Annotated in this window: 52 protein-coding genes and 1 riboswitch (1 of these 53 cut by a window edge); of the genes, 20 read left to right on the top strand and 32 right to left on the bottom strand. The window is 73.9% G+C overall.

The window, feature by feature from the left end:
- The 6 genes from mraY to rsmH form a co-directional block, all read right to left on the bottom strand.
- Nucleotides 1-78: the start of a phospho-N-acetylmuramoyl-pentapeptide-transferase gene (mraY, locus tag CP969_RS11510; protein WP_004989225.1), read on the bottom strand. It extends 996 nt beyond the left edge of the window; 78 of the gene's 1074 nt are visible here — the first part of the coding sequence; its start codon is at nucleotides 76-78; its stop codon lies beyond the left edge, outside the window.
- Nucleotides 75-1505: a UDP-N-acetylmuramoyl-tripeptide--D-alanyl-D-alanine ligase gene (locus CP969_RS11515; RefSeq protein WP_004989224.1), complete on the bottom strand. Its 1431-nt coding sequence runs from the start codon at nucleotides 1503-1505 to the stop codon at nucleotides 75-77. Before CP969_RS11515 ends, mraY begins: the two co-directional genes overlap by 4 nt.
- A 4-nt stretch (nucleotides 1506-1509) precedes the next feature.
- Complete coding sequence (locus CP969_RS11520; protein WP_016826678.1) at nucleotides 1510-3057, bottom strand: UDP-N-acetylmuramoyl-L-alanyl-D-glutamate--2,6-diaminopimelate ligase; 1548 nt, start codon at nucleotides 3055-3057, stop codon at nucleotides 1510-1512.
- 228 nt (nucleotides 3058-3285) lie between these two features.
- On the bottom strand, nucleotides 3286-5235 hold the full coding sequence (locus tag CP969_RS11525) for a peptidoglycan D,D-transpeptidase FtsI family protein (protein WP_317984031.1): 1950 nt from the start codon (nucleotides 5233-5235) through the stop codon (nucleotides 3286-3288).
- Nucleotides 5236-5240: 5 nt separating this feature from the next.
- Nucleotides 5241-5720, bottom strand: a complete 480-nt coding sequence (locus CP969_RS11530) for a cell division protein FtsL (protein ID WP_109538943.1) — start codon at nucleotides 5718-5720, stop codon at nucleotides 5241-5243.
- Nucleotides 5721-5825: 105 nt separating this feature from the next.
- Nucleotides 5826-6782 (bottom strand): 16S rRNA (cytosine(1402)-N(4))-methyltransferase RsmH, encoded by a 957-nt coding sequence (rsmH, locus tag CP969_RS11535; RefSeq protein ID WP_004989218.1) that lies wholly within the window; start codon nucleotides 6780-6782, stop codon nucleotides 5826-5828.
- A gap of 418 nt (nucleotides 6783-7200) precedes the next feature.
- On the opposite strand from rsmH, the gene CP969_RS11540 reads away from it, so the two are divergent.
- From CP969_RS11540 to CP969_RS11555, 4 genes are all read left to right on the top strand, one after another.
- Nucleotides 7201-7749 (top strand): beta-class carbonic anhydrase, encoded by a 549-nt coding sequence (locus CP969_RS11540; RefSeq protein WP_004989217.1) that lies wholly within the window; start codon nucleotides 7201-7203, stop codon nucleotides 7747-7749.
- Between the two features lie 261 nt (nucleotides 7750-8010).
- The gene (locus CP969_RS11545; protein ID WP_375137766.1) at nucleotides 8011-9084 is read left to right on the top strand and encodes an AAA family ATPase; all 1074 of its coding nucleotides are present in this window, start codon (nucleotides 8011-8013) and stop codon (nucleotides 9082-9084) included.
- A complete protein-coding gene (locus tag CP969_RS11550; RefSeq protein WP_004989213.1) occupies nucleotides 9084-10445 on the top strand; it encodes a DUF58 domain-containing protein in 1362 nt (453 codons plus the stop codon). The genes CP969_RS11545 and CP969_RS11550 overlap by 1 nt, the downstream gene beginning before the upstream one ends.
- Nucleotides 10442-12850, top strand: a complete 2409-nt coding sequence (locus tag CP969_RS11555; RefSeq protein ID WP_016826674.1) for a transglutaminase TgpA family protein — start codon at nucleotides 10442-10444, stop codon at nucleotides 12848-12850. Before CP969_RS11550 ends, CP969_RS11555 begins: the two co-directional genes overlap by 4 nt.
- Before the next feature lie 226 nt (nucleotides 12851-13076).
- On the opposite strand, the gene CP969_RS11560 is transcribed toward CP969_RS11555, so the two are convergent.
- From CP969_RS11560 to CP969_RS11570, 3 genes are all read right to left on the bottom strand, one after another.
- Entirely contained in the window at nucleotides 13077-13478 is a 402-nt protein-coding gene (locus CP969_RS11560) for a DUF3040 domain-containing protein (RefSeq protein WP_026085263.1), read from the bottom strand.
- A 289-nt stretch (nucleotides 13479-13767) separates the two neighbouring features.
- Complete coding sequence (locus tag CP969_RS11565; RefSeq protein WP_026085262.1) at nucleotides 13768-14601, bottom strand: class I SAM-dependent methyltransferase; 834 nt, start codon at nucleotides 14599-14601, stop codon at nucleotides 13768-13770.
- Nucleotides 14602-14777: 176 nt separating this feature from the next.
- Nucleotides 14778-15365 carry an SAV_6107 family HEPN domain-containing protein gene (locus tag CP969_RS11570; RefSeq protein ID WP_026085261.1) on the bottom strand — a complete coding sequence of 196 codons (588 nt, stop codon included), beginning with the start codon at nucleotides 15363-15365 and terminating at the stop codon, nucleotides 14778-14780.
- A gap of 188 nt (nucleotides 15366-15553) precedes the next feature.
- On the opposite strand from CP969_RS11570, the gene CP969_RS11575 reads away from it, so the two are divergent.
- From CP969_RS11575 to CP969_RS11590, 4 genes are all read left to right on the top strand, one after another.
- A complete protein-coding gene (locus CP969_RS11575) occupies nucleotides 15554-16408 on the top strand; it encodes an ATP-binding cassette domain-containing protein (protein WP_016826670.1) in 855 nt (284 codons plus the stop codon).
- Nucleotides 16380-18482: a YhgE/Pip family protein gene (locus tag CP969_RS11580; protein ID WP_016826669.1), complete on the top strand. Its 2103-nt coding sequence runs from the start codon at nucleotides 16380-16382 to the stop codon at nucleotides 18480-18482. Before CP969_RS11575 ends, CP969_RS11580 begins: the two co-directional genes overlap by 29 nt.
- 35 nt (nucleotides 18483-18517) lie before the next feature.
- Nucleotides 18518-19147, top strand: coding sequence for a TetR/AcrR family transcriptional regulator (locus CP969_RS11585; protein ID WP_004989200.1), 630 nt, complete (start codon nucleotides 18518-18520; stop codon nucleotides 19145-19147).
- A gap of 445 nt (nucleotides 19148-19592) precedes the next feature.
- Nucleotides 19593-21107, top strand: a complete 1515-nt coding sequence (locus CP969_RS11590) for a phytoene desaturase family protein (protein WP_171817505.1) — start codon at nucleotides 19593-19595, stop codon at nucleotides 21105-21107.
- A gap of 15 nt (nucleotides 21108-21122) precedes the next feature.
- Here the strand turns inward: CP969_RS11590 and CP969_RS11595 are convergent, their stop codons facing one another.
- From CP969_RS11595 to CP969_RS11620, 6 genes are all read right to left on the bottom strand, one after another.
- The gene (locus CP969_RS11595) at nucleotides 21123-22118 is read right to left on the bottom strand and encodes an SCO2102 family sporulation regulator (protein ID WP_016826667.1); all 996 of its coding nucleotides are present in this window, start codon (nucleotides 22116-22118) and stop codon (nucleotides 21123-21125) included.
- Nucleotides 22119-22174: 56 nt separating this feature from the next.
- Nucleotides 22175-23098, bottom strand: coding sequence for a methylenetetrahydrofolate reductase [NAD(P)H] (metF, locus tag CP969_RS11600; protein WP_051044431.1), 924 nt, complete (start codon nucleotides 23096-23098; stop codon nucleotides 22175-22177).
- 108 nt (nucleotides 23099-23206) lie between these two features.
- Nucleotides 23207-23881 carry a thiamine phosphate synthase gene (gene thiE, locus CP969_RS11605; RefSeq protein WP_016826665.1) on the bottom strand — a complete coding sequence of 225 codons (675 nt, stop codon included), beginning with the start codon at nucleotides 23879-23881 and terminating at the stop codon, nucleotides 23207-23209.
- Between the two features lie 269 nt (nucleotides 23882-24150).
- On the bottom strand, nucleotides 24151-24516 hold the full coding sequence (locus CP969_RS11610) for an Rv2175c family DNA-binding protein (RefSeq protein WP_004989195.1): 366 nt from the start codon (nucleotides 24514-24516) through the stop codon (nucleotides 24151-24153).
- 70 nt (nucleotides 24517-24586) lie between these two features.
- The gene (locus CP969_RS11615) at nucleotides 24587-25828 is read right to left on the bottom strand and encodes an NAD(P)/FAD-dependent oxidoreductase (RefSeq protein ID WP_171817504.1); all 1242 of its coding nucleotides are present in this window, start codon (nucleotides 25826-25828) and stop codon (nucleotides 24587-24589) included.
- Between the two features lie 38 nt (nucleotides 25829-25866).
- Nucleotides 25867-26220: an avidin-fold protein gene (locus tag CP969_RS11620; RefSeq protein WP_016826664.1), complete on the bottom strand. Its 354-nt coding sequence runs from the start codon at nucleotides 26218-26220 to the stop codon at nucleotides 25867-25869.
- 51 nt (nucleotides 26221-26271) lie between these two features.
- A riboswitch (TPP riboswitch) is annotated at nucleotides 26272-26383 on the top strand.
- Here CP969_RS11620 and thiO point away from each other — a divergent pair.
- The 5 genes from thiO (at nucleotide 26381) to CP969_RS11645 (ending at nucleotide 31633) form a co-directional block, all read left to right on the top strand.
- Nucleotides 26381-27556 (top strand): glycine oxidase ThiO, encoded by a 1176-nt coding sequence (gene thiO / locus CP969_RS11625; protein ID WP_016826663.1) that lies wholly within the window; start codon nucleotides 26381-26383, stop codon nucleotides 27554-27556. Its footprint overlaps the riboswitch before it by 3 nt.
- Nucleotides 27553-27753, top strand: a complete 201-nt coding sequence (gene thiS, locus CP969_RS11630) for a sulfur carrier protein ThiS (RefSeq protein WP_016826662.1) — start codon at nucleotides 27553-27555, stop codon at nucleotides 27751-27753. Before thiO ends, thiS begins: the two co-directional genes overlap by 4 nt.
- 2 nt (nucleotides 27754-27755) lie before the next feature.
- Entirely contained in the window at nucleotides 27756-28550 is a 795-nt protein-coding gene (locus tag CP969_RS11635) for a thiazole synthase (RefSeq protein WP_016826661.1), read from the top strand.
- Nucleotides 28551-28733: 183 nt separating this feature from the next.
- Nucleotides 28734-30665 (top strand): Stk1 family PASTA domain-containing Ser/Thr kinase, encoded by a 1932-nt coding sequence (pknB, locus tag CP969_RS11640; RefSeq protein WP_016826660.1) that lies wholly within the window; start codon nucleotides 28734-28736, stop codon nucleotides 30663-30665.
- A gap of 89 nt (nucleotides 30666-30754) precedes the next feature.
- Nucleotides 30755-31633: a deoxyribonuclease IV gene (locus CP969_RS11645; RefSeq protein ID WP_016826659.1), complete on the top strand. Its 879-nt coding sequence runs from the start codon at nucleotides 30755-30757 to the stop codon at nucleotides 31631-31633.
- Between the two features lie 46 nt (nucleotides 31634-31679).
- On the opposite strand, the gene CP969_RS11650 is transcribed toward CP969_RS11645, so the two are convergent.
- The gene (locus CP969_RS11650; protein WP_004989175.1) at nucleotides 31680-32327 is read right to left on the bottom strand and encodes a sulfite oxidase-like oxidoreductase; all 648 of its coding nucleotides are present in this window, start codon (nucleotides 32325-32327) and stop codon (nucleotides 31680-31682) included.
- 182 nt (nucleotides 32328-32509) lie between these two features.
- On the opposite strand from CP969_RS11650, the gene bfr reads away from it, so the two are divergent.
- Nucleotides 32510-33028: a bacterioferritin gene (bfr, locus tag CP969_RS11655; protein ID WP_004989174.1), complete on the top strand. Its 519-nt coding sequence runs from the start codon at nucleotides 32510-32512 to the stop codon at nucleotides 33026-33028.
- A gap of 54 nt (nucleotides 33029-33082) precedes the next feature.
- Here the strand turns inward: bfr and CP969_RS11660 are convergent, their stop codons facing one another.
- Together CP969_RS11660 and CP969_RS11665 are read right to left on the bottom strand one after the other, a co-directional pair.
- The gene (locus CP969_RS11660) at nucleotides 33083-33337 is read right to left on the bottom strand and encodes a (2Fe-2S)-binding protein (RefSeq protein ID WP_004989173.1); all 255 of its coding nucleotides are present in this window, start codon (nucleotides 33335-33337) and stop codon (nucleotides 33083-33085) included.
- 150 nt (nucleotides 33338-33487) lie between these two features.
- Nucleotides 33488-34840, bottom strand: coding sequence for a class II 3-deoxy-7-phosphoheptulonate synthase (locus CP969_RS11665; RefSeq protein WP_004989171.1), 1353 nt, complete (start codon nucleotides 34838-34840; stop codon nucleotides 33488-33490).
- 105 nt (nucleotides 34841-34945) lie between these two features.
- On the opposite strand from CP969_RS11665, the gene CP969_RS34605 reads away from it, so the two are divergent.
- Together CP969_RS34605 and CP969_RS11675 are read left to right on the top strand one after the other, a co-directional pair.
- Nucleotides 34946-35008, top strand: coding sequence for a trp operon leader peptide (locus tag CP969_RS34605; protein WP_106409781.1), 63 nt, complete (start codon nucleotides 34946-34948; stop codon nucleotides 35006-35008).
- 133 nt (nucleotides 35009-35141) lie between these two features.
- Nucleotides 35142-37070, top strand: a complete 1929-nt coding sequence (locus tag CP969_RS11675; protein WP_016826656.1) for a phenazine-specific anthranilate synthase component I — start codon at nucleotides 35142-35144, stop codon at nucleotides 37068-37070.
- Here CP969_RS11675 and CP969_RS11680 read toward each other — a convergent pair.
- The 4 genes from CP969_RS11680 to CP969_RS11695 form a co-directional block, all read right to left on the bottom strand.
- A complete protein-coding gene (locus CP969_RS11680) occupies nucleotides 37022-38017 on the bottom strand; it encodes a 2-hydroxyacid dehydrogenase (RefSeq protein ID WP_016826655.1) in 996 nt (331 codons plus the stop codon). The two genes, CP969_RS11675 and CP969_RS11680, sit on opposite strands and share 49 nt — an antisense overlap.
- A gap of 148 nt (nucleotides 38018-38165) precedes the next feature.
- Nucleotides 38166-38867 carry a response regulator gene (locus CP969_RS11685; RefSeq protein WP_016826654.1) on the bottom strand — a complete coding sequence of 234 codons (702 nt, stop codon included), beginning with the start codon at nucleotides 38865-38867 and terminating at the stop codon, nucleotides 38166-38168.
- Nucleotides 38864-40120: a MacS family sensor histidine kinase gene (gene macS / locus CP969_RS11690; RefSeq protein WP_016826653.1), complete on the bottom strand. Its 1257-nt coding sequence runs from the start codon at nucleotides 40118-40120 to the stop codon at nucleotides 38864-38866. Before macS ends, CP969_RS11685 begins: the two co-directional genes overlap by 4 nt.
- Before the next feature lie 29 nt (nucleotides 40121-40149).
- A complete protein-coding gene (locus CP969_RS11695) occupies nucleotides 40150-41004 on the bottom strand; it encodes a lysophospholipid acyltransferase family protein (RefSeq protein ID WP_016826652.1) in 855 nt (284 codons plus the stop codon).
- A 200-nt stretch (nucleotides 41005-41204) separates the two neighbouring features.
- On the opposite strand from CP969_RS11695, the gene CP969_RS11700 reads away from it, so the two are divergent.
- Nucleotides 41205-42002 (top strand): alpha/beta hydrolase, encoded by a 798-nt coding sequence (locus CP969_RS11700; RefSeq protein ID WP_004989159.1) that lies wholly within the window; start codon nucleotides 41205-41207, stop codon nucleotides 42000-42002.
- Nucleotides 41995-42651 carry a hypothetical protein gene (locus CP969_RS11705; RefSeq protein ID WP_016826651.1) on the top strand — a complete coding sequence of 219 codons (657 nt, stop codon included), beginning with the start codon at nucleotides 41995-41997 and terminating at the stop codon, nucleotides 42649-42651. The genes CP969_RS11700 and CP969_RS11705 overlap by 8 nt, the downstream gene beginning before the upstream one ends.
- 12 nt (nucleotides 42652-42663) lie before the next feature.
- Here the strand turns inward: CP969_RS11705 and CP969_RS11710 are convergent, their stop codons facing one another.
- The 6 genes from CP969_RS11710 to CP969_RS11735 form a co-directional block, all read right to left on the bottom strand.
- Nucleotides 42664-43419 carry an endonuclease/exonuclease/phosphatase family protein gene (locus CP969_RS11710; protein WP_004989153.1) on the bottom strand — a complete coding sequence of 252 codons (756 nt, stop codon included), beginning with the start codon at nucleotides 43417-43419 and terminating at the stop codon, nucleotides 42664-42666.
- Nucleotides 43420-43660: 241 nt separating this feature from the next.
- Complete coding sequence (locus tag CP969_RS11715; RefSeq protein ID WP_004989151.1) at nucleotides 43661-44614, bottom strand: ROK family glucokinase; 954 nt, start codon at nucleotides 44612-44614, stop codon at nucleotides 43661-43663.
- Between the two features lie 134 nt (nucleotides 44615-44748).
- Complete coding sequence (locus tag CP969_RS11720) at nucleotides 44749-45309, bottom strand: DUF5304 domain-containing protein (protein WP_004989149.1); 561 nt, start codon at nucleotides 45307-45309, stop codon at nucleotides 44749-44751.
- Nucleotides 45310-45366: 57 nt separating this feature from the next.
- Nucleotides 45367-46554, bottom strand: a complete 1188-nt coding sequence (locus tag CP969_RS11725; protein ID WP_016826650.1) for an ArsA family ATPase — start codon at nucleotides 46552-46554, stop codon at nucleotides 45367-45369.
- A gap of 101 nt (nucleotides 46555-46655) precedes the next feature.
- Nucleotides 46656-47099, bottom strand: coding sequence for an SRPBCC family protein (locus CP969_RS11730; protein ID WP_004989146.1), 444 nt, complete (start codon nucleotides 47097-47099; stop codon nucleotides 46656-46658).
- 122 nt (nucleotides 47100-47221) lie between these two features.
- Nucleotides 47222-48019 carry a metallophosphoesterase family protein gene (locus tag CP969_RS11735; protein WP_004989144.1) on the bottom strand — a complete coding sequence of 266 codons (798 nt, stop codon included), beginning with the start codon at nucleotides 48017-48019 and terminating at the stop codon, nucleotides 47222-47224.
- Nucleotides 48020-48313: 294 nt separating this feature from the next.
- Here CP969_RS11735 and CP969_RS11740 point away from each other — a divergent pair, with 294 nt between their 5' ends.
- Nucleotides 48314-50110 carry an AMP-dependent synthetase/ligase gene (locus CP969_RS11740; RefSeq protein ID WP_026085259.1) on the top strand — a complete coding sequence of 599 codons (1797 nt, stop codon included), beginning with the start codon at nucleotides 48314-48316 and terminating at the stop codon, nucleotides 50108-50110.
- A gap of 86 nt (nucleotides 50111-50196) precedes the next feature.
- On the opposite strand, the gene CP969_RS11745 is transcribed toward CP969_RS11740, so the two are convergent.
- The gene (locus tag CP969_RS11745) at nucleotides 50197-51339 is read right to left on the bottom strand and encodes a glycosyltransferase family 4 protein (RefSeq protein WP_016826648.1); all 1143 of its coding nucleotides are present in this window, start codon (nucleotides 51337-51339) and stop codon (nucleotides 50197-50199) included.
- A 121-nt stretch (nucleotides 51340-51460) separates the two neighbouring features.
- On the opposite strand from CP969_RS11745, the gene CP969_RS11750 reads away from it, so the two are divergent.
- Nucleotides 51461-52690: a glycosyltransferase 87 family protein gene (locus CP969_RS11750; RefSeq protein ID WP_016826647.1), complete on the top strand. Its 1230-nt coding sequence runs from the start codon at nucleotides 51461-51463 to the stop codon at nucleotides 52688-52690.
- Nucleotides 52691-52783: 93 nt separating this feature from the next.
- Here the strand turns inward: CP969_RS11750 and CP969_RS11755 are convergent, their stop codons facing one another.
- From CP969_RS11755 to CP969_RS11765, 3 genes are all read right to left on the bottom strand, one after another.
- Nucleotides 52784-53974, bottom strand: coding sequence for a hypothetical protein (locus tag CP969_RS11755; protein ID WP_026085258.1), 1191 nt, complete (start codon nucleotides 53972-53974; stop codon nucleotides 52784-52786).
- 33 nt (nucleotides 53975-54007) lie between these two features.
- Entirely contained in the window at nucleotides 54008-55021 is a 1014-nt protein-coding gene (locus CP969_RS11760) for a C40 family peptidase (RefSeq protein WP_016826645.1), read from the bottom strand.
- Nucleotides 55022-55231: 210 nt separating this feature from the next.
- Nucleotides 55232-56299, bottom strand: coding sequence for a C40 family peptidase (locus CP969_RS11765; RefSeq protein ID WP_004989134.1), 1068 nt, complete (start codon nucleotides 56297-56299; stop codon nucleotides 55232-55234).
- Nucleotides 56300-56485: the final 186 nt, after the last annotated feature.

Here is a 56485-nt window from a genome sequence, read left to right on the forward strand (position 1 = left end):
CAGTTTGATCAGCAGCGGAGTGCCGATCAGCGTCAGGAAGAGGCCGATGACGCCTGCGAACAGGATCTGATTCATCATCGGGCGGCGACCTCACCCTCGGCACCGGTCTCGAGCAGCGCCTGCGCCACGCTCTCGAGTCCGACCGAACGGGACGCCTTCACGAGTACGACGTCTCCCGGGCGCAACTCGCTGCGCAACAGGTCGACCGCCGCCTGTGCGTCGGACACGTGCACCGACTCCTCACCCCACGAACCCTCGTTATATGCGCCCAGTTGCAGCCAGGCGGCTTCCCTGCCACCGACCGCGACGAGCTTGCTGACGTTGAGCCGGACGGCGAGCCGTCCGACCGCGTCGTGCTCGGCGAGCGCCTCGTCCCCGAGCTCGGCCATCTTGCCGAGCACCGCCCACGTGCGTCCCCCTTTTGCCTGTGAGGCCTTGCCCATCGCTGCCAGGGCGCGCAGGGCGGCCCGCATGGACTCGGGGTTCGCGTTGTAGGCGTCGTTGACGACCGTCACGCCGTCCGGGCGCTCGGTGACCTCCATCCGCCAGCGGGAGAGGGAGCCCGCCTCGGAGAGTGCGCGGGCGATCTCGTCTGCGGGCATGCCCAACTCGTGGGCGACGGCGGCCGCGGCGAGCGCGTTCGACACGTGATGCTCACCGTACAGGCGCATGGTCACATCACATGCACCGGAGGGTGTGTGAAGTCTGAAGGAGGGCTGTCCGCTGTCCGTGAGTCGCACGTTCTCGGCCCGAACGTCCGCTTCGTCGGACTCTCCGAAAAGGATCACCTTCGCCTTCGTACGGGAGGCCATGGCCCGTACGAGGGGGTCGTCCGCGTTGAGGATCGCGGCGCCGCCCTCCTCGGCCGGGGGCAGGGCCTCGACCAACTCGCCCTTGGCCTGCGCGATCTGCTCGCGGCCGCCGAACTCGCCGATGTGGGCGGAGCCGACGTTCAGGACGAGTCCGACCCTCGGGGGCGTCAGACCGGTGAGGTAGCGGATGTGGCCGATCCCACGGGCGCCCATCTCCAGCACGAGGAACTTGGTCTCCTCGGTGGCGGTGAGCGCGGTGAGCGGCAGCCCGATCTCGTTGTTGAGCGAGCCGGGGGTGAAGACCGTGGGCCCGTGGCGCTGCAGCACCTGGGCGATGAGGTCCTTGGTGCTGGTCTTGCCGGCCGAGCCGGTGAGCGCGACGAGGGTGGTGCCGAGCCGTCCGACGACGTGCCGGGCGAGGGCGCCGAGGGCCGCCTGGACGTCCTCGACGACGATCGCGGGCACGCCGACCGGACGGGAGGCGAGCACCGCGGCCGCGCCCGCCTCGACGACCCGCGCCGCGAAGTCGTGGCCGTCCACGCGCTCGCCGACGAAGGCGACGAAGAGGCTGCCCGGACCCGCCTCCCGTGAGTCCCGGACCACTGGCCCGGTGACCTGGACGGAGGGGTCCGGTATGTCGTGCGTCTGCCCGCCGACGACTTCTGCGATCTCGGCGAGGGAGAGGGCGATCACAAGTTCATCCCTGGGTCTTCTTGATGGCTTCGCGAAGCACCTGGCGGTCGTCGAAGGGACGCACCACCCCGGCGATGTCCTGCCCCTGCTCGTGGCCCTTGCCCGCGACCAGCACGGTGTCGCCGGGCCGCGCCCGGGCCACGGCGGCGGCGATCGCGGCGGCCCGGTCCTCGAAGACCTGCACCTCGCCGCGCTCGTGGGCGGGGACGGAGGCCGCGCCCTGGAGCATGGTGGCGAGGATCGCGAGGGGGTCCTCGGAGCGGGGGTTGTCGGAGGTCAGTACGGCGGTGTCGGCGAGCCGCGCGGCGGCTGCGCCCATCGGGGCCCGCTTGGTGATGTCCCGGTCGCCGCCGCAGCCGAGCACCACGTGCACCCGGCCCTCGGTGACCCTGCGCAGGGCGCGCAGCACCGATTCGACGGCGTCGGTCTTGTGGGCGTAGTCGACCACCGCGAGGTACGGCTGCCCGGCGTCCACGCGCTCCAGCCGGCCCGGCACGCCCGGCACGGCGGCGACGCCGTCGGCGGCGGCCTGCGGGTCGAGGCCGGCGGCGGCCAGCGCCACGATCGCGGCGAGGGTGTTGGCCACGTTGAAGGGGCCCGGCAGCGGCGACCGGGCGGCGACCCGCTGGTCCTCGGGGCCGATCACGGTGAACGACGAGTCCAGCGGGCCGACCCGGACGTCCTCGGTGCGCCAGTCGGCGTCGGGGTGGCCCTCGGCGGAGTAGGTGACGACCGGGACGCCGGCCTCCTTGGCGAGGCGGCGGCCGTACTCGTCGTCGACGTTGACCACGCCGAGCCTGCTGCGTTCCGGCGTGAACAGCTGTGCCTTGGCCCGGAAGTAGTCCTCCATGTCGGAGTGGAACTCCATGTGCTCCGGGCTGAGGTTGGTGAAGACCGCGATGTCGAAGACGCAGCCGTCGACCCGGCCGAGGACCAGGGCGTGGCTGGAGACCTCCATGGCGACGGCGTCGGTGCCGCGTTCCCGCATGACGGCGAACAGCGCCTGCAGGTCGGTGGCCTCGGGCGTGGTGCGCTCGGACTTGATGCGCTCCTCGCCGATGCGCATCTCGACGGTCCCGATGAGTCCCACCCGTCGCCCGCCACCGCCCTCGTCCGTGCCGCGGGCGGTCTTGAGACCGCCCTCGACGAGGTACGCGGTGGTGGTCTTGCCGGAGGTGCCGGTGATGCCGATCTGGAGCAGGTCGCGGCCCGGGTGGCCGTAGATGGTCACCGCCAGCTCGCCCATCCGCGCGCGCGGGTCGTCGACCACCAGCGCGGGCAGCCCGGTCGCGGCGACGCGCTCGGCGCCGGACGGGTCGGTGAGCACGGCGACCGCGCCGAGGCCGGCGGCCTGGGCGACGAAGTCGGCGCCGTGCGCGCGGGCGCCGGGGAGGGCGGCGTACAGGTCGCCGGGGCGGACGGCGCGCGAGTCGTGGGTGATGCCCGTGACCTCGGCGTTCCGCTCCGGCGCGGGGAGACCCAGTTGGTCGGCGAGTTCCGCCAGAGGTGTGGCGGACACCTGCGCCGGCCGGGGCGGTCCCGGATAGGTCACGGGATGGCCCTTCTGGGTGATTTGGGACTGATCAGCGTGTGGCACGGCGGTGAGCGTACCGGGCGTACCCGCTTCCGGGCCAAAGAGGGGCCCGGGCGCAGCGCGGTCCGGCGGGGGTGGTGGCGGGAGGCTGGAGGGCGAAGGACGGGGGGCGTCCTGGTTCCCGGGGCCGGGGGTGGTCGTCGTCACGGGGTGGTTCCTGGTGGCTCGGTGCGGGATCGGTGCTGATCAGGGTGTGAAGGTGACCGGTAGGTTGGCGGGTGCGGCGCCGGTCGGCGGCACCTGGAGCGTCTTCAGGGCGAACTCCATGACCTGCTTGTAGACGGGACCGCAGATCTGGCCGCCGAAGTAGCTGCCCCGGGTGGCGTTCTGGATGACGCAGGAGACGGTGATCCGCGGCTTGTCGGCGGGGGCGAAGCCGGCGAAGGACGAGGTGTAGCCGTGGTACTTGCCGGTGGCCGGATCCACGCGGTTGGCGGTGCCCGTCTTCCCCGCGACCCGGTACCCCGGGATGCGCGCCTTGGTGCCGGTGCCCTCCTCGTCGTCCACCACCGACTCCAGCATCCGGGCGAGCGTCTTCGCCGTCTTCTCGCTGACGACCCGCGTCCTCTCGGGCTTCGGGGCGGGCGTGAAGCGCCCGTCGGGCCCCGTGGAGCCGCGCACCAGCGTGGGTTCCACGCGGACGCCGCCGTTGGCGATGGTCGAGTAGACGGAGGCGGCCTGCATGGCGTTGACGGACACGCCCTGGCCGAAAGGAATCGTGTACTGCTGCGAGGTCGACCAGGTGTCGGGCGGGGCGAGGATGCCCTTGGTCTCGCCGGGGAAGCCGAGCCCCGTGAGGCTGCCGAGACCGAACTTGCGGAGGTAGTCGTAGAGGACCTTGTTGGCCTGGGCCTGGGTCTTGCCGAGCTGGCCGGTGGCCAGGATGGTGCCGATGTTGCTGGACTTGGCGAGCACGCCGTTGAGCGTCAGGTACCAGGTGGGGTGGTCGATGTCGTCCTTGAACAGCCGGTCGCCGCGGTGCAGCCGGTTGGGCACCACGACGTGCGTCCCGGGTGCGGCGACGTTCTCCTCCAGGACGGCCGCCATCGACAGCACCTTGGCGGTGGAGCCGGGTTCGAAGGCGTCCTGGACGGCCGCGTTGCCGAGCGCCTCCGGCTCGGCCTCGGAGAGGTCGTTGGGGTCGAACCCGGGCGCGTTGGCCATCGCGAGGACCTCGCCGGTGCGGGTGTCCTGGACGATGACGTAGCCGCGGTCCGCCGCGGACTCCTCCACCTGCTTGCTGATGGCGTTCTGCGCGGCCCACTGGATGTCGCGGTCGATGGTGAGCTCGATGTCGCTGCCGGGCACGGCCGGGGTCTCGGTGGAGCCCGCGGTCGGGACGAGCCGGCCGCCGGACTGGGCGTAGCGGATCTCGCCGTCCTTGCCGGCGAGCCGCTTGTCCAGTTGGAGCTCGATGCCGCCGCCGCCCCTGCCCTCGGCGTTGACCCAGCCCAGTATCCCGGCGGCGAGCTCGTTGTTGGGGTACACCCGCTTGCTGGTGGGCACGGAGAAGACACCGGCGAGGACGTTGGCCGCTGAGTCGTCGCTGCCCGCCTTCTTCGCCAGCGCCGACTTCAGGTCCTTGATCTGCTTCCAGACCTGCGGGGTCTGGCGGCCGGCCAGCTTGACGTAGCGCAGGGCCTTGTTCTCGGGGCGCAGTTTCGCGGCCAGCTTCTCCTGGTCCTGGCCGAGGATCGGGGCGAGGAGGGCGGCGGCCCGTTCGGGGCCGTCGGCGATCTCCAGTTCGTCCTGGGTGAACATCGTGGGGTCGGCCGTGATGTCGTAGGCGTCCTCGCTGGTCGCCAGGGCCACGCCGCTGCGGTCGGTGATCTCGCCGCGTTCGGCGGCCAGCACCTGGCCGACGTAGCGGTTCCGCTCGGCCTTGGCGGCGTACGTGCTCGCGTCGACGGCCTGCACCTGGACCAGGCGCACGACGAAGGCGAGCAGGACCAGGGTCAGGAGCACGCCGACCAGGCGCAGGCGGGGGCGCGGGCTGCCCAGCCGGATGGCCTTCGGGGCCCCGGGCCGGGGCGGGCCGGGGCGGCGGGCCGGACGGGCGCCGGGCCCGGGGCGCCGTCCGGCGGCCGGGCGGGCGGGCCCGGGCACCCGGCGGCGGGGCGGTTCCCTGTCGGACACTTCCGTCACCTGCCGGGAGTCGATGAGGAGGCGGGCGTGGGGGCGGGGGCCGGGGTGGCGGCCTCCGGGGCGGCCCCGGTGACCGGCGCCTCGGGGGCGGGGGCCAGGGGGGCCCGGGCGGCGGAGGCGGGGCCGGGGACGCCCTTGACCTTTCCGTCGGGGCCGAGGAAGGCGGGGTCGCCGCCGGGGACCATGCCGAGCTCGCGGGCGCGGCGCTGGAGGGCGTCGGGGGCGGAGTGGGCGTCGATGTCCCGCTGCAGGGCCTGTTCCTCGTCGGTGAGGTTCTTGGTCTCCCGCTGGAGGTCGTCGAGCTGGAAGGCGCCCTCGCTGAGGGCGGAGTTCAGCACCAGCAGGCCGATCAGGCCGCCGCCGAGGAGCAGAACGACGAGGAGGACGAAGGGGGTGCGCGCCGCCTGGGCGCGTCCGGTGGGGAAGAGCTGCGCGAGACGCGCCGCCCTTCCTTTCAGTTCGGGTTTCCTACTCACTCACGCTCCCCTGAGTTCGTCTTTCCCACCCGCACGTCCGGCTCGTCCCCCGTTCCCCTCATGCGCCCGGTGCACCCGTACGCGCTCCGTGGCGCCCCGTCCGCCTCACTCGACGTCCTCCCGGATCCGCTGGGCGCCGCGCAGCCGCGCGGGGGCCGCCCGCCGGTTCTCGGCGATCTCCTCCTCGGTGGGGAGTTCGGCACCGCGCGTGAGCAGCTTGAGCCGGGGCTGGTAGCGCTCGGGGACGACCGGCAGGCCGGGCGGCGCGGTGGTGGCGGCGCCCGCCGCGAACACCTGCTTGACCAGCCGGTCCTCCAGGGAGTGGTACGACAGCACGGCGATCCGCCCGTCCACGTCGAGGGCCTTCACGGCGGCCGGGATCGCCCGCTCCAGCACCGAGAGTTCGCCGTTGACCTCGATCCGCAGGGCCTGGAAGGTGCGCTTGGCCGGGTTGCCGCCGGTGCGCTTGGCGGCCTGCGGCAGCGCGTCCCGGATCAGCTCCACCAGGCGCGCGCTGCGCGTGAACGGCTCCTTCTCGCGCTCGCGCACGATCGCGGCCACGATCCGCTTGGCCTGCTTCTCCTCGCCGTAGGCGCGCAGGATGCGGACGAGTTCACCGGGCGGGTAGGTGTTGAGGACCTCGGCGGCGCTGACGCCGGCCGTCTGGTCCATGCGCATGTCGAGCGGGGCGTCCTGGGCGTAGGCGAAGCCGCGGTCGGCCTCGTCGAGCTGCATGGAGGACACCCCGAGGTCGAACAGGACCCCCTGGACGCGCGGGACGCCGAGCCGGGCGAGGACGTCGGGGAGCTCGTCGTAGACGGCGTGCACCAGGGTGGCCCGCTCGCCGAAGGGGGCGAGCCGCTCACCGGACAGGCGCAGGGCCTCCTTGTCGCGGTCCAGGGCGACGAGCCGCGCCTCGGGGAACCGCCGGAGCAGGGCCTCGCTGTGGCCGCCGAGGCCGAGGGTGCAGTCGACGACCACCGCTCCGGGCCGCTCCAGGGCGGGTGCCAGCAGGTCCAGGCACCGCTGGAGCATCACCGGGACGTGTCGACTCTGACTCAAGGGGCCCTCTCAGGTCCGGCGCGGCCACGACGCACCGCCGGGTTCCCGCCCTCCCCCCGAAGGGGCGGCCGGCCGGCGCCGGAAGCGTCAGCCGGCCGGGAACGGAAGGAGGCCGAGCCGTACGTACGCGCCGCGCGCGCGGGCAGATCCCGCGTTCTCGCCGGGATCTCCGGGAAAAACAGTGCAGCGGATGGTCTCGCCTCCCGCTTCGCGTCACTTTAGTCCACGGTGTCGCCCGGTCAATCAACCGGCCTGCGCGTCGCGACCGCCCTGCGGGGCAGGGCGCGGGCCGGGCGAAATCACTTGTGGGAGAGGGTTCACACCACCCTTGTGGGTTACCTCACACCTCAGGTCGATGACGCTCTTTGTCCCCTCTCACAGCAGGACCGATCCCCGGGCGGCCGTTACCGTCATGAGTATGACGACTTCTGCATCGGTTCCCGCAGGCTCCGGAAGCGCCACCGTCGGCCACGGCACGGTCACCGACCGTCTGGTCGACGCCAACCAGCAGTACGCCTCCGCGTTCACCGATCCCGGGATGGACGCCCGGCCGGTGCTGCACGTCGCCGTGGTGGCCTGCATGGACGCCCGGCTCGACCTGCACGCCGCGCTCGGCCTCGAGCTGGGCGACTGTCACACCATCCGCAACGCGGGCGGCGTCGTCACCGACGACGTGATCCGCTCGCTGACCATCAGCCAGCGGGCGCTCGGCACCCGCAGCGTGGTCCTCATCCACCACACCAACTGCGGCCTGGAGGCGCTCACCGAGGAGTTCCGGCACGACCTGGAGATGGAGGTCGGCCAGCGTCCCGCCTGGGCCGTGGAGGCCTTCCGGGACGTCGACCAGGACGTGCGCCAGTCGATGCAGCGCGTGCGCACCTCGCCGTTCCTGCTCCACACCGACGACGTGCGCGGCTTCGTGTTCGACGTGAAGACCGGCCTGCTGCGCGAGATCGACCCCGCCTGATCCGGCCGTCCGCCCCGACGATCACCTGAACTCCGGGTTCCGCAAAGGTCTCAGGGCCCGACATATCACCGCCGGTTGTCCACAGGCGAGTGACACGAATCGGTAACGGCGGCAAGAATGCGGGAGGGGTGCCACGCGGAACTTTTCCCGCGTGGTGTCCGTGATTCGGGGTGGGCCGGTCCGCGCGGCGAAGCGTCGGGCCGGGACATTTGGGGAACCCCGCTTCTTTCCGAAGCGCGGGGAAAGGCCTAGGAGGGCCGGGTGACGACCTATGACGATCGTGCGAGCCATGGGGGCGCCCCCGACCGAGCGTATTCGAGGGTGGGGGACGACCTGACCTCCGTGGTCGAGCGCGTGCGGGCTTCGGTGGAAGGCGTGATCGAGGGCAAGCCCGAGGTCGTACAGCTCTCGCTGACCGTACTGCTCGCCGAGGGGCACCTGCTCATCGAGGACGTCCCGGGGGTCGGCAAGACGATGCTGGCCAAGGCACTGGCGCGGTCCATCGACTGCTCGGTGCGGCGGATCCAGTTCACGCCGGACCTGCTGCCCTCGGACATCACCGGTGTGTCCATCTGGGACCAGCAGCGCCGGGACTTCGAGTTCAAGCCGGGCGCCATCTTCGCGCAGGTGGTGATCGGCGACGAGATCAACCGCGCGTCGCCGAAGACGCAGTCCGCGCTCCTGGAGTCGATGGAGGAGCGCCAGGTCACCATCGACGGCAAGACCTACGAGCTGCCCAGCCCCTTCATGGTGGTGGCGACGCAGAACCCGGTCGAGATGGAGGGCACCTACCCGCTGCCGGAGGCCCAGCGCGACCGTTTCATGGCCCGCGTCTCGGTCGGCTACCCGAGCGCGGAGGCCGAGCTGCAGATGCTGGACGTGCACGGCGGCGTCTCCCCGCTGGAGGACCTCCAGCCGGTGGCGCACGCGCACGAGATCGTGAAGCTGATCGAGGCGGTGCGCGGCGTCCACGTCGCCGAGCCGGTGCGCCGGTACGCGGTGGAGCTGGTCTCCGCCACCCGCACGCACCCCGACCTCAGACTCGGCGCCTCCCCGCGCGCGACGCTGCACCTGCTGCGCGCGGCGAAGGCGGCCGCGGCCCTGAACGGCCGGGAGTACGCGCTGCCCGACGACGTGCAGGCGCTCGCCGTGGCCGTGCTCGCCCACCGGCTGCTGCCCACCGCGCAGGCCCAGCTCAACCGCCGTACCGCGGAGCAGGTGGTCCAGGAGATCCTGCAGCGCACCCCGGTGCCCGCGTCGGCCCCGCAGCAGAGCGGCTTCGGCCTGGGCCGCGGCGGCCCGGGCTACGGCCAGCAGCCGCCCCGGAGGCTGTGATGACCGGCGCGGGCGCCGTCCACGCGGAGGGCGAGGAGGGCGGCAGGGGCGGTGTCAGGACGGCCCTGTCCGGACTGACCACCCGCGGGCGCTCCTTCCTGGCCGCCGGTGTGGCCGCAGCGATCTGCGCGTACGTACTGGGCCAGAGCGACCTGCTGCGGGTCGGGTTACTGCTGGCGGTGCTGCCGCTGGTGTGCGCGGCCGTGCTGTACCGCACCCGCTACCGGGTCGCCGGCAGCCGCCGCCTCTCCCCCGGGCGGGTCCCGGCCGGCTCCGAGGCACGGGTGCACCTGCGGATGGACAACGTCTCCCGGCTGCCCACGGGCCTGCTGATGCTCCAGGACCGGGTGCCGTACGTGCTCGGTCCGCGTCCGCGGTTCGTGCTGGACCGGATGGAGGCGGGCGGCCGCCGCGAGGTGTCCTACCGGGTCCGCTCCGACCTGCGCGGCCGCTATCCGCTGGGGCCGCTGCAGCTGCGCCTGTCCGACCCGTTCGGGATGTGCGAGCTGACCCGGTCCTTCTCCACGTACGACACCCTGACGGTGATACCGCGCGTGGAGCCGCTGCCGCCGGTGCGGCTGGGCGGTGAGGCGAAGGGGTACGGCGACGGGCGGCAGCGTGCGCTGGCGCTGGCCGGCGAGGACGACGTGATCCCGCGCGGATACCGCCACGGCGACGATCTGCGCCGTGTGCACTGGCGCTCCACCGCGCGCTACGGCGAGCTGATGGTGCGCCGCGAGGAGCAGCCGCAGCGCGCGCGGTGCACGGTGCTGCTGGACACCCGCGCCGTCGCCTACGAGGGGGCCGGCCCGGCCTCGGCGTTCGAGTGGGCGGTGTCGGGCGCGGCCTCCGTGCTGGTGCACATGCTGGAGCGCGGCTTCTCGGTGCGGCTGCTGACCGACACCGGCGCCTCGGTGCCCGGCGGGGGCTCCGACGGTTTCGCGGGGATCAACCAGGAGTCGGCGGACGCGGCCGGACTGATGATGGACACCCTCGCCGTGGTGGACCACTCCGACGAGACGGGCCTGTCCCGCGCCTACGACGTGCTGCGCGGCGGGAGCGAGGGGCTGCTGGTGGCCTTCCTCGGCGATCTCGACGAGGAGCAGGCCGCGGTCCTCGCCCGGATGCGGCAGCGCAGCGGGGGCGCCCTCGCCTTCCTGCTGGACAGCGGGACCTGGCTGCGGGAACCGGCCGACGTGCCCGGCCCGTCGGACCGGGGCGGGGAGTGGCTGCGGATGCTGCGCGAGGCGGGCTGGACGGCCCTGGCGGTGCCGCGGGGCGCCTCGCTGGACGAACTGTGGCGGCAGGCGGACCGGGAGCGTTCGGGCCTGGCCGCGGCGAGCGGTGGGGAGGGGCCGTGATCAGCGGGCAGGCAAGGCTGACACTGACCGCGTGGGCGGCCACGCTGCTGGCGGCGTGCGCGCTGCTGCCGCTGGTCGATCCGCCCCTGTGGATCCTCCAGGCGGCGATCGTCCTGGCGGTGCAGTCGGGCGTGGGCGCGGCGGCCCGCCGGGTGCCGCTGGCGCGTGCGCTGACGGTGGCGGTGCAGGCGCTCGTCACCGTGATGCTGCTGACTCTGCTGTTCGCGCGTGAGCACGCCTTCGCCGGGCTGATACCCGGCCCGGAGGCCCTCCGGTTCTTCTCCGCCCTGCTGGAGCAGGGCGGGAACGACGTCGGCCGGTACGCGATCCCGGCGCCGCTGACCGACGGCATCCGGCTGATGCTGATCGGCGGCGTCCTGGTGATCGGGCTGCTGGTGGACGTCCTCGCGGTGACCCTCCGCAGCGCGGCCCCGGCCGGTCTTCCGCTGCTCGCCCTGTACTCCGTGGCCGCGGGACTGTCCGACGGCGGCGTCGACTGGCTGTGGTTCCTGCTGGCGGCGGCCGGTTATCTGGCGCTGCTGCTCACCGAGGGGCGCGACCGGCTCTCCCAGTGGGGGCGGGTCTTCGCCGGGGCGACGCGCGGCCCGGGCGGGAGACCGGCCGGGGCCGTCGCACCGGTGCGCACCGGCCGGCGGATCGGTGCGGTCGCGCTGGGCATCGCCCTGGTGGTGCCGCTCGGCCTGCCCGCGATGAACGGCGGCCTGCTGGACGCCACCGGTGCGGGCGTCGGCTCGGGCACCGGCGGGGGCGGCACCATCTCGGCGGTGAACCCCCTGGTGTCGCTGCGTGACTCGCTGAACGTGGAGGAGGACCGTCAGGTCCTGTCGGTCCGCTCCGAGACGGCGAACGCCTCGGACCTGTATCTGCGCATCGTCTCCCTGGACGACTTCGACGGCACCACGTGGAAGCCGTCCAAGCGCTCCATCACCACCGTGCCCGAGGGCACGTTCCCGACCCCGGCGGGGCTCGGCACCGAGATCAGGCGCACGGAGATCGGCACGACGGTCTCGACCGCCGACTGGTACGGCCAGGACTGGCTGCCGATGCCGTACCCGCCGAGCGGGGTGAGCGTCAAGGGCGACTGGCGCTACGAACCGGTCGGCATGACGCTGGTCGGCGACCACGGCCAGAACACCCGCGGCCTGACGTACGAGGTGCGCAGCCTCGAGGTGCAGCCCACGCCGGAGCAGCTGGCCGGCGCCCCGGAGCCGCCGCCCGCCCTGAGGCGCGAGTACACCGAGCTGCCCGAGTCGCTGCCGGCCGTGGTGTCCCGGACCGCTCGCGAGGTCACCGCGGACGCGGACAACGCCTACGACCAGGCGGTCAAGCTCCAGGAGTACTTCACGCTGAACGGCGGCTTCGAGTACGACACCGAGGTGGACGTCGGCAGCGGTTCGCAGGCGATCGCCCGCTTCCTGCGGGACAAACAGGGCTTCTGCGTGCACTTCTCCTTCGCGATGGCGTCGATGGCCCGCTCCCTGGGCATACCGGCGCGGGTCGCGGTGGGCTTCGCGCCCGGCACCCCGCAGGCGGACGGCACGATCACGGTCGGGCTGCGGGACGCGCACGCCTGGCCGGAACTGTACTTCGAGGGCGTGGGCTGGACCCGCTTCGAGCCGACCCCGACCCGTGGTTCGGTGCCGTCCTACACCGTGCCGGAGGCCCCGGACAGCACACTGCCCGACCCGGCCCGGCCGTCCCGGGCCACGACCTCCGAGCCGTCCGACGCTCCCTCCCCGAGCGAGAGCTGCTCGACGGAGCGGAGGAGGCTGGGGGCGTGCGAGAGCGAGTCGCCGCAGGCGGCGCTGCCCACGGGGGACGACGGACCGAAGTGGCCCGCGCTGCTGGCCTGGTCCCTGACCGGTCTCGCCGCCCTGGTGCTGCCGCTGACGCCGATGCTGTGGCGGATGAGGACCCGGGCGGTGCGCCTGGGTGCGCACGGCCGCTCGGAGGCGGACGTGGCGCCGTACGTCCTGGCCGTCTGGGAGGAGCTGAGCGACACGGCGTGGGACCACGGCATCCCGCCGGACGAGTCGCTGACCCCGCGCAAGGCGGCCGCCCGGATCGTGCGGCTCGGGCATCTCGACCCGGCCGCGGCGGCCTCGGTGCACCGGGTGGCCGACGCGGTCGAGCAGGTCCTGTACGCGCCGCGCCCGCGGCCGACGGCGGGGCTGACGGAGGACGTGCGCCGGGTGGCCGCCGCTCTGCGGTCCGGGGCGGGCCGGGGCGCCCGGCTGCGCGCGGTCTTCGCCCCGCGCTCCACCGTGCGCGTGGTGTGGGCGGTGTCGGCCCGGTGGTCCGGCGTCCGGGAACGGGCCCTCGCGATGCGGCCGACGTGGCGCAGGCCGTCGACGTGGCGCAAGCCGTCGCGGCAGCAGGGCTGAGCCCGGCCGGCGGGCGGAGGAGCGGGGCGGAACTGGGAGGAACGGGACGGAGGAGGGGCGGGACGGCCGAGCCGTCCCGCCCCTCTTGCCCCTCTTCCGCGTGCGTGACCGCGCCCACGCCGGGGACTACGCCCGCGTCAGGACATGCGTCAGGGGGCGACCACCTCGGCGGTGGTCACCCCCTGACCCGTGTCTTCAGCTGTTTCCCGGAGAGCGGCGCGGAGAGCTAGTGGCCACCCTGTTCGTCGCGACGGCGCTGCCAGCGCTCCTCTATGCGGTTCATCATGGAGCGCCGCTGTCTGCCCTGGCGGCCGGCCTGGACGGCGCCCGGGGCGCCGGCGACCTGCTCGCCCGGCTTGGGCGCCTTGCGCCAGCCGGTCACGGCGAGGACCGCGCATCCCAGCATCACGAGGAATCCCACGACACTGAGCCAGACCTGTTGGGCGACCATACCGGCCATGAGGAGCGCAATACCTACGAGGAAGCCCGCGACCGCCTGGTAGACCCGCCGCCGGGTGTACGTACGCAGCCCGCTTCCCTCAAGCGCCGACGCGAACTTGGGATCTTCGGCGTACAGCGCTCGCTCCATCTGCTCGAGCATGCGCTGCTCGTGCTCCGAGAGCGGCACGGAGTCCTCCTCATCGTGCAGTCGCCGGGGCGACCCGGGGGGTCCCTTCAGGATAGGCAGGGAATCGCCCCCGTGAAACCCGCCCCTCTGCGCCAATTGGCCAACCGGTCCCGCCATGGACGTCCCGGCCCGCTGAGGCATCTCTTTCCCCTGCGGCCGGCCCGTCATGCCGGGCGGTCTCCCTCGATCATACGGCGCCAAGCCGCCATTCGGGGGGCCCGGGGCACACTCCGTGCGCGGCCGGGGCTCCGGACGCGCCGCTGATCAGCGGCACGGCACCCGTGGCCACTCAGGCCCCGGGCGCCTCACCGGCCCCCGGTGCCTCACCGAGCACATGGAGCTGCGTGGCCACCGCGTGGAAGGCGGTGAGCTCGGCCGCCGCGGCCTCCAGCTCCAGCAGCGCGTCCAGGGCTCCGGGCTCGGTGTCCACGAGCGCGCCGGGAACGAGGTCGGCGAAGACCCGCACGCCGTGCACGGCGCCGACCGCGAGGCCCGCGCCCTCGACGAGCCCGGTGAGCTGCTCGGCGGTGAAGCGGCGCGGCACGGGGTCACCCGCGCCCCATCGGCCGTCCGGGTCGCCGAGCGCCTGCCGGGCCTCCCTGAAGTGGCCCGCGAGGGCCCGGGCCAGCACGGCGCCGCCGAGTCCGGCGGCCAGCAGGCTGAGGACGCCTTCGGGGCGCAGGGCGGCCACCGCGTTGCGGACGCCCTCGGCCGGGTCGTCGACGTACTCCAGGACGCCGTGGCACAGCACGGCGTCGTAGCCGCCGCGCTCGGCCACGTCGAAGAGGCCGCGCACGTCTCCCTGGACCCCCCGGACCCGGTCGGCGGCGCCGGCCTCGGCCGCGCGGCGCTCCAGGGCGAACAGCGCGTTGGGGCTGGGGTCGACGACGGTGACCCGGTGGCCGAGGAGGGCCAGGGGCACCGCGAAGTTGCCGCTGCCGCCGCCGGTGTCGAGGACGTCCAGCGCCTGTCGTCCCGTCGCCTCGGCCCGGCGCTCCAGGGCGTCCCGAAGGACCTCCCAGACCACGGCGGTGCGAAGAGCGGCCCGGGGCCGCGAGGGGTCGGAACGCAGTGGTGTGGGGTGCGAGTGGGGAGAGGCGGGCGGGCGCATCGGATCCGGCACGGCAGTTGACTCCTCGGCGCGGCACCGCCTCATCCTCGGCGGAGCGATCGGGCTCCCTCCCCCGGACCGGAGCACCGGAGCGGGGAAGGGTTCAGGCGTTCTCCACCCTATTGCCTGGGGCGCGGTGCCCGGTCACCTGCCTGCGCCACCCCGGGGACTCCGCCGCGGACAGGGGATCAGCCCGCGTTCGGCACGCCCCGGGCCGGGCCGTCGTCCGCGTCCCCGCCCGGGGCGCGGCCCTCCGGCCGGTCCGGGTCCCCGTGGGACTGGGGAAGGACCGGCTGGAGGACGAGCATGCGCTCCACCAGACGCAGGAACATCGCCACGTCCCGTATCAGGTCGTCGGCGTCCCGCCCGCTCGCCGCGCCCTGGATGCCCGCCTCGGCCCGGGCCCGGCGCGGGGCCCCGGAGGCGAACAGCGCGCTCCACTCGGTGAGCTCGGGCGCGATCTCGGGGAGCACTTCCCAGGCGCTCCTGATCCTGGCCCGGGCCCGGGGCGAGGCCTCGGGCCGGCCGCGCGCGGCGAGCACGGCGGCGGCGGTGCGCAGGGCGGCCAGGTGGGCCGTCGCGTAGCGCTCGTTGGGGGTGTCGAGGACGGTGGCCTCGTCGAGTCCGGCACGGGCCTGGGCGAGCAGGTCGAGAGCGGCGGGCGGGGCCGAGGCGCGGCGCAGCACGGGGTGGACGTCGCTCGCCGGGCCGTTCAGTGAGGGGGCAGGGCCTGCTGTGCGGCGCCGACGGGCGGCGGCTGCGGACGAGTTGGCCATGACGAACCTCCTGTCGTCTTCGTGACGGCACGCCCTGAGACGGGGTGCCGTATGGGCTCATCGTGCGGTATGGCACTGACAATCCGTTCTGACCTGGGGCTTTGCTTCGAGCGAGCGTTCGGGCTAGTTTTTGCACTGACCAGTCAGTTCAAAAACTCCGCAGGGGTGCGGAGGGAAAAGGGGGACGCATGGGGGGCGCGGCGCACGATCCGCCCGGACTCGCCGTCTCGGCCCGCGGCTTCGGGCTCGAGGGGCCCCGGGGCTGGGCGTTCCGCGGGGTGGGGATCGACGCGGGGCCCGGCTCGCTGATCGCCGTCGAGGGGCCCTCCGGGTCGGGCCGCACCTGCCTGCTGCTCGCGCTCACCGGGCGGATGCGGCCCACGGAGGGCCGGGCCGTCGTGGGCGGGCTCGAACTGCCCCGGCGCATGGCCGCCGTGCGCCGGATCAGCGCGCTCGCGCACGTCACCGGCGTGACCGATCTCGAGCCGGCCCTGACCGTCGGCGAGCACCTGCGCGAGCGGGCGCTGCTGCAGCACCGCTTCGGTGGTTCCCTGCGCGGACTGCTGCGTCCGCGCGGCGAGCGCGCGGACGAGCGGAGGCGGCGCGTCGAGACCGCGTTGGCCGAGGCCGGGCTGGACCTCGCGACGCTGCCCAAGGGCGCGCGGACCGCCGTACGGGACCTGGAGCGGGTGGAGGCGCTGCGCCTGTCGCTCGCACTGGCCCTGCTCGGGCGCCCCCGGCTGCTCGGGGTGGACGACGTCGACCTGAAGCTCTCGCCCGCCGGGCGGGACGAGGTCTGGGACCTGCTGAGGTCGATCGCCGGCACCGGCACGACGGTGGTGGCGGTGTGCAGCGAGGCGCCCCGGGACGCGGTGGCCGTCGGCACGGGAACCACCGGGCGCGACGAACCCGGCGCCGAAGGCGGCACCGGGCCCACCGGTCACGACGGAAAACGCGACGATCGCGAACACGAGCACGCCGAAGAGGAAGACGAAGAAGAGGAGGAGGCGGCCGATGCGCTCGCCGAGACTGGCCGCTCTTGAGCTGCGGCGCTTCGGCCGCGGCAGGCTGCCGCGCGCGGCCCTGGTCGCCCTGCTGGTCCTGCCCCTGCTGTACGGCGCCCTGTACCTGTGGTCGTTCTGGGACCCCTACAGCCGTCTCGACCGGATCCCCGTGGCGCTCGTGAACGACGACCGGGGGGCGAGCGCCGACGGGAAGCGGATCACCGCGGGCGACGACATCGCCGAGGGACTGCGCGACAGCGACACCTTCGACTGGCGGGAGGTGGGCGCGGACGAGGCCCGGCGGGGCGTCGAGGACGGCACCTACTACCTGTCGCTGACCGTGCCCGCCGACTTCAGCCGCCGCGTCGCCTCCGGCTCCGGCGACTCCCCCGAGACCGGCGCCCTGGAGGTGCGGACGAACGACGCCAACAACTACCTCGTCGGGCAGATCTCCCGGACGGTCTTCGGCGAGGTGCGCCGGGCCGCGTCCACGAAGACCTCGCGCTCCTTCCTGGACAGGATCTTCGTCTCGTTCTCGGACATCCACGACGAGACCGTCAAGGCCGCGAAGGGGGCCGACGAGCTCAAGGGCGGCATCGGGAAGGCCGAGAAGGGCTCCCAGGACCTCGCCGACGGCCTGGAGGACGCCCGCAAGGGCAGCGGCAAGCTGTCCGAGGGCCTGAAGGACCTCCACCGGGGCGCGGGCGACCTGGAGGACGGCGCGCGGAAGGTCGCGGACGGGACCCGGACGCTCGCCGGCAAGGTGAACGCCCTCGACGCCGGGCTGGGCCCGTTCCTGGAGGACAACGAGGGGGCCATCGGCGACACGGCCCGGTTCGTCGCCGGCTCGGCGGCCCGGCTCCGCGGCGACCTCGACGCGCTGGAGAAGAGGGCCCCGGCCGCCGCGAAGGACGCCCGCGCGGCGTCCGGCACCGTGGACGAGGTGCACCGGACCCGCTGCGAGGCCCCCGCCCCGGCCGAGGACACCGCCCCGCCCGATCCCGCCTGCCCCGATCTGGAGCGGGCCCGGGACGCGACGGCCACCGCGGCGACCGTCGCCGACGAGGTCAGCGCCCTGGTCACCGACCGCCGCGACGACCTGGAGGAGCTCGACACCCGCCTCGGCACCCTGGAGAAGCAGGCCCGGACGCTCGCCGACCGCGCCCCGCGCCTCTCCGAGGACCTCGACGACGCCGTCACCCGGATCAACCAGCTGAACACCGGCGCCGGCAAGGTCGCCGCCGGCGCGAAGAAGCTGGCCAAGGGCCTGGGCACCGCCGAGACCGGCGCCCTGGACCTGGACAAGGGCGTCAACCGGCTCAAGACCGGCGCGGACGACCTGAACGGCGGCATCTACCGGCTCGTCGACGGCTCCGGCGAGCTCGCCGGCGGACTGCACCAGGGCGCCGAACGGATCCCCGACTACGACCGGCAGGACCGCGACCGGCGCACCGAGGTGATGGCCGACCCGGTCCGGCTCGTCACCCACGACCTGCACAAGGCGCCCAACTACGGCACCGGCTTCGCCCCGTACTTCATCCCCCTGTCGCTGTGGGTGGGCGCGATGGTGGCGTACATGCTCATCCCGCCGATGAACCGGCGGGCCCTCGCCGCCGGCGCCTCGGCCCGGCGGGTCGCGCTGGCGGGGTGGCTGCCGGTGCTGGCGATCGGGGTGCTGCAGACGGTGGCGCTGATGTCGGTGCTGCACTGGGCGCTCGGGCTGCGGATGGCCCGGGCGGCGGGGACGGTGGGCTTCCTGTTCCTGGTGACGGCGTGCTTCGCGGCGATCGTGCAGTGGCTGAACGCGCGCTTCGGAGCGGCCGGCCGGATCCTCGTCCTCGCGCTGCTGATGCTCCAGCTGACCTCGGCGGGCGGCACGTACCCCGTGCAGACCAGTCCCGGCTTCTTCAACGCGCTGCACCCCTTCCTGCCGATGACCCACGTCGTCGAGGCGCTCAGGCGGCTCATCACGGGCGGCGGTCTCGGACCGGTGTGGCAGGCGTGCGCCGTGCTGGCGGCCTTCACCGCGGGCGCCCTCGCGCTGACCGCGCTGACCGCCCGCCGCCGGCAGGTGTGGACCCTGGACCGGCTGCACCCGGAGCTGAGCCTGTGAACGGACAGGCCGGCGCTCCTGTGAGAATCGGGGCCATGGAACGCAGCAGCACCACGTCGGGCGGCAGCGCCCGCCGCGAGGCCACCCGGCAGAAGCTCTACGAGGCGGCCGTCACCCTCATCGCCGAACAGGGCTTCTCCGCCACCACCGTGGACGAGATCGCCGAGCGGGCGGGGGTCGCCAAGGGCACGGTCTACTACAACTTCGCGAGCAAGTCGGTCCTCTTCGAGGAGTTGCTGCGGCACGGCGTCGGCCTCCTGACCGCCTCCTTGCGGGAGGCGGCCGAGAGGACGGCCGGGGAGGGCGGCGGCAAGGTCGACGCCCTGGACGCGATGATCCGCGCGGGCCTGGTCTTCATCGACCGCTACCCGGCCTTCACCCAGCTGTACGTGGCCGAGCTGTGGCGCACCAACCGGGCCTGGCAGTCCACGCTGATGGTGGTGCGGCAGCAGGCCGTGGCGGTGGTCGAGGGCGTGCTGCGCGAGGGCGTGGCCGACGGCGAGTTCAGCGAGGAGATCGACGTCCCGCTGACGGCGGCGGCACTGGTCGGCATGGTGCTGGTGGCCGCGCTGGACTGGAAGTCCTTCCAGCCGGAGCGCTCCCTGGAGGACGTGCACTCCGCCCTGTCCCGGCTGCTGCAGGGCCGGGTCAGCGGCCGCCGCTGAGGCCGGGTGACGGGGCGGGCGGGAGCGCCGGTCCGACGGTGGCCGCGTCCCCCGCGGGCCACCGCCGGACCGGCGCCTCCCTGTTCCCCCGTGGTTCCCCCGTGGTTCCCCCGTGCATCCCCGCAGGACCCCCGTGCGCGGTCGTCCCCCGGTTCCCCCGTGCCTCGCTCCCGCCGACGGTGCCGGCGGAAGGAGCGGATCGCGGGCCGCACCGTTCCGGCGCCCCGTGCCGCCGGTTCCGGGAACGTGCCCCTCTCCGTGGTCTCCACTCTCTCGTCCCCGCGGGTCGCGGCCCATCCGCGCGCGTACTCATCTCGGCGGCTAGGTACGGGTACTCATCCCCGCGCGCACGCCCCCACGGCATCGGGCCGGCGGCCGGTCACCCGCGCGGGGCTGCCGGTACTCGGGGACCGGCCCGCCGACGGCGGCGGATAAAGTCCCTGGCATGGCACGGATTGCGGTGATCGGCGCCGGGATGGGCGCGATGGCGGCCGCCGCCCGGCTGGCCGTCGCGGGCCACCGGGTGGCGGTGTACGAGCGGACGGAGACGTACGGCGGTGCCCTGCGCCGGCGGGAGCGGGACGGGTTCTCCTTCGACACCGGCCCCGGTCTGCTCACCCTCCCCGCGGTGTACCGCGACCTCTTCGTCAAGACCGGCCGGGAGCCGCTGGAGGACTGCGTCGACCTGGTCCGGGTCGATCCGTCGGCGCGGCACGTGTTCGCGGACGGCACCCGGGTGTCGCTGCCGAACACCTCGCGCGCGGGGGTCGTCGCGGCCCTGGACGAGGCGCTCGGGGCGGGGGCCGGCCGCCGGTGGGGCGACTTCCTGGTGCGGGCCCGCGAGGCCTGGGACCGGGCGCGCAGGCCGCTGCTGGAGGAGCCGCTGTGGCCGAACTGGCAGGTGCTGGCCGAGCGCGAGCCCTACCCGGCGGTCCCCCACAAGCGGCTGCTGCGCACCCGCCGGGCCGCCACCCTCGCCGAGGTCGGCGCCTGGGAACTGCGGGACCCCCGGCTGGCCGCCCTCCTGGAGAGCCACGCGCTCGCCCACGGCCTGGACCCGCGCGACACCCCGGCGAGCGCGGCCGTGCTGCCGTACATGGAGTACGCCTTCGGCACGTGGTACGTGCGCGGCGGGGGCCTGCGGGAGCTGGCGCGCGCGGTGCACGAGCGGTGCCTGGCCCGCGGGGTCGAGTTCCGCTTCGGCACCGGGGTCGCCCGGATCCTGGAGGAGGACGGCCGGGCGGCGGGGGTGGAGCTCGACGACGGCACGGTGTCCGAGGCGGACCACGTGGTCGCGGGGGTGGACCCGCACCGGCTGGAGCGCATGACCGGGCATCCGCTGTACGGCGACGACGACGTGCGCCCCGACCCCGCGGGCCTGCGGCGGCCCGGCCGGTTCACGGTGCTGCTGGCGCTGCGCGGGCCGCGCGAGTCCGGGGCGGCGCACCGCACGGTGGTGCACGCCCCCGACCGCACGGCCGAGCTGGACTTCCTCACCGCCCCCGGCAGCCCCCCGGCCCGGCCCACGGTGACGGTGCTGCGGCCGGACGACCCCGCCCTGCGCCCCGACGCGGAGCACGAGTCCGCGGTCCTGTCCGCCGCGGTGCCGCACGGGGTGGACTGGGGTGCGGGAGGGGCCGGCGAGCGGTTCGCGGACCTGCTCGTCGAGGCCGCCGGGGCCGCTGTCCCCGGTCTGCGCGAGCGTGTCCTGTGGCGGGAGGTGCGCACGCCCGGCGACTTCGGGGAGGAGACGGGCGCCGTGCGGGGAGGCGTCCCCGCTCCCGCTCTCGCCGCCGGCCGGGGCCGCTTCCTCCACCCGGCCAACACCACCCCGCTCCCGGGGCTGTACCGCGTCGGCGGCTGGTCCCACCCCGGGGGCGGTCTCCCGCACGCCGGCATGTCGGGCGCGCTGGTCGCCGGGCTGATCGTGGAGGGACCGGGGTTCCAGGGGTCCCAGTGACCTCCCGGCCGGGCGTCAGAAGCGGTACTGCTCGTCGTACCCGGTCCCGCTCCCGGCCCCGGGCGTCTGCCCGTCGCCCTGGTACGGGTAGGGCTGCTCCGGCGGGAGTTCACCGCCGTACGGGTCGTCGGTGCTGCGCTGCTGCGGGACCCACAGGCCGCCGGGCGGGGTCTCGCCGCCGTGGGCGCCGGCGTACTGGTCCTGGCCGTAGGCCTGCTGGCCGTACTGCTGCGGGTCGGCGTAGCCGGTGTCGTACGAGGTCCCGCCGTAGGTCTGGGTGCCGATGTACGGGTCGGAGTAGGCGGCGTACTGCTGCTGCCCGGTGGTGTCGTAGCCCTGCTGCTGGCCGTAGCCGGAGTAGTCGTAGGCGTAGCCCTGGTCGGCGCCCTGGGCGGTCGCCGCGTACTGGTCCTGGGACGGGGCGGAGTACCCCGTGTCGCCGTAGACGCCGTAGGAGCCGGTGTCGTCGGGCATGGGCTGCGGCTCGTAGACGGCGGTGCTCCCGGTGTCCGCCGTCCGGTCGGGGCGCGCGGGGGTGAACACGTCGTCGCGGTCGTAGTCGTCGTCCGTGCCGTAGCCGCCCCGGTCGTCCGCCCCGTAGGCGTCCCGGTCGTCCGTGCCGTGGCCGTCCCGGTCGTCGCGGTGGCCGGCGCCCTCGTCGCCGTAACCGCCGCCGGCCGTCTCCAGGTCGGAGACCTCCAGGGTCGGTTCCTGGCGTCCGCGGTCCCCGCGGCGGCCCTTGGCGGCGGCCAGCATCGGGGAGTTGACCGCCCAGCCGGCCGCGAAGCCGCGGCGGAAGGACAGCGTGACGTAGGTCTGGCCGACCGCGAAGGCGGCGGCACCCAGCCCGATGACGACGACGGACGGGATCAGCACACCGAGCACGACACCGAGGAACCCGCCGAAGGCGAGCAGCCGCCAGCGCAGGCGCGCCTTGTACTGCAACAGCACCTCGCCGAGCAGCCACAGCGCGACGATGCCGAACGCGATGTAGAGGACCGTCCAGCCCATGTACGCCCCTCTCCCAGCGGCCGCTACGCAGTGTGTCGTACACCGGTGCGACCGGTCTAGGTCTGCGGTGGATGGTGCAGACCCAGGTTCTCGTAGATTTCCAGGGTCGCCGTGGAGTTGTTGAGCGTGATGAAGTGCAGTCCGGGCACTCCCTCGGCCAGCAGCCGCGCGCAGAACTCCGTGGCGAAGTCGATGCCAATGGAGCGTACCGCCGCCGGATCGTCCTTCGCTGCGAGGATCCGGTCTTTGAGGGCGTCCGGGAACGCTGCGTTACTGAGCTTTGGCAATCTTTCCAGCATCTTCACGCTGGTCACCGGCATGACCTCGGGGATCACCGGGGTCTCGCAGCCGGCCGTGTCGACCCGGTCACGCAGGCGCAGGTAGGACTCGGGGTGGAAGAACATCTGCGTGATCGCGTAGTCGGCGCCGGCCCGGCACTTGTCGACGAAGTGCGCGACGTCCGTGTCCCAGTCGGCCGAGCGCGGGTGCATCTCCGGGAAGGCGGCGACACCGACGCAGAAGTCGCCCGACTCCTTGATGAGCCGGACGAGTTCGGCGGCGTAGGTCAGGCCCTGCGGATGCGGCACCCAGTCGCCCATCGGGTCGCCGGGCGGGTCGCCGCGCACGGCGAGCATGTTGCGGATCCCGGCGTCGGCGTACTGGCCGATGATGTTGCGCAGTTCGGCGACGGAGTGGTTGACCGCGGTGAGGTGGGCGACCGGCGTGAGGGTGGTGTCGGCGGCGATCTGCTCGGTCGCCTTCACCGTGCCGGCCCGGGTGGAACCGCCCGCGCCGTACGTCACGGAGACGAAGCTGGGGGCCACGGCCTCGACCCTGCGGAGCGCGTTCCACAGGTTGCGCTCGCCCTTCTCCGTCTTGGGGGCCCAGAACTCGAACGAGTACGTCGTCTTCCCGGCGGCGAGCATGTCGCGCACGGTGCGGGCGCGATCAGTCCTGGTGGATGCGGTTCCGAGGGCCATACCGGCAGGTTAGCCAGGGCGCGGCGGTCCCCCAACCGAAAGCAAGAGATTTGTCTGATATGCCGACTTGCTGTCCACCCTTTGGACAAACCTGAGACGCGCGAGGGGTCATCCGGCGTCCGGGGCGGCCTGCCGCAGCCGCTCGGCGAAGGCGGCCGCCGCCGCGCCCGGGTCGTCGGCCTCGGTGACGGCCCGGACGACGACGACCCGGCGGGCGCCGGCCTCCAGGACCTGGTCGAGGTTGCCGAGGTCGATGCCGCCGATGGCGAACCAGGGGCGCGAAGTGCCGAGGGCGGCGGCGTACCGGACCAGGCCGAGACCGGGGGCGGGGCGGCCGGGCTTGGTGGGGGTGGGCCAGCAGGGACCGGTGCAGAAGTAGTCCACGCCGGGCTGGACGGCGGCCGCGGCGGCCTCCGACTCGGCGTGCGTGGAGCGGCCGATCAGGACGTCGTCGCCGAGCAGGGCGCGGGCCGCGGGGACGGGGAGGTCGCCCTGGCCGAGGTGGAGGACGTCGGCGCCGGCGGCGTGGGCGACGTCCGCGCGGTCGTTGACCGCGAGCAGCTTGCCGTGCCGGGCGCAGGCCTCGGCGAGGACCGCCAGGTGCTCCAGCTCCTCGGCGGCCTCCATGCCCTTGTCCCGCAGTTGCACGATGTCGACCCCGCCGGCCAGGACGGCGTCCAGGAACTCCGGGAGGTCCCCCTGGCGCTTGCGGGCGTCGGTGCAGAGGTAGAGCCGGGCGTCGGCGAGCCGGGCACGGGCGGTGGTGGCTGCGGTGTCGGGCATGCGGAGGTCCCCCCGGGTGTCGGTGGCGTCACGGCGTCCGGGCCCGGCGGCCCGGGCGGGTCGTCGGCGGGCCGCCCCGGCCCGGACCGGGCGGTGGCGTGCGCGCCGCAGGAGGACCCTATGCCGGTGCCGCGGGAGACCACGAGACGCCCCCCGCGCCCGACGGCACCCGGGGCGGGCGGTCGGGGCGGTTCGAGCCCGGCGCCGCGGTCAGCGGACGCCGGGCGGTCGTTCGGATCGGGCTCCGGACGGTCGGGGCCGGGGGAGGCTCAGACCGCGAGCGCCTGGGCGCGGCGCTTCACCTCCGTGCCGCGGTTCTCGCTCAGCGCCTGCGCGGGCGTGCCCGGCAGTGTGGGGTCGGGAGTGAACAGCCACTCCAGCATCTCCTCGACCGTGAAGCCGTCGTCCCGCAGGAGCGTCAGGGTGCCGGTCAGGCCCTTGACGACCTTGTCCCCGTCGATGAAGGCGGCGGGGACGTGCAGCGCACGGTTCTCTCCCCGGCGCACGGCGACGAGCTGGCCCTCCTTGACCAGCTGCCGGACCCGCGTCACCTCGACGCCGAGCTTTTCGGCGATGTCGGGAAGGGTGAGCCAGTCGGGGACGAGAGCATCGATCTTTGCGTCAATCTCGGTCACGGGAACAAGCCTGCCACCTGCCACCGACAGCCGGAAGTCGGCCTCGCCCGCACAGGGCCCCCGGCGGTCGTCACACGGTCGCCGACTTCAGCGGCCGCGCCGGGTCCGCCAGCAGCTCCGGGTCCATCGCCGCACCCGCCTCGATCAGCCGGCGCCCCTGGGCCAGGTCCCGGGGCCGTCCCACCGCCAGCAGCGCGACCAGGCGCGACTCCCGCAGCCAGCACACGGTCCACGCCGGGCCGGCGGGGTCCCCGCGCCACACGGTCCGGTCGGCGTCCACGTGGTGTCCCGCGTACTGGACGAAGCGCCCGAACTGCTCGGACCAGAAGTACGGCACCGGGTCGTACACCGCCGGTGTCCGGCCGGTGGCCGCGCCGAGGATGTTCACGGCGACCGTGCGCGGTCCCTGGAGGGCGTTGTCCCAGTGGTGGACCAGCAGGCGTTCGCCGTACCGGCCCGAGGGGAAGGACGCGCAGTCGCCGACCGCGTAGACGTCCGGCACGGAGGTCGCCAGGTGGCGGTCGGCGACGACCTCGCCGTGCGCCCCGAGCGCGACCCCGGAGCCCGCCAGCCACGCCGTGGCGGGCCGGGCGCCGATGCCGACGACCACGGCTCCCGCGGGCAGCCGCGTGCCGTCGCCGAGGACCACGGCGCCGGGCTCGACGCGCTCCACGCGCGCGTGCGTGCGCAGGTCGACGCCGGCGTCGGCGTACCAGGCGGCCATCGGGGCGGCCACCTCGGCGGGCAGCGTCTCGGCGAGCGGCCGTCCGGCGGCCTCCACGACGGTGACCGCGCAGCCCGCCTCGCGCGCGGCGGTGGCGAACTCCGCGCCGATCCAGCCGGCGCCGACCACCACGACGTCGCGCTGCCGCGCGAGGACCGGCTTCAGCCGTTCGGCGTCGTCCAGGGTGCGCAGCAGGTGCACACCGGCGACGCCCTGCGCGCCCGGCAGCCGGACCGGTTCCGCGCCGGTGGCGAGCACCAGGACGTCGTAGGGCACGGGCCCGGCCTCCGTGTCCAGCTCGTGGTCGCCGGGACGCAGGCCGAGCACCTCGCAGCCGAGCCGCAGTTCGACGCCGAGCGCCTCGAAGTCGACGTCGAAGGCGGAGTTCTCGGCCGTGCCGAGCAGCACCGCCTTGGACAACGGCGGCCGGTCGTAGGGCTGGTGGGGCTCCGCGCCGATCAGGGTCACGGTGCCGGTGAAGCCCTGCTCCCGCAGGGCGACCGCGGTCTGCACACCGGCCATGCCCGCACCCGCCACCACCACCCGACGCGGCTCGGAGGGTCCCGGTTCCTGCCTCTGCTCGCTCACCCGATCACCTTAGACACCCGAGGACACCTGAGGGGGCGTCAGTCGGTCCCGTCCGCCGCGAGCTGCTCCACGACGCTCGTCCCGCGGCCCGGCTGCGACTCCCACCGCCAGGTCTCCTCCAGCCGTACCCGCCCGTCGGGCAGCTCCACGACCGTCGACACGCAGTGCCCCGACGCCGTCGTGCCGTCCCGCTTGAGCTGCACGTACCGGAAGTCCAGCCGGTCGCCCTCCCGGGTACCCACCAGATGCCCGCGCACGACGTCGCCGCCCGCGTACTCGGCCCAGACCTCGCCGTCCCGCTCGTGGTAGGCGAACCGGGTGCGGGTCCCGACCTGCCCCGGGGCCTGATCGGCCACGGGGGCGAGGACGAGACCGTCGAGCGAACGTGCCATCTCGGAGACTCCCTTACGAGTGCGCTGTGCCGCGGGCTAGGGTGGCCAACGTAGAACACTCGCGGGAGTCCGGACGCACCGGGCTGAGAGGGAGGCTGGCGGCCTCCGACCGTACGAACCTGATCCGGGTCATGCCGGCGAAGGGAGGGGCTGGACGCCCATGTCGCCCACGCGCACCCCAGACGTCCTCGTCGTCGGGGGCGGGATCATCGGTCTGGTCACGGCCTGGCGGGCCGCGCAGCGCGGTCTCGCCACGGCCCTGGTGGACCCCGAACCGGGCGGCGGCGCCGCTCGGGTGGCCGCCGGGATGCTGGCCGCCGTCACGGAACTGCACCACGGCGAGCAGACCCTGCTCGGTCTGAACCTCGCCTCCGCGCGCCGCTACCCGGACTTCGCGGCCGAGCTGACCGAGCTCACCGGGCACGACCTCGGCTACCGCCGGTGCGGCACCCTCGCGGTGGCGCTGGACGCCGACGACCGCGCCCACCTGCGGGAACTGCACCTGCTGCAGCAGCAGTCGGGGCTGGAATCGCACTGGCTGACCGGGCGGGAGTGCCGGCGTCTGGAGCCCCTGCTCGCGCCGGGCGTGCGCGGCGGCCTGCGGGTCGACGGCGACCACCAGATCGACCCGCGGCGGCTGGCGGCGGCGCTGGTGACCGCGTGCGAGCGGGCCGGTGTGGCCCTCCACCGCACGTGGGCCGAGCGGCTCACCGTCGCACGGGACCGGGTGACGGGCGTCGTCACCTCCGACGGCACCGAGCGGGGCGCCGGGCAGGTGGTGCTCGCCGCGGGCAGCCTCAGCGGGCGGCTCGCGGGCGTCCCCGAGGACGTGCTGCCGCCCGTGCGCCCCGTGAAGGGGCAGGTGCTGCGGCTGACGATGCCGGGCCCCGCGGCACACACGGCACCGTTCCTGAGCCGGACCGTGCGGGCCGTGGTGCGCGGCAGCCACGTCTACCTGGTGCCGCGCGAGAGCGGTGAGCTGGTCGTCGGGGCGACCAGCGAGGAGAAGGGCTGGGACACGACCGTCACCGCGGGCGGGGTGTACGAGCTGCTGCGCGACGCCCACGAGCTGGTCCCCGGGATCACCGAGCTGCCGCTCGTCGAGACCCGGGCCGGGCTGCGCCCCGGCTCCCCCGACAACGCGCCGCTGCTCGGCCCGACCGCGCTGGAGGGGCTGGTGCTGGCCACCGGCCACCACCGCAACGGCGTCCTGCTCACGCCGGTCACCGGCGACGCCCTGGCGCACGTCCTGACCACCGGGGAACTCCCTCCGGAGGCCCGTCCCTTCACCCCCCGGCGCTTCACCGCCGCCGCACTCACGGAGCAGCCCGCATGAACATCTCGGTCAACGGCGAGTCCCGGCAGGTCGACTCCGGCACGGTCCTCGACGCCGTCGTACGGTCGCTCACCGCGGCGCCCTCGGGAGTGGCCGCCGCCCTGAACGAAACCGTCGTCCCGCGCGCCCAGTGGCCCGCCACCGCCCTGGCGGAGGGTGACCGCGTGGAAGTCCTCACCGCCGTCCAGGGAGGCTGACCATGGCCGACGATCCGTTCGTCCTCGGCGGCACGTCCTTCACGTCCCGCCTGATCATGGGCACCGGCGGGGCGCCCAGCCTCGACGTGCTGGAGCGGGCCCTGGTGGCGTCCGGGACGGAGCTGACGACCGTGGCGATGCGGCGGGTGGACCCGTCGGTGCACGGGTCGGTGCTGTCGGTGCTGGAGAAGCTGGGGATCCAGGTGCTGCCGAACACGGCCGGCTGCTACACCGCCGGGGAGGCCGTGCTCACCGCGCGTCTCGCGCGGGAGGCGCTGGGCACCGGGACGGTCAAGCTGGAGGTCATCGCCGACGAGCGCACGCTGCTGCCGGACCCCGTGGAGCTGCTGGAGGCGGCGGAGACGCTGGTCGACGACGGGTTCACGGTGCTGCCGTACACGAACGACGATCCGGTGCTGGCGCGGAAGCTGGAGGACGTCGGCTGTGCGGCCATCATGCCGCTGGGGTCGCCGATCGGGTCGGGGCTCGGGATCCGGAACCCGCACAACTTCCAGCTGATCGTGGAGCGCGCGGGTGTGCCGGTGATCCTGGACGCGGGGGCGGGCACGGCGTCGGACGCGGCGCTGGCGATGGAGCTGGGGTGCGCGGGGGTGATGCTGGCGTCGGCGGTGACGCGGGCGCAGGACCCGGTGCGGATGGCCGCCGCCATGCGCCACGCGGTGGAGGCGGGGCGGCTGGCCCGGCTGGCGGGGCGGATCCCGCGGAGGCACTTCGCCGAGGCGTCGTCCCCCGGCGAGGGCCTGGCCGTGCTGGACCCGGAGCGGCCCGCGTTCTGACCGGCGGCGCGGGCGCCGCTTCCCTCCCCCGTCCGCGCGCCGCCCGTTCCGGGGCGGCCGGGGGCGCACGCCGTCGCGCGGGGCGGCCGGGGGCGTGCGTTGCGTCACAGGTCGGCTGCAGTCGCGCTCCGAACAGGACCGGAGCGGTCGGGGGTGCCGGCGTCGGCTCGTAGACTCGCCTGCGTGGACACGACCCTTCAGGACCCTCTGGTCGGGCAGGTGCTCGACGGGCGGTACCGCGTCGAGGCGCGGATCGCGGTCGGCGGGATGGCCACGGTCTACCGGGCCGTGGACACCCGTCTGGACCGCGTCCTCGCGCTCAAGGTGATGCACCCCTCCCTCGCGGCCGACGCCTCGTTCGTCGAGCGGTTCATCCGCGAGGCGAAGTCGGTGGCCCGGCTGGCCCACCCGAACGTGGTGCAGGTCTTCGACCAGGGCACCGACGGGGCGTACGTCTACCTGGCGATGGAGTACGTCGCCGGCTGCACCCTGCGGGACGTGCTGCGCGAGCGCGGCGCGCTGCAGCCGCGGGCCGCGCTGGACATCCTGGAGCCGGTGCTGGCCGCGCTCGGTGCCGCGCACCGGGCCGGGTTCGTGCACCGGGACATGAAGCCCGAGAACGTGCTGATCGGGGACGACGGCCGGGTCAAGGTCGCCGACTTCGGACTGGTCCGGGCCGTGGACACGGTGACCAACACCACCGGCACCGTGCTGGGCACGGTCTCCTACCTCGCGCCGGAGCAGATCGAGCACGGCACCGCCGACCCCCGCGTGGACGTCTACGCCTGCGGCATCCTGCTGCACGAGATGCTGACCGGCGAGAAGCCGCACGACGGCGACTCCCCCGCGACCGTCCTCTACAAGCACCTGCACGAGGACGTGCCGCCCCCCTCGGCCGCGGTGCCCGGCATGGCGTACGAGCTGGACGAGCTGGTCGCGTCGGCGACCGCGCGCAACCCGGAGATCCGCCCGCACGACGCGGTGGCGCTGCTCGCGCGGGCCCGCGAGGCGCGCGGCGGGCTCGGCGAGGAGCAGCTGGACGCGATGCCGCCGCAGGCGCTGACGGTGGAGCACGACAACGCCGAGGACCGTACGAGCGTCATCCCGCGCGCGCTGACGGTGCCCCGCCCGCTGCCCGTCGACGAGGACGACGGCGGCGGCCCGGGCTCCTTCCGGCGCACCAGCAGGCTCCCGTCCCCGCCCCCGCTGCCGCCCCGGCGCCGCCTCGCGCTGCGGCGCGGCCCGACGGCGATCGTCGTGGCCGTGCTGCTGTTCCTCGGGGTGGGCACGGGCGTGTGGTACATCAACTCCGGCCAGTTCACCCAGGTGCCGCCGCTGCTGTCGAAGACCGAGCAGGAGGCCCGGGACCGGCTGGCGGACGCCGGGCTGGGCGTCGGCCGGGTCGAGGAGGCGTACAGCGACACCGTGGAGCGGGGCACGGTGATCAGCACGGACCCGAAGGCCGGTGCCCGCATCCGCGGCAACGCCCCGGTGTCGCTCGTCCTCTCCAAGGGCCCGCAGACCGTGCGGGTGCCCGACCTCGACGGCTACCGGCTGGACGAGGCGCGCTCCGTGCTGAAGGACGAGGGCCTGGAGCCGGGCATGGTCACCCGGGCGTTCAGCGAGGACGTGCCGCGGGGCTCCGTGATCTCCACCGAGCCGGTCAAGGGCACCGAGGTCCGTGCGGACTCGGCGGTGGCGCTCACCGTGAGCAAGGGCAGCCCGGTGGACGTCCCCGACGTGACCGGCGACGACCTCGAGGACGCCCGCGCCGAGCTGGCGGAGGCCGGTCTGAAGGTGGAGGTCGCCGCCGAGCGGGTCAACTCCGAGCACGACGCCGGAGCGGTGGCCCGGCAGTCCCCGCAGGCCGGCCGCGAGGTCGCCGAGGGCGACACGGTGACGCTGACGCTGTCCAAGGGCCCGGAGATGGTCGAGGTCCCGGACGTGGTCGGCGACGGCGTGGACGAGGCCAGGCAGAAGCTGGAGGGGGCCGGGTTCCGGGTGAAGGAGGACCGCGGTCTGCTGGGCCTGTTCGGCGACACCGTCAAGGGCCAGTCCGTGGAGGGCGGGGACACCGCGCCCAAGGGATCGACGATCACCCTCAGGATCCGCTGACGGGAGGATCCGCCGACGGGGCGGGAGCCGGGAGCCGGGAGCCGGGAGCCGGGAGCCGGGAGCCCCTGGGATCATGACACCCTTGACGGGTGAAGAGTCACCCGTCCGGCCCCGTCCGCAACCCCGTCGGCAGCCATGTCCCCGTGGCCGGGGGCCTGCACTCCGTCGGCCTGTCCTACGCCCGTGAGCTGCGCGCCGAGGCCGTGCAGGTGTTCGTCGCCAACCCGCGCGGCTGGGCCACACCGGCCGGGAACCCGCGGCAGGACGAGGCGTTCCGCGCGGCCTGCGCGGCCGGGTCGATCCCGGCGTACGTGCACGCCCCGTACCTGATCAACTTCGGGTCCCACACCGAGGCGACCGTCGAGCGGTCCGTGGAGTCGCTGCGGCACTCCCTGCGGCGCGGCCGGGAGATCGGCGCGCTGGGCGTGGTGGTGCACACCGGCAGCGCGACCGGTGGGCGGGAGCGTCCGGTGGCGCTGCGGCAGGTGCGCGAGCGCATGCTGCCGCTGCTCGACGAGCTCACCCGGGACGACGACCCGTTCCTGCTGCTGGAGTCGACGGCGGGCCAGGGGGCCTCGCTGTGCTCGCGGACCTGGGACTTCGGGCCGTACTTCGAGGCGCTGGACGCCCATCCGAAGCTGGGCGTCTGCCTGGACACCTGCCACGTGTTCGCGGCGGGGCACGACCTGGCCGAACCCGGCGGGATGCACCGGACGCTGGACCTACTGGTGGACACGGTCGGCGAGGGGCGGCTGAGGCTGATCCACGCCAATGACTCCTCGGACGTGGTCGGAGCGCACAAGGACCGGCACGCGAACATCGGCGCCGGTCACATCGGCGAGGGTCCGTTCCGAGAGCTGATGACGCACCCCGCGACCGCGGGCGTGCCGCTGGTCATCGAGACGCCGGGCGGCAAGGAGGGGCACGCGGCGGACGTGGAGCGGCTGAAGAAGCTCCGGAACGGCTGAGCGGCCGGGCCGCCGGCGCCGGGCTGCGGGGCCGGGGCCCCGGGGGTCAGAGCTCCGGGCCGTCTCCCGGTTCCTCCTGGTAGGAGTAGCGCTGCTCCTTCCAGGGGTCGCCGATGTTGTGGTAGCCGCGCTCCTCCCAGAAGCCCCGGCGGTCGGCGGTCATGTACTCGATGCCGCGGACCCATTTGGGGCCCTTCCAGGCGTACAGGTGGGGGACGATCAGGCGCAGCGGAAAACCGTGCTCGGCGGTCAGCAGTTCGCCGTCCTTGTGCGTGGCGAACAGGGTGCGCCCGGAGGCGAAGTCCGCCAGCCGGAGGTTGGAGCTGAACCCGTACTCCGCCCACACCATCACATGGGTGACGTCGGGCGCGGGCGGGGCGATGTCCAGGACGGTCCGGGCCGGGACGCCGCCCCATTCGGCGCCGACCATGCTGAACTTCGTGACACAGTGCAGGTCGGCCACCACGGTGACGTACGGCAAGGCCGTGAACTCCTCGTGGTTCCAGCCGCGCTTCTCGCCGTCGGCGGTGGCCCCGAAGACCCGGAACTCCCAGCGGTCGGGCCGGAACTTGGGGACCGGCCCGTAGTGCGTGACCGGCCAGCCCCGTTGCAGTCGCTGGCCCGGCGGGAGTTCGAACCGCGCCGCTCCTCCTGCTGCGCGCTCCCCCGATTCCCGTTCCGCCGGCTGACCCATGCCTCCATCCTGACAGACCCGGGGCAATGCCTCCGAACGGGGCTCGACAGAACAGGGCAATTCATCATGAACCCGGCTAAGTATGGTCTTACTTACTAAGTGAAGACTTACTGGACGATCTTTCCCGGCGGTGGAATCATGCGGCGCAACCCGCCCGTTCCCGCGCGGAAGGAACCCACGCGATGCAGAGCGACCCCGAGGTCATCGAACTCCTGAACGAGCAGTTGACCGCCGAGCTCACGGCGATCAACCAGTACTTCCTGCACTCGAAACTGCAGGACCACAAGGGCTGGACGAAACTCGCCCGGTACACGCGCGAGGAGTCCTTCGACGAGATGCGGCACGCCGAGGTGCTCACCGACCGCATCCTGCTGCTCGACGGCCTGCCGAACTACCAGCGGTTGTTCCACGTCCGGGTCGGGCAGACGGTGACCGAGATGTTCCAGGCCGACCGGGAGATCGAACTCGAGGCGATCGACCGCCTGCGCCGGGGGGTGGACATCATGCGCAACAAGGGCGACATCACCTCGGCCAACGTCTTCGAGGCGATCCTGGCCGACGAGGAGCACCACGTCGACTACCTGGACACCCAGCTCGAACTGATCGAGAAGATGGGCGAGGCGCTGTACCTGTCGACGGTCGTCGAGCAGTCCCAGCCCGACTCGTCGGGCCCGGGGACGAGCGGCTTCTCGACGCACTAGACGCGACGCGCCGGGCACCGCCCGGACGACGCCCGCACGGCCTCCGGCCCGCCGCTAGGCGGCTTCGGGCAGCTTCGCCGTCAGCGGCGGTTCCCCCTGGTCGATCAGCCGGCGGCGCGGGCAGGCGCCGCGGCCCAGCAGCTCCTGGATGCGCCGTACGCAGCCGCCGCAGTCGGTGCCGGCCTTGCAGGCGGAGGCGATCTGCCGGGGCGTGCACGCACCGGCCTCCGCGTGGCTCCTCACCTGTTCCTCGGTCACACCGAAGCAACTGCAGACGAACACGCGGTCCACCTCCCGAGCGGGATCCATGGTCGTGCCGTACCGACTGACCGGGGACCCGTCCGATCGGTGAGGCAAACCTAACCTTACCGGCCGTCCAGAGGGCGCAAAAGCGGGGTGGGGCGCGGATCCCTGTGATCCGCGCCCCACCCCTTCCGGTGCCGTCACCGGCACGGCCGGTTACTGGTCCCGGTACATCTCGGCGACGAGGAACGCCAGGTCCAGCGACTGGCTGCGGTTGAGCCGCGGGTCGCAGGCCGTTTCGTAGCGCTGGTGCAGGTCGTCGACGAAGATCTCGTCACCGCCGCCCACGCACTCGGTGACGTCGTCGCCGGTGAGCTCCACGTGGATGCCGCCCGGGTGGGTGCCGAGCTCCTTGTGGACCTCGAAGAAGCCCTTCACCTCGTCGAGCACGTCGTCGAAGCGGCGGGTCTTGTGGCCCGAGGCCGCCTCGAAGGTGTTGCCGTGCATCGGGTCGGTCACCCAGGCGACGGTGGCACCGGACGCGGTGACCTTCTCGACCAGCTCGGGGAGCCGGTCGCGGATCTTGTCCGCGCCCATGCGGACGATGAAGGTCAGCCGGCCCGGCTCGCGCTCGGGGTCGAGGCGGTCGATGTACTGCAGCGCCTCCTCGGCCGTCGTCGTCGGGCCGAGCTTGATGCCGATCGGGTTGCGGATCTTCGAGGCGAACTCGATGTGCGCGTGGTCCAGCTGGCGGGTGCGCTCACCGATCCACACCATGTGCGCGGAGACGTCGTACAGCCGGCCGGTGCGCGAGTCCACGCGGGTCAGCGCCGACTCGTAGTCGAGCAGCAGCGCCTCGTGCGAGGAGTAGAACTCGACCGTCTTGAACTCCTCCGGGTCCGTGCCGCAGGCCCGCATGAAGTTCAGCGCGTTGTCGATCTCCCGGGCGAGCTGCTCGTAGCGCTGGCCGGACGGCGACGACTTCACGAAGTCCTGGTTCCAGGCGTGCACCTGGCGCAGGTCGGCGTAGCCGCCGGTGGTGAAGGCGCGCACCAGGTTCAGCGTGGAGGCCGAGGCGTGGTACATCCGCTTCAGCCGCTCGGGGTCCGGGACGCGGGCCTCCTCGGTGAACTCGAAGCCGTTGACGGAGTCGCCCCGGTAGGTGGGCAGCGTCACGCCGTCCCGGGTCTCGGTCGGCTTGGAGCGCGGCTTGGAGTACTGGCCGGCGATCCGGCCCACCTTCACCACGGGCACCGAGGCGGCGTACGTCAGCACGGCGCCCATCTGGAGCAGGGTCTTGAGCTTGTTGCGGATGTGGTCGGCGGACACCGCGTCGAAGGCCTCGGCGCAGTCGCCGCCCTGGAGGAGGAACGCCTCTCCCCTGGCGACGGCCGCCATCCGGGCGCGCAGCTGGTCGCACTCGCCCGCGAAGACGAGCGGCGGATACGACTCGAGCTCCGCGATCACTGCGCGCAGAGCCTCGGCGTCGGGGTACTCGGGCTGCTGCGCCGCGGGCAGGTCTCGCCAGGTGTTGCCAGCGCTCGCGCTGGTCTTAGCGTTCACGGTCACGTTCCCCACATTACGGGGTACCGCCCTCCCCTCCAGGCCGTGCCCAGGAAGTGAGACGCGGAATACGCCCTGTGGGCGTCGGGGGCATGGGGTAGGGTGCGTCCCATGTTCGCGCACTCGACCCCGACCATGAACTGGTGGTGGACCGCTTCTCCGGCGGCCCACTGACTGCGCGTACGCACCACACTTCGCGAAGGCCGCCCGAGGGGCGGCCTTCGGTGTGTCCGGGGCCGTTCCTCTCCGCTCACGCGGGACCCGTCTCGTCCGGGGCCCGTCCACGACGAAAAGAGGAACACCCGCCATGGACCTGACGCAACTGCTCCACGACGACCGCCCCTTCGCCCTGCTGCGCCGCCGCACTCCGGGCCGCTCCGTCGAGGACGGCGGCACGGTCGAGCTGCTGATCGGCCCGGTCACCCCCCGCGAGCGCCTGGCCGAGCTGCCCGACGCGTGTCTGGCGCTCGTGCCGTTCCGGCAGATCCGCGAGCGCGGCTTCGACGTCCGCGACGACGGCACCCCGCTGCTGGTGCTGACCCCCGAGGAGCGGTACGAGATCCCGCTCGAGGACGCCCTGTCCCGCCTGCCGTCGCACACCGTGCGGGTGGAGAACGGCGGCTTCGACGTGTCCGACGAGGAGTACGGCGAGATCGTCGGCCGCGTGCTGCGGGAGGAGATCGGACGGGGCGAGGGCGCCAACTTCGTGATCCGGCGGACCTACGAGGGCGAGATCCCCGGGTTCGGGCGGGCCGACGCGCTCGCGCTGTTCCGGCGCCTCCTCGAGGGCGAGCGGGGAGCGTACTGGACGTTCGTCGTCCACACCGGGGACAGGACGCTGGTCGGGGCGAGCCCCGAGGTGCACGTGCGGGCGTCCGGCGGGACGGTCGTGATGAACCCGATCAGCGGGACCTACCGCTACCCGGCCGAGGGTCCCACCCCCGAGCACCTGCTGGAGTTCCTCGCCGACGGCAAGGAGATCGAGGAACTGTCGATGGTCGTCGACGAGGAGCTCAAGATGATGTGCACCGTCGGCGACCGGGGCGGGGTCGTGGTCGGCCCCCGGCTGAAGGAGATGGCGCACCTCGCGCACACCGAGTACGAGCTGCGCGGCCGGTCCTCGCTGGACGTGCGGGAGGTGCTCAGGGAGACCATGTTCGCCGCCACCGTCACCGGGTCGCCGGTGCAGAACGCCTGCCGGGTGATCGAGCGGCACGAGACCGGTGGGCGCGGCTACTACGCGGGCGCGCTGGCCCTGGTCGGCCGGGACGCGGGAGGCGCCCAGACCCTGGACTCCCCCATCCTCATCCGCACCGCCGACATCGCCGCGGACGGCCGGCTGCGGGTGGCGGTCGGCGCCACGCTGGTGCGCGGCTCCGATCCGGCGGGCGAGGTCGCCGAGACCCACGCCAAGGCGGCCGGGGTGCTGGCCGCGCTGGGGGTGCGCCCCGAGCGGCCGCGCGCGGAGTCGGCACTGCCGAGGATGGCCGACGACCCCCGGGTGCGGGCGGCGCTGGACGGGCGCCGGGCCTCGCTGGCGCCGTTCTGGCTGCGGATGCAGGAGACGCCGGACGCCCTGGAGGGCCACGCCCTGGTGGTCGACGGGGAGGACACCTTCACCGCGATGCTGGCGCACGTGCTGCGCGCCGGCGGGCTGGAGGTGACCGTCCGGCGGTACGACGAGCCGGGGCTGCGGGAGGCGGCGCTCGGCCACGAGGGGCCGCTGGTGCTGGGGCCCGGACCGGGCGACCCGTCCGACACGGCCGACCCGAAGATGCGGTTCCTGCGCGGCCTGACCGCCGAGGTGATCACCTCCCGGGCCCTCGGCTCCGCTCGGGCGGGGGGGAGTCCCGTGAACCGGCACGGCGTCCTCGGGGTCTGCCTCGGCCACGAGCTGATCGCGGCCGAGCTGGGGCTGGAGATCGTGCGCAAGGAGGTGCCGTACCAGGGGGCGCAGACGGAGATCGACCTGTTCGGGCGGCCGGAGACCGTCGGCTTCTACAACAGCTTCACGGCGCGCTGCGACGACGAGGCGGCGGCCGAACTGGCCGCGCACGGCGTCGAGGTGAGCCGGGCGGCGGGCGGCGAGGTGCACGCGCTGCGCGGGCCGGGCTTCGCCGGGGTGCAGTTCCACCCGGAGTCGGTGCTGACGCTGAACGGCGCGGCGATCGTCCGGGAGCTGACGGGTCAGCTGCGCGGCACCAGCACGTTCGCCGAGCGGCGGCCGGCGGTGTAGTCGAGGACGTTGTCCACCGTGGTCTTGATGATCTGCCCGACGGCGTCCACGGTGTAGTACGCCTGATGGGACGTCACCAGGACGTTCGGGAACGTGACGAGGCGGGCCAGGGTGTCGTCGTCGACGGCCTCCAGGGACTTGTCGAGGAAGAACAGCCCCGCCTCCGCCTCGTACACGTCCAGGCCGACGCCCGTGAAGCGGCCCGCGCGCAGTTCGGCGACGAGGGCCGCGGTGTCGACGAGGCCGCCCCGGCTGGAGTTCACCAGGATCGCGTCGTCCCGCATCGTCTTCAGGGCCTCGGCGTCGATGAGGTGCCGGGTCTCGGGCAGCAGCGGGACGTGCAGGGTGATCAGGTCGGACTCGGCGAGCAGCTGTTCCTTGGGGACGTAGGTCATGCCGAGTTCCCGGCAGGCGGGGTTCTCGACGACGTCCCAGCCCAGCAGCCGCATGCCGAAGCCGTGGGCGATCCGGGTGAACGCCTCGCCGATCTTGCCGGTGCCGAGGACGCCGACGGTGCGGCCGTGCATGTCGCGGCCCATCAGCCCGTCGAGGCGGAAGTCGAAGTCGCGGGTGCGGGTGGAGGCGCGCACGACACGGCGGTTGACCGCCATGGCGAGGGCCCAGGCGAACTCGGCGACCGAGTACGGCGAGTAGGACGACACGCGGGCGACCGTCAGGCCGAGCCGTTCGGCGACCTCGAGGTCGACGTTGTTGAAGCCGGTGGAGCGCTGGGCGACCATCCGGGTGCCGCCGGCCGCGAGACCCGCCAGGACCTCGGCGCCGAGGTCGCAGTTGACGCTGGTGGAGATCACCTCGTGGCCGGCGGCGATGGGGGCGGTGTCCACGTTGAGGAAGACGTCCAGCGCGCGCACCTCGTGGTGGCCCTCGAAGGCCCGCTCGATCAGGGGCTTCTCGTCGGACTGGACTCCGAACGCCAGGATCTCCACGGGTTTCCCTCCGGGGTCGTGCCGGGATCGTTGCCGTAGGGGCGAATATACGGCCCGCGGGGCGGGGGCGCCGGGGGCCGCACGGGGCCGGGGGCGGCGGCCTTCCGCCCCCGGATGCCCGGCGGCCCTCCCGCGCACACCTGCGGCGCTACTCCTCGTCGAGGCCGCGTTCTATGGCGTAGCGGACGAGCTCGACGCGGTTGTGCAGCTGGAGCTTGCCGAGGGTGTTCTGCACGTGGTTCTGCACCGTGCGGTGCGAGATGACGAGCCGTTCGGCGATCTGCTTGTAGCTCAGGCCCTTGGCGACCAGGCGCAGCACCTCGGTCTCGCGCTCGGTGAGCCGGGGCGCCTTGGACCCGTCGTCGCCCTGGGCGGGGCCGGCCGGTTCGGAGGCGAGGCGGCGGTACTCGCCGAGGACCAGTCCGGCCAGCCCCGGGGTGAACACCGGGTCGCCCGCGGCGGTGCGGCGCACCGCCTCCTGGAGTTCCTCGGTGGAGGCGGACTTGAGCAGATAGCCGGTCGCGCCCGACTTCACCGCCTCCAGCACGTCGGCGTGCTCGCCGCTGGCCGACAGCACCAGGACGCGCAGGGCGGGGTTCGCGGCGACGACCTCCTTGCAGACCCGGACGCCGGGCTTGCCCGGCAGGTTCAGGTCGAGGACGAGCACGTCCGGGGCGGTGGCCTTGGCGCGGCGCACCGCCTGGTCGCCGTCCCCCGCGGTGGCGACCACCTCGAAACCGGACTCGGACAGGTCACGGGCGACGGCGTCGCGCCACATGGGGTGGTCGTCGACCACCATCACCCGGACCGGGCCCCGGCCGGCCTCCCGTTCGGCTGCGGTGTCCGTCATCGTCGCTCCGCCTTCCCCCGGGCGTCCCCCCGGCCGTCCGTCCCGTCGTTGCCTGCCTTCGGCACCTTCAGCTCCACCTCGGTGCCCTGTCCCGGCACCGAGACCAGTTCGGCTCCGCCACCGAGGTCGCGCAGCCGGCCCCGGATGGACAGGGCCACGCCGAGCCGGCCCTCGCCCTCGGCCTGGGCGAGCCGGCCCTCGGGGATGCCGGGTCCGTCGTCGCGGACGGTGACGATCACCTCGTCCGGTTCGTCCTCGACCAGGATCCACGCGCGGGCCTGCTCCCCGGCGTGCATGCGGACGTTGTCCAGGGCGGCGCCGACGGCCGCGGCCACCTCCCGCGCGGCGGCCGGCGCGAGCCGCACCGGCGCCCCGGGTTCGGCGAGGCTGACCCGGGCGCCCGCGTAGGGGGCGAGCAGCGCGCGCAGATCGACCGGGCCGCCGTCCCCGTCCGGTTCCCCGTCCTCGTCGGCGGTCCGTGCGGCGGCGCCCTCGGCGGCGTCCCGCGGCGCGCGGGGGACCGGCACGAGTCCGCCGGAGACCAGCGTGCGCAGGGCGACCTCCTGCTCCCCGGCCAGCCGGCCCAGCTCGGCCGCCTCGCCGCCGATCACGGCGCCGCGCCGCTGCACCATCGCGAGCACCTGGAGCACGCCGTCGTGGATGTCCCGCGCGAGCCGCTCCCGCTCCCTGGTGGCGGCCTCGATCTCCAGGGCACGGGCGAGGGTGCGCTCGGAGGCGCGGGCGACCTCGACGACGTAGCCGATGGCGATGGAGGCGACCCAGACGAGGACCACGTTGTGCACGGTGTCGCGGGCGGGGCTGCCGCGTTCGACCAGGTTGGCCGCGGCGACGAGGGTGGAGGCGAGGGCCGCCCAGCGCCAGCCGCCCTTGACGGCGAACGCCAGCACCGAGCCGGCGGTCCAGATGGACGGCAGGGTCGGGCCGCCCGCCTGGACGCGTTCGTGCGCGTCGGCGAGGGGGGTGAGCAGGATGCCGGTGAGCGCGATGGTGAGGTCGGCGGTGAGGAAGCCCTTGGTGCAGGCGGCGGCGTTCGCGACCTTGGGCAGCGTGGCCAGGGTCCAGACGAGGAGGAGGGCGAAGTAGGCGACGGCGAGCCACGGCCGGGCGAACTCCTCGTGGGCGGAGACGAACAGACCGACCGCGTACACCATGGTGAGCACCCGGTAGCCGGCGAGCGCGCGCCACAGCGGCAGCTCGACCGACATCCTCATGACCTTCTCGCGTCCCGGCACGTGTCCCCCCGTTTCCGTTCCGGGCCCGGCTAGGGGTCGGAACGCCGCTGCTCGGCCCGGTCCCGCTCGGCCTGTTCCCGCTCGGCCCGCTCCATGGCGGCCCTCAGCTTCTCGGCGTGTTCCCTCTCCTCGCGCGCGAGCGCGGCCTTCGCCGCCCTCTCGGCTTCCCTCCCCGCTTCCCTCTCGGCCTTCTCGGCCTCCTTCTCCGCCTTGGCCTCCTCCGCGAGCTGCCGCTTCATGGCGGTCGCGTAGATGTCGACGTACTCCTGGCCGGAGAGCTTCATGATCTCGTAGATGACCTCGTCGGTCACCGCGCGCAGGACGAAGCGGTCGTGGTCCATGCCCTCGTAGCGGCGGAAGTCCAGCGGCTTCCCGATCCGGATGCCCGGCCGCATCAGCTTCGGCAGGATCTTTCCCGGCGGCTGGATCTTCTCCGTGTCGATCATGGCGACCGGTATCACGGGCGCGCCGGTGGCCAGCGCCACGCGGGCGAGGCCGCCGGGCTTGCCCCGGTAGAGACGGCCGTCGGGCGAGCGGGTGCCCTCCGGGTAGATGCCGAACAGCTCACCGCGCTCCAGCACCTCTATGCCGCTCCTGATCGCGGCCTCGCCGGCGCCGCGCGTGCCGGAGCGGTCCACCGGGAGCTGGCCCACGCCCTTGAAGAAGGCGGCCGTCAGCCGGCCCTTCACCCCCGGCGTGGTGAAGTACTCGGCCTTGGCGATGAAGGTGACCTTGCGGTCCAGCACGGCCGGCAGGAAGAAGGAGTCGGAGAACGACAGGTGGTTGCTGGCCAGAATGGCGGGGCCCTCGGCGGGGACGTTCTCCAGGCCCTCCACCCAGGGCCTGAAGGCGAGCTTCAGCGGCCCCCCGATGGTGACCTTCATCGCGCCGTACAACAACCGAGTGCCTCCTGTGTGTGTGAGTCAGACAATATCCCGGAGTGCCGCGGAAGGACCCGACGGCCCTGGTCGGTGTCCGTGCGGTCGCGTACGGTGAAGGTCCCGCGATCCGTGTGCGGTCCCTGCCCGACCGCCATGACGTGCCCGCCCCCTTCTCACGAACCCCCACGAACAGGAGGCCGAAGGTGCCGCTCCTGACCGGAGCCGAGCCGTTCCGTCACGAGGGCGGGGAGACCGCCGTCCTCCTCTGCCACGGCTTCACCGGTTCACCGCAGTCGCTGCGCCCCTGGGCGGAGCACCTCGCCGGACACGGCCTGACCGTCTCGCTGCCGCTGCTGCCCGGGCACGGCACGCGCTGGGAGGACCTCCGGGTCACCGGGTGGCAGGACTGGTACGCGGAGGTGGACCACGAGCTGCGGCTGCTGCGGGACCGCTGCTCCCGGGTGTTCGTGGCCGGACTGTCGATGGGCGGCGCGCTCGCCCTGCGGCTGGCCGCGCGGCACGGTGACGCGGTGAGCGGGGTCATGGTCGTCAACCCGGCGAACAAGGTGCACGGGGTGGCCGCGCACGCCCTTCCGGTGCTCCGCCATCTCGTCCCGGCGACCAAGGGGATCGCGAGCGACATCGCGAAGCCCTCGGTGACGGAGCTGGGGTACGACCGGGTTCCGCTGCACGCGGCGCACTCCCTGCGGACGTTCCTGCGTCTCCTCGACGGCGAGCTGCCCCAGGTCACCCAGCCGCTGCTGCTGCTGCGCAGCCCGCAGGACCACGTGGTGCCGCCCGCGGACTCGGCCCGCATCCTCGGCCGGGTCTCGTCGGTGGACGTGACGGAGGTCCTGCTGGAACAGAGCTACCACGTGGCGACGTTGGACCACGACGCGGAGCTGATCTTCCAGGAGAGCACCGCGTTCATCGGCCGGCTCGCGCCCGACGCCGTCAAGGAGCCCGGTCTCGGCAAGGAAGGGACGACCGCAGGTGGCTGAGCACGACTCGGACCGCGAGGACCGCGAAGGCCGCGAGAGCCGCGAGCCGGAGGAGAAGGGCGTCGAGAAGGGCCTGGAGAAGGACCTCGGGAAGGACGCCCCCTTCGACGAGGACGCCGCGTGGGCGGCGATCGTCGCCGGGTACGGCGAGGAGCCGCCGGACCCGCCGGGGGCCAAGCCCTTCAAGTCGATCGAGGACCTGGCGCTGCTGGAGGCCGGGACCAACGACGAGCGGACGGAGGCCGAGGCGCCGCGGAGACCCAAGGACGAACCGGCCGAACCGGTCGAACCGGCCGGGCCCGCCAAGCCGCTGGGCGGCTCCGTCTCCTTCGCCCCCGGTGTCGGCCCCCGCGACTACAGCCTGGCCGAGCCCTCCGAGGAGGACCTCGGCGAGAGCGACGAGGGCCACTTCGTACCGCCGGAGCCGCCGCCGCTGCCGGAGACCGACGTCACCGCCAAGTTCGCCTGGCTCGGAGTGCTGGGCGGTCCGCTGCTGCTCCTGCTGGCGGTGCTGTTCGGCTGGGAGATGACCTGGTGGCTGACCACGCTCTCCATCGGCGGCTTCCTGGGCGGCTTCGCCACGCTGGTGATGCGCCTGCGCACGGACGACGAGGACGACGACGATCCGGGCCGGGGCGCGGTGGTCTGAGGGCCCCGGGAGTCAGGCGGCCGGAACCCTGAGGGCGGCCAGGACCGGAAGGTGGTCCGTGGCCGCCCTCAGGTCGGCCTCGGTCACCCCGGGCTGACCGTGCGGCACCCCGCAGCCCAGCACCTCGACGCCCCCCGTGACGAACAGCGCGTCGATGCGCTTGTGCGGGTCGGCGGGCCCCCAGGTGTGTTCACCACCCCAGGGGGCCGCGGCCCAGCAGTCCGTCAGGTTCCCGGCCAGGCGCCGGAAGGTGCGGCCGTTGGGACCGTCGTTCAGATCGCCGCCGGCGACCGCGTGCTCCACGCCCATCCCGGCGAGCCGGTCCAGGAGCATGCCGCCCTGCTCGTACCGCTCGTCCTGCCGCAGCGACAGGTGACAGCTCAGCACGCCCAGCCGGGCGCCGCCGAACCGTACGACGGCGGTGGCGAAGCCGCGCCGGTGCAGTCCCGGGGTGAGCGGCAGCAGTACGTCCTCGGTGCGCTCGACGGTCGCCCGCAGGGAGCACAGGAGCGCCGGTCCCGCGGCCGTGGCGCCCCCGGAGAGGACCACCAGCCCGGACGCGGAGGCCAGCCGGGCCAGTTTCTTGCGCCAGCGGAAGAAGCGCGGTGCCTCCTGGAGCAGGACCAGGTCGGGGGCGCAGGCGGTGATCACCCGGGCGAGGGCGTCCGTGTCGTCCTGCATCGACCGGATGTTGTAGCTCAGGACACGGATCACGGCCGATCCGTCCGGCTCGGTACGGGAGTCGGGCAGCAGCGGAGTCGTCGCCATGTCGATCAAGATACGCCGACCCGCCCGGCCGGGGGGGTCGTACGGGCCGACGGCGGCACGAGACGGACCGGGTGGGCGCGGAAGTGCCTCGCACGCCCTGAGCCGGGGTGCCGCGACAGCCGCGGGAACGGAAGGGCGGCAGCGGGACCGGGCCGTGCGCGGGCGCGTCCGCTCCGGAGACGGCGGCGCCCGCCGTCCCCGAGGGGAGCGGGCGGGCGCCGCCGTGCGCGCGGGGGCGGGATCACATCACGGGGTCGGGCTCCCGGGCCAGGTCGGCCGCGCCGACCAGACCGGCCTTGTTGCCGAGCTGGGCGGCGAGGACCTCGGCGACGGGGCGCCAGTTGCTGCCCACCAGCCAGCGCTTGTAGGACTTGCGGATCGGGCCGAGGACCAGCTCGCCCTCGTCGGAGAGGCCGCCGCCGATGATGAACGCGGAGGGGTCGAAGAGGGAGGCCAGGTCGGCGAGGCCGGCGCCGACCCAGCGGGCCAGCTCGCGGTAGGAGTCGACGGCCACCCGGTCGCCCTGGCGGGCGGCCACGGAGACGTGCTTGCCCTCGATGCCGTCGGGGGTGCCGTCGCCGAGGGCGAGCAGCGTCTCGGCGTTCTCGGGGGTGGCGTTGGCGCGCTGCTTGGCGTACCGGACCAGGGCGCGGCCGGAGGCGTACTGCTCCCAGCAGCCCTGGGAGCCGCAGCCGCAGAGCAGGCCGTCCGGCACCATGCGGATGTGACCGAACTCGGCGGCCACGCCGAAGTGGCCGCGGCGCAGCTTGTTGCCGATGATGACGCCGCCGCCGAGGCCGGTGCCGAGGGTGATGCAGATGACGTTGCGGTGGCCCTTGCCGGCGCCGAACTTGTACTCGCCCCAGGCCGCGGCGTTGGCGTCGTTCTCCACGACGACCGGCAGGCCCGTGCGGGCCTCGACCTTCTCCTTGAGCGGCTCGTTGCGCCAGTGGATGTTGGGCGCGAAGTACACCGTCGAACGCTGGCGGTTGACGTATCCGGCCGCACCGATGCCCACGCCGACGATCTCGTGCCCGGCTCGCGCGCCCTCCACCGCGGAGGCGATGGAGTCCACGATGCCCTCGGGCGTGCCCGGGGTCGGCACCTTGTGGGTCGAGAGGATGTTGCCTTCCTCGTCGACCACGCCGGCCGCGATCTTCGTGCCGCCGATGTCGACGCCGATGGTGAGTCCCATGAATCCCTCAGTTTCGGTCGAGCCCCGCTACCGCCAACGGTACCCGAGGCCCTGCCTTCGGGTTTCCGGCATCCGCACGGTGAACGGGCCCGGCGGGGGTCATGGGGCACCCGCCGGGCCGGGGTCGGCCGGTGTCAGTCCAGGTCGATGCGCTCGCCGGGACCGGACTCGTCGCCCCGGTCGCCCCGGTCGCGGCGTTCCTCCAGGTCACGGGGGTCGGTGTCGCGGAGATCGGTGTCGCGGGCCGTCCAGCGGCGCTCCTGGTCCTGGACCGCGGAGCGGTAGGCGGCGAGGAGCTCGTTGCCGGCGGCGGCGAGGTGGTCGAAGACGTCCGGGTTGCGCTCGATGACGGGTTCCACGGCGGCCCTGGCCTGCTGCACGACCTGCCGCACCATCTGCTGCGCGGTGGGCCCGGTGACCGCGCCGAACAGCGGGGAGCCCAGGCCGGAGAGCTGGTCGAGCTTGTCGGTGACCGCGTCGACGAGCTTCTTCAGCTCCTCGGCGGCGGAACCTGCGGAACCCTGGGGCGGCCCGTACCGGGCGCGGCGGCGGGCCTTCTCCGCCTCGAGGTCCTCCGCGCAGGCGGTCGCCCAGGCGTCGGCGTCGGTGTCGGCCGCCCGTACGTCGGCGGCGGTCCGCGCCTCCTCCACGGTCTCGTCCCCGGCGTCGTCGGACGGGGGGAGCTGTTCGCTCATGACGGACTCCTGACTACGGGTGACCTCTTCGACGTTACCCGAACGCCTCCACCGGCTTCAGCCGGTACGCGGCCACAGTCGCGGATCCGGCCGGAACCGGATCCGCAGCTCGCCCTCGCGCAGGGCGGCGCCGTCGACGGTGCAGCGGCGCAGCGCCGAGGGCAGCGGGACGGTCCGGCGGAACGGTCCGGCGGTCACGACGAGTTCGTCGCCGCGCCGGATGAGGTCCAGTTCCTCGCGCCGGGCGCCGGGCAGCGGGATGTGCCAGACCAGCACGCCGTCGTCGGCGAGGGAGTCGGTGACGGGCCACTCGACGGCGGAGGGCCCCTCGGCGGCGGAGGGCCCCGCGTCGGCGCCGGGCACGGCGAGCGCGGCGAGGTCGTCGGCGCCGCGCGGGTCGCGCCCGAGGTGGGCGACGGGGCGGACGTCGTGGGTCTCCCGCCACTCCGCCAGGGCCTTGCGCTGCTGGGCGACCGGGCCGGCGAGCCAGCTGTCCCCGGCGCCCTCCGGCAGGACGCGGGTCGCGACCAGGACGTCGGTGCGCAGTCCGCGCAGGGCCAGGCCGAGGGTCGCGGTGCGGACGGCGTCGGCGCCGGCGGGTCCCGGCTCGGCGACCAGGCGTACGGCGGTGCCGCGGTCGGCGAGCACGGTCTCGGCGGCGGCGAGCTGGAGGTCCAGCCGGGCGGCGGTCTCGTACAGCCACTCGGCGGGCAGCGGGACGCCGGCGAGGCGGCCGAGCACGGGGCGCAGGGCGCGGGCGGCCTGCCGCTCGGGCGGGAGCAGGCGGCGCAGGTAGCGGCGGAGTTCCTCGGGGAGGGCGAGCAGGTCGAGGGCGCGCGGGACGGGCGGCAGGTCGACGACGAGGAGGTCGTGCGTTCCCGGCAGGGCCGCGTCCCGCAGGGCGCGCAGCAGGGCGAGTTCCCCGGCGCCGGGCAGCGGGGTGAGCTCCTCGGGGTCGAGCCGGGAGGCGCCGAGCAGGTCCAGCGCGGAGGAGGCGCGGTCCTGCAGGGCGGCCAGGTCGGTGCGGAAGTCCTCGTCGGCGTCGAGCCGCCGCACGGTGAGCCGGGGGGCGGCCTCGGACGGCTCAAGCCCGACGGGCGCGCCCAGGACCGCGCCCAGGGTGTCCGTCCGGTCGGTGCCGAGGAGGAGGGTGCGCACGCCCGCACGGGCGGCGGCGTGCGCGGTGGCGGCCGCGACGGTGGTGCGCCCGCTGCCGCCGGGGCCCGTGATCAGGAGGGTGCGCATGAGGGTGAACGGTACCCGGGAGGCGTGCGGGGACCGCCGGGCGCCCCGTTCTCGCTCCGGGCCGCTCCCGCGCCCCGGAGTGCGGGCGTGTCCGCGGCGCGTTACTTCGCTCCCGACTCCACGCGCTTCTTCAGTCCCGCCAGGGCCCGGTCGATGATGACCTTCTCGGCCTTGCGCTTGATCATGCCGAGCATCGGGATCTTGACGTCGACGGTCAGCCGGTAGGTGACCTCGGTCGTGCCCGGGCCGGCCGGTTCGAGGAGGTAGGAGCCGTCCAGGGAGCGGAGCATCTGGGACTTCACCAGGGTCCAGGAGACCTCGTGCTCGCCGGTCCAGGTGTAGGCGAGGGTCTGGTCGTCCTTGATCGCGCCGGCGTCCATGACGAGGCGCACCTGCTCGGCGCGGCCCTGCTCGTCGGTCTCGAGGACCTCCGCCTCCTTCACCTCACCGGTCCAGTCCGGGTAGCGGGCGAAGTCGGCGATCACCCCCATGACATCGGCCGGTGCGGCCTCGATCGTGATGCTCGAGCTGGTGTGTTCCGCCATCGCCGTGGCTCCTCCGGATGCGCGCCGGTCGTCGGATCGCCGTGCGCGAGTGCAGCGCACGCCTGTGCAGCGGAAGGCTACCGCGCACCGGACCGGCGCAGCTCACCCCACCTGGGGCGGTCTCACCACTCGAGCGCCCAGGGGCGCCCGCTGCCCGCGAAGTGCCCCACGTTCACGCACTCGGTGGCGCCGATCCGCATCCGCCGCACCAGCGGCTGGTGCACGTGCCCGAACAGGGCGTAGCGGGGCCGGGTGCGGCGGACGGCGTCCAGCAGCGCCCGGCTGCCGCGTTCGAAGCGGCGCGCGACGGTGTCGTAGACCAGCTCCGGGACCTCCGGCGGGATGTGGGTGCACAGCACGTCGACCTCGCCGACGGCCTCGATCTTCGCCGCGTACTCCTCGTCGTCGATCTCGTACGGGGTGCGCATGGGGGTGCGCAGGCCGCCGCCGACGAAGCCGAAGGTCCAGCCGCCGATCTCCACCCGTTCCCCGTCCAGGACGGTCGTGCCGGGCCCGGCGTACTCCCGCCACAGGGGCGGCACGTCGACGTTGCCGTAGGTGGCGTAGGTCGGGGTGGGGAAGGCGGCGAACAGCTCGGCGTACTGCCTGCGCACCGCCCGCTCGATCGCCGTGGCCCGGTCCTCGCCGTGGTCCGCCCACAGCCGGGCGCCGAACGCGCGCGCCTCCTCGAAGCGGCGGGCGGTGCGCAGCTCCACGAGGCGGTGGGCGTTCTCGGTGCCGAACAGGTCGGGGAAGATGCCGCGCGAGTGGTCGGCGTAGTCGAGGAAGAGCACCAGGTCGCCCAGGCAGATCAGGGCGTCGGCGCCCTCGCCGGCCCGGGCCAGGTCACGGACGTTGCCGTGGACGTCGCTGACCACGTGGACGCGCCTGCGGCGGTCGCCGCCCGGTACGGATGCCATGGCGATCAAGGGTAGGCGCGCGGGGCGGCCCGGACAACGGCGGTCGGACCTGCGGTTACTGGCTCGTCGACGACGCGGTGCATTACTGTGCGCAATGAAACACCCACCTGTGTGACGCAGCGAACATCTCGCCGGGACCCCCTGTCGTAGAGGGCATACCGACGGGTAACGTCCGGGCAGTCCAGTCGTGCTCGGGATTTCAACATGTGAATTCGCGAGTACCCGCCCAGCCTTGGACCGCACCGTCGCATCGCACAACGTCGTGGCGTCGGCGCCCTAAGAGGAGCAGCAGTCTTGCGCGAGTTCAGCCTTCCGGCTTTGTACGAGGTCCCCGCGGACGGCAATCTGGCCGACATCGTCCGCAGAAACGCCGCGCAGCACCCCGACGTCGCCGTCATCGCCCGCAAGGTGGACGGTGCCTGGCAGGACGTGACGGCCACCACCTTCCTCGCCGAGGTGCGGGCGGCCGCCAAAGGACTGATCGCCTCCGGCGTCCGGCCGGGCGACCGGGTCGCCCTGATGTCCCGCACCCGCTACGAGTGGACGCTGCTGGACTTCGCGATCTGGAGCGCCGGCGCGGTCACCGTGCCGGTGTACGAGACCAGCTCGCCCGAGCAGGTGGCGTGGATCCTCGGCGACTCCGGCGCCACCGCCTGCGTCGTGGAGCTCGACGTGCACGCGGCGGCCGTGGAGTCGGTGCGCGATCGGCTGCCCGCGCTGGAGAACGTGTGGCAGATCGACGCCGGCGGCGTCGAGGAGCTGGGCCGCCTCGGCCGGGACGTCACCGACGAGACGGTCGAGGAGCGCAGCTCGGTCGCGAAGGCCGACGACCCCGCGACGATCGTCTACACCTCCGGCACGACCGGCCGCCCCAAGGGCTGTGTGCTCACCCACCGCAGCTTCTTCGCCGAGTGCGGCAACATCGTGGAGCGGCTGCGTCCGCTGTTCCGCACCGGCGAGTGCTCCGTGCTGCTCTTCCTGCCGCTCGCGCACGTCTTCGGACGGCTGGTGCAGGTCGCGCCCATGATCGCGCCGATCAAGCTGGGCTGTGTGCCGGACATCAAGAACCTCACCGACGAGCTGGCCGCGTTCCGCCCGACCCTGATCCTGGGTGTGCCGCGGGTGTTCGAGAAGGTCTACAACGCGGCGCGCGCCAAGGCGCAGGCCGACGGCAAGGGCAAGATCTTCGACCGGGCCGCGGACACCGCGATCGCCTACAGCCGGGCGCTGGACACCCCGTCCGGGCCGTCGCTCGGCCTGAAGATCAAGCACAAGGTGTTCGACCGGCTCGTCTACGGCAAGCTGCGCGCGGTGCTCGGCGGGCGCGGCGAGTACGCCATCTCGGGCGGCGCCCCGCTGGGCGAGCGCCTGGGCCACTTCTTCCGCGGCATCGGCTTCCGCGTCCTGGAGGGCTACGGCCTGACCGAGTCCTGTGCGGCCACCGCGTTCAACCCGTGGGACCGGCAGAAGATCGGCACGGTCGGCCAGCCGCTGCCCGGCTCGGTGATCCGCATCGCGGACGACGGCGAGGTGCTGCTGCACGGCGAGCACCTGTTCAAGGAGTACTGGAACAACCCGGACGCGACGGCCGAGGCGCTGGCCGACGGCTGGTTCCACACCGGGGACATCGGCACCCTGGACGAGGACGGCTATCTGCGGATCACCGGCCGCAAGAAGGAGATCCTGGTCACCGCGGGCGGCAAGAACGTCGCCCCGGCGGTGATGGAGGACCGGATCCGCGCGCACGCGCTGGTCGCGGAGTGCATGGTGGTGGGCGACGGGCGTCCGTTCGTGGGCGCGCTGATCACCGTCGACGAGGAGTTCCTGGCCCGCTGGTGCGCCGAGCACGGCAAGCCGGAGGGCTCCACCGCGGCGTCCCTGAGCGAGGACCCGGACCTGATCGCGGCGATCCAGGCGGCAGTCGACGACGGCAACGCGGCGGTCTCCAAGGCGGAGTCGGTCCGCAAGTTCCGCATCCTGCCCACCCAGTTCACGGAGGAGTCGGGCCATCTGACCCCGTCCCTGAAGCTGAAGCGGAGCGTGGTGGCGAAGGACTACGCCCACGAGATCGAGGCGATCTACGCGAAGTAGGGCGCGCGGGGCGCACACACGACGGCGCGGTGTCCGGGTTCGGGCACCGCGCCGCGCCGTACGGGGCGAAGGGAGCGAAGGGGGCCCTACAGCAGCTTCTTCAGCTCTTCCGCCAGCAGGTCCCAGCGCCACTTCTCCTCGACCCACCGGCGGCCCCGCTCTCCCATCCTGCGGCGCAGCTCCGCGTCGCCGAGGAGGGTGACGATGCGGTCGGCGGCCTGGTCGGGGGAGCCGCCGGGGACGACCCAGCCGGTCTCGCCGTCGAGCACCGCGTCGGGGGCGCCGCCGGAGTCGCCGGCGACGACGGGCAGCCCGGTCGCGGAGGCCTCCAGGTAGACGATCCCGAGCCCCTCCACGTCCAGCCCGCCGCGCCGGGTCCGGCAGGGCATCGCGAAGACGTCCCCGGCGCCGTAGTGGGCGGGCAGCTCCTCCCAGGGCACCGAGCCGGTGAAGCGGACGGAGTCCGCGACCCCGGTCTGCCGGGCGAGGTCGCGCAGGTCCTTCTCGTACGGGCCGCCGCCGACGATCAGCAGCACGGCCTCCGGCTCGGCCGCCAGGATCGCGGGCATGGCCCGGATCAGCGTGTCCTGCCCCTTGCGCGGCACCAGCCGCGAGACGCACACGACCACCGGGCGGTCGGTCAGCCCGAGCCGGGCCCGGACCTCGTCGCCGCCCGACCCGGGGTGGAAGGTCTTCTCGTCCACCCCGGGCGGCAGTTGCACCATCCGGGAGGCCGCCTCGGGGGTCAGCGCGGCGGCGATCCGCGTGCGCGTGTACGCGCCGAGGTAGGTCATCGTGTCCGTGGACTGCCCGATGCGGCGCAGCAGTTGCCGGGCGGCGGGCAACTGGGCCCAGCCGGCCTCGTGGCCGTGGGTGGTGGCCACGATCCGCTCGGCGCCGGCCCGGCGCAGCGCCGGCGCCATCAGTCCGAGCGGCGCCGCCGCCCCGAACCACACCGAGGTGCAGCCGTGTTCGCGCAGCAGCCCGACGGCCCGCCGGGTGGCCTGCGGGGTCGGCAGCAGCATCGTCGTGCGGTCGCGCACGACGGTGAAGGGCTGCTCGGCGTCGAAGGCGGCCGTCGCCTCGACGCCCTCCCGGGTGCGCTTCCAGGTGGAGGCGTAGACGACGAGGCGCTCGGGGTCGAGCCGCAGCGCCATGTTGTGCAGGAACGCCTGGATGCCGCCGGGCCGGGGCGGGAAGTCGTTGGTCACGATCAGGGTCTTGTGCATCGCCGCCGACCCTACCGAACGCCGTCCCCCCGGCGGTCACGGCGGCGTTCGGTGGCCCGTGCACGGGTGTCCGGGACATCATGACCCCCGGAAGACCGCACACCGGACGGGCAGGGAGCGCATGAGGACGACGACCGCACGAGGGTCCCTCGCAGGCCTGCTGCTCCTGTGGGGGCTGACCCGGACCGCCCTGCTGCTGTGCGTCCTGAAGGTGATCGTCTTCCCCGGCCCGGACGTCACCAGCGACGTGTCGGTGATCTACCGGGGCTGGTACGAGGTCCTGCGCACCGGAACGTTCCCGCTGGACGACGTCACCTGGCAGTACCCGCCCGCCGCGGCCCTGGCGATCCTCTCCCCCGGTCTGCTGCCCTTCCTGGAGTACGCCACCGCGTTCTTCGTCCTGGCGCTCCTCGCCGACCTGGCCGTCCTGGCCCTGCTGGGGTACGCGGGCCGGCGTCCCGGCCGGTCGCCGCGCGGCGCCTGGGTGTGGGTGGCGGGCGTGCCGCTGCTCGGGCCGACGGTGTACGCCCGCTACGACGTGATGGTGACCGCGGTGGCGGTCGCCGCGCTGCTGGCCGGCGCCCGCCACCCCCGGCTGATGGGGGCGCTCGCGGGCTTCGGGGCGCTGCTGAAGGTGTGGCCGGCGCTGCTGCTCCTCGGGGCCCGCCGGCGTTCCGCCTGGGTGTCGGCCGCCGTGACCGCCGCCGGCGTCGCCGCCCTGTTCGCCGCGCTGATGCCCGGTGCGTTCGCCTTCCTGACCTTCCAGCGCGACCGGGGCACGGAGGTCGAGTCGCTGGGCGCGCTGGTCTTCCACGTCGCCCGGCACCACGGCTGGGACGGCGAGGTGCTGCTCAACTACGGCTCGGTGGAGTTCCTCGGCCCGTACGTGTCCTGGGTGAGCACGGGCGCGCTGTTCCTGACCGGGGCGGCCCTGGCCTGGCTGGTGCTGTGGCGGCTGCTGGCCACCCGCTGCGAGGCGCACACCGTCGCCGACGCGGCGTTCACGGCGGTGCTGATGTTCACCACCACCAGCCGGGTGATCAGCCCGCAGTACATGGTGTGGCTGGTCGGGCTCGCCGCGGTGTGCCTGTGCTTCAGCGGGAGCCGGATGCGGCTGCCGGTCGCCCTGGTGCTGGCCGCGTCCGCCGTGACGGTGCTGGAGTTCCCGCTGTGGTTCGCCCACGTGGTGGCCAGCGACCCGCTCGGCGTCGGCCTGCTGGTCGTCCGCAACGGCCTGCTGGTCGCCGCGACGCTGCTCGCGGCCCGCGTCCTGTGGCGCACCACCGTCCCCCGCCGGCTCCCCGCGGCCCCCCGGCCGGCCCGCACCACCGAGGCCCCGGTCTCCTCCTGACCGCGGTCCCGCCGGAACACCACCGGCGGGACGGGGCGCGGGGCCGCGGGAGGTCCTCGCGGGGTCGGAGCAGCCGGAGCAGCCGGACGGGTCCTAGCCGAGCCGGTCCCGCACGTAGTCCCGCCACCGGGCGGTGAACTCCTCCACGGTGGTGCCGAGGACCCGGTCCATCGCGTCCTCGACCGCGCCCTCCCGCTGCCGGTGCGCGCCCACGGCCCGGTAGAACGCGCCCAGGCGCTCCTCGCCCCACCGCTCGGCGATGAGGCGGCAGGCCGTCCAGCCGCTCTCGTAGGCCCGGGCCAGCCGGCCGGCGTCGCCGGAGAAGCCGAAGTCCTCGTCCGCCGGCAGTGCGGCGGGTACCTCGCCCCGGCTCACCGCGTGGGCGAGTTCCGGCGCGGTCTCGGCCGGGGCGTGCCCGCCGCCGCGGTGGCCGACCCAGTCGGCGAAGCCCTCGGACAGCCACAGCGGGGTGGCGGCGGAGGTGTGGGCGCGGGTGGCGACGTGGGTGGCCTCGTGGGTGAGCACGACCTGCCGGCCCGAGTCGCCGAGCAGCCCGAAGGCGTCCGGGTTGACGATGATCCGGTCCGCGGGCGCCCGCGGGCCCGTACCGGTCTCGCCGGTGGTGACCGCCGCGATCCCCCGGTAGGAGGAGGCGGGCGAGCCCAGCAGCCCCGCCATGCCCTCCAGGGACCGAGGCACCAGGACGACGACGCTCCGGGGCCAGTCCGGGCCCCACGCGTCCGACACCGCGGGCACCGCGCGGTCGGCCAGCCCGGCGTAGTCGCGCAGCTCGGCGTCGGTCCGCCCGACGCCGAGCACCAGGCCCCGCTCGCCCCGGACGACCCGGACCGGGCCCTGGTCCCACAACTGCTGGCCGGACGTCCGCGCGGGCCGGTCCGAGGCCACCGACCACCGGCCGTCCGCGTCCCGGCTCAGGCGCAGGGTGCGGGCGGTGGTGACCGGGGACCGGTCGTGGCCCTCGACGCGGTAGCGCAGGTCCGCGGAGACGGTGGCGGTGTCACCGGTGCGGTCGAGGGCGGTCACGCGGTAGGACCAGTGCGCCAGCGGGACGGCGCGCAGGTGGTCGAACCCGGCCCGGGCGCCGGTGCGGGCGTGGCCGGCGGCGTCGCGGCCGAGGACCGCCGCCGCCCGCCGGTCGAGGAGCGCCTGCACCTCGGCGCGGGTGCCGTCGGCGACCGGCCCCCCGCCGCACGCGACCGGGGAGACGAGCAGCAGGCACAGCGCCGCCACCGACGCTCCCGGAACCCGCCCTCGACCAGCCATCTCCCCGAGCGTACGGGCGCCGGACCGCTCCGGTCAGACCCTGGTGACCGCCGAGACGGGCATCATCCCGACCGGGTCGTGGCGCACGGCGGCGCCGGGGTAGGGCGCGTGGATCACCTGGCCGTTGCCCACGTACATCCCGACGTGGCTGGCGTCGGACCGGTAGAGCACCAGGTCGCCGGGGCGCGCCTCGGAGAGCGGGACCTGCCGGCCGGCGTACCGCTGGGCCTGCGAGGTGCGCGGCAGGGACACCCCGGCCTGCGCGTACGACCACTGCGTCAGGCCCGAGCAGTCGAACCCGCCGGGCCCGTTGGCGCCCCAGACGTAGGGCCTGCCGAGGGCGGAGCGGGCGGCGGCGACGGCGGCCGCCGCGCGTGCCGAGGCCGGTACGGCCGCGTCCGGACCGTGCGGGTGCGCGCGGCCGGAGCGGGCGGCGCGGTCGTAGGCGGCGCGCTCGCCGGCCGGGAGGGAGTTGAGCAGCCGGCGGGCCTCGGCGAGTCTGCCCTCGACGGTCCTCTTGTGGGCGGCGGCGTCCTCGCGGCTCCTTTCCAGCGCCCGCAGCGTGCGGGCCGCCTCCGCGCGGTCCCGGTCGAGGGAGCGCAGGGCGCCCCGCAGTCTCCTCAGCTCGCCCGCCTGGCGGACGGTGATCCGGTCGAGGACGGAGGCCCTCTCCAGGTAGTCCTCCGGGTCGTCGGAGAACAGCAGGGTGAGGGAGGGGTCGAGGCCGCCGGAGCGGTACTGGGCGCCGGCGAGCGAGCCGAGCGACTCCCGCATGGTGTTGATCCGCTCCTGCTGCCGGGCGACCCCGTCCTGCGCGGTGCGGACCTGCCGGCGCAGCCCGTCGGCGCGCTCGTCGGCCTCGTTGTACGCCTCGGTGGCCTTCTCGGCCTCCTCGTAGAGGCGGTCCACCTCGGCCCGGGTGTCGTCGTGCGGCGTGGCCGCGGCCGGTGCCGCGCCCAGGGCGGCCGTGACGGACAGCAGACCGACGGCGGCGACGGCGCCCCGGTCGGATCCGAAGGACGGTACAGGACGGCGATGGGACCCCACGGGAAGCCGCGCTCCTTCCGCTGGCGGACAGGGAAACGCGGCAGACAGTAGACCCGGCGACGGCGGGCGGACCAGCGCCCGCGGCCGCCGCACACGGCGGCGCCCCGCCTTCGACGCAGGTCACAGGCGGGGCGCGGGGCCGGTGGGCGCCGGTGCGATTCCCCCGTTCGGGGGCACCGCGGGCCGGTCTCCCGAAGGAGCGGACGGACCCTAGACGCGGACGCCGAACATGAACGGGCCACCGATGGTGTTCATCGACTCGTAGCGCACGACGGTGCCGGTGCGCGGGGCGTGGATGATCTGGCCGTTGCCCGCGTAGAGACCCACGTGGTGCAGGTCGTTGAAGAAGAACACGAGGTCGCCGACCTGGAGCTGGCTCTGCGAGTAGATCCGGGTGCCCGCACCGGTCTGCGCCTCGGAGGTGCGCGGGAGACCGACGCCGGCCTGGGCGTACGCCCACTGGGTCAGACCCGAGCAGTCGTAGGAGGACGGGCCGGTGGCGCCGTAGACGTACGGGCTGCCGAGCTTGCTCTGGGCGGCGGCGAAGGCGGCGGCGGCGCGGCCGGTCCCGGTGCTGGTGCCGGCCCTGGTGCCGGTCGAGGCGTCACCGGCGGAGAGGGCCTGGCGCTCGCTGTTGCGGGAGGCGCGCTGCTCCTCCTCGGCGAGCTGGGCCTTCTCCTCGGCGGTCAGGCTGTTGAGCAGCTTCTGCGCGGCGGCGAGCTTGCCCTGGACTTCCTTCTTCTTCTTGCCCAGTTCGGTGCGGGTGGAGGAGAGGTCCTTGAGCTTCTCGGACGCCTCGGAGCGCTGCTGGGCGAGTTCGCGCTGCTTCTCCTGGATCTTCTTCAGCCCGTCGACCTGCTGGGCGCTCAGCTGGTCGAGGGTGGACGCCTTGTCGAGGTAGTCGTCCGGGTCGGCGGAGAGGAAGAGCTGGAGCGAGGGGTCGATGCCGCCGCTGCGGTACTGGGCGCTGGCCATCGAACCGAGGCCGTCGCGCAGGTCGTTGAGTTCCTTCTGACCGCGGGCGACGTCGTCCTGGATGGTGGAGATCTCCTTCTGGAGCTTCTCCTGCTTCTCCTTGGCCCCGTTGTACTTCTCGGTGGCCTGCTCCGCCTCCTGGTAGAGCTTGTCGACCTTGGCCTTGACCTCGTCCTTGCTCGGTTTCTCACTGGGAGCGGCGTTGGCGGCCTGCGAGCTCAGGGCGACGGCAGCTGCGGCAGCGGTGGTGAGCACGGTCACACGTGCGCGGCTCGGCTGCTTGGGACGACGGTGGGACGCCACGAAGGCGAGCTCCTTCTTCCTCCAGCCGCCTACCGACACGCCGGTGGGCGGGGCCTCCGCCGTCGCCACCCCATGTGAACGATCACCCGAGCGGAGGTTCGAGGCCTGACCCTAGTGATTCTCTTGTGATCAGTTCAAATCCTCGGACCCGAAATTCCCGTCACAGTGTGTTTCCCTTGCCCTGAA

The sequence above is a fragment of the Streptomyces viridosporus T7A genome, assembly GCF_008704515.1.
In the GTDB taxonomy this organism is placed as follows: domain Bacteria; phylum Actinomycetota; class Actinomycetes; order Streptomycetales; family Streptomycetaceae; genus Streptomyces; species Streptomyces viridosporus.

Excerpts from the sequence above, each read along its gene's own strand:
- CP969_RS11595 (WP_016826667.1), bottom strand. The coding sequence starts at position 22,118 with ATGGGCTGGACGGTCCTCTACATCGCGTTCGGCATCGTCGCGCTGTGG.
- CP969_RS11745 (WP_016826648.1), bottom strand. The coding sequence starts at position 51,339 with ATGCACAAGACCCTGATCGTGACCAACGACTTCCCGCCCCGGCCCGGC.
- CP969_RS11650 (WP_004989175.1), bottom strand. The coding sequence starts at position 32,327 with ATGGGTCAGCCGGCGGAACGGGAATCGGGGGAGCGCGCAGCAGGAGGA.
- CP969_RS11695 (WP_016826652.1), bottom strand. The coding sequence starts at position 41,004 with ATGAAGGTCACCATCGGGGGGCCGCTGAAGCTCGCCTTCAGGCCCTGG.
- CP969_RS11755 (WP_026085258.1), bottom strand. The coding sequence starts at position 53,974 with ATGGCTGGTCGAGGGCGGGTTCCGGGAGCGTCGGTGGCGGCGCTGTGC.
- CP969_RS11685 (WP_016826654.1), bottom strand. The coding sequence starts at position 38,867 with ATGACGGACACCGCAGCCGAACGGGAGGCCGGCCGGGGCCCGGTCCGG.
- thiO (WP_016826663.1), top strand. The coding sequence starts at position 26,381 with ATGTCGCCCACGCGCACCCCAGACGTCCTCGTCGTCGGGGGCGGGATC.
- bfr (WP_004989174.1), top strand. The coding sequence starts at position 32,510 with ATGCAGAGCGACCCCGAGGTCATCGAACTCCTGAACGAGCAGTTGACC.
- CP969_RS11580 (WP_016826669.1), top strand. The coding sequence starts at position 16,380 with ATGCGCTCGCCGAGACTGGCCGCTCTTGAGCTGCGGCGCTTCGGCCGC.
- metF (WP_051044431.1), bottom strand. The coding sequence starts at position 23,098 with ATGGCCCTCGGAACCGCATCCACCAGGACTGATCGCGCCCGCACCGTG.
- CP969_RS11550 (WP_004989213.1), top strand. The coding sequence starts at position 9,084 with ATGACCGGCGCGGGCGCCGTCCACGCGGAGGGCGAGGAGGGCGGCAGG.
- CP969_RS11725 (WP_016826650.1), bottom strand. The coding sequence starts at position 46,554 with ATGCGCACCCTCCTGATCACGGGCCCCGGCGGCAGCGGGCGCACCACC.
- CP969_RS11585 (WP_004989200.1), top strand. The coding sequence starts at position 18,518 with ATGGAACGCAGCAGCACCACGTCGGGCGGCAGCGCCCGCCGCGAGGCC.
- CP969_RS11635 (WP_016826661.1), top strand. The coding sequence starts at position 27,756 with ATGGCCGACGATCCGTTCGTCCTCGGCGGCACGTCCTTCACGTCCCGC.
- thiE (WP_016826665.1), bottom strand. The coding sequence starts at position 23,881 with ATGCCCGACACCGCAGCCACCACCGCCCGTGCCCGGCTCGCCGACGCC.
- CP969_RS11675 (WP_016826656.1), top strand. The coding sequence starts at position 35,142 with ATGGACCTGACGCAACTGCTCCACGACGACCGCCCCTTCGCCCTGCTG.
- CP969_RS11590 (WP_171817505.1), top strand. The coding sequence starts at position 19,593 with ATGGCACGGATTGCGGTGATCGGCGCCGGGATGGGCGCGATGGCGGCC.
- CP969_RS11575 (WP_016826670.1), top strand. The coding sequence starts at position 15,554 with ATGGGGGGCGCGGCGCACGATCCGCCCGGACTCGCCGTCTCGGCCCGC.
- thiS (WP_016826662.1), top strand. The coding sequence starts at position 27,553 with ATGAACATCTCGGTCAACGGCGAGTCCCGGCAGGTCGACTCCGGCACG.
- CP969_RS11720 (WP_004989149.1), bottom strand. The coding sequence starts at position 45,309 with ATGAGCGAACAGCTCCCCCCGTCCGACGACGCCGGGGACGAGACCGTG.
- CP969_RS11735 (WP_004989144.1), bottom strand. The coding sequence starts at position 48,019 with ATGGCATCCGTACCGGGCGGCGACCGCCGCAGGCGCGTCCACGTGGTC.
- CP969_RS11750 (WP_016826647.1), top strand. The coding sequence starts at position 51,461 with ATGAGGACGACGACCGCACGAGGGTCCCTCGCAGGCCTGCTGCTCCTG.
- CP969_RS11570 (WP_026085261.1), bottom strand. The coding sequence starts at position 15,365 with ATGGCCAACTCGTCCGCAGCCGCCGCCCGTCGGCGCCGCACAGCAGGC.
- CP969_RS11620 (WP_016826664.1), bottom strand. The coding sequence starts at position 26,220 with ATGGCACGTTCGCTCGACGGTCTCGTCCTCGCCCCCGTGGCCGATCAG.
- CP969_RS11730 (WP_004989146.1), bottom strand. The coding sequence starts at position 47,099 with ATGGCGGAACACACCAGCTCGAGCATCACGATCGAGGCCGCACCGGCC.
- CP969_RS11715 (WP_004989151.1), bottom strand. The coding sequence starts at position 44,614 with ATGGGACTCACCATCGGCGTCGACATCGGCGGCACGAAGATCGCGGCC.
- CP969_RS11540 (WP_004989217.1), top strand. The coding sequence starts at position 7,201 with ATGACGACTTCTGCATCGGTTCCCGCAGGCTCCGGAAGCGCCACCGTC.
- CP969_RS11710 (WP_004989153.1), bottom strand. The coding sequence starts at position 43,419 with ATGGCGACGACTCCGCTGCTGCCCGACTCCCGTACCGAGCCGGACGGA.
- CP969_RS11660 (WP_004989173.1), bottom strand. The coding sequence starts at position 33,337 with ATGGATCCCGCTCGGGAGGTGGACCGCGTGTTCGTCTGCAGTTGCTTC.